Origin of the sequence: Yimella lutea (assembly GCF_006715095.1) — a bacterium.
Taxonomy (GTDB): Bacteria; Actinomycetota; Actinomycetes; order Actinomycetales; family Dermatophilaceae; genus Yimella; species Yimella lutea.
In genome coordinates this window covers 226213-283034 of record NZ_VFMO01000001.1, presented here as the reverse complement: position 1 = coordinate 283034, position 56822 = coordinate 226213, and the positions used below count along the sequence as shown (strand labels likewise).

53 protein-coding genes and 2 pseudogenes (2 of these 55 only partly in view) are annotated in these 56822 nt (G+C 66.6%); 32 read left to right on the top strand and 23 right to left on the bottom strand.

Translation table 11 applies throughout. From position 1 onward, the window contains the following. The 3 genes from FB459_RS01355 to FB459_RS01345 all read right to left on the bottom strand — a co-directional run. On the bottom strand, nucleotides 1-591 hold the 5' portion of the coding sequence (locus tag FB459_RS01355) for an NYN domain-containing protein (protein ID WP_141927194.1). Its footprint begins 396 nt before the window's first position; 591 of the gene's 987 nt are visible here — the first part of the coding sequence; it begins with the start codon at nucleotides 589-591; the stop codon falls past the left edge of the window. 437 nt (nucleotides 592-1028) lie between these two features. Beyond that, nucleotides 1029-3062 carry a M4 family metallopeptidase gene (locus FB459_RS01350; RefSeq protein WP_246092269.1) on the bottom strand — a complete coding sequence of 678 codons (2034 nt, stop codon included), beginning with the start codon at nucleotides 3060-3062 and terminating at the stop codon, nucleotides 1029-1031. 199 nt (nucleotides 3063-3261) lie between these two features. Next, nucleotides 3262-3975 carry an exonuclease domain-containing protein gene (locus tag FB459_RS01345; RefSeq protein ID WP_141927193.1) on the bottom strand — a complete coding sequence of 238 codons (714 nt, stop codon included), beginning with the start codon at nucleotides 3973-3975 and terminating at the stop codon, nucleotides 3262-3264. A gap of 124 nt (nucleotides 3976-4099) precedes the next feature. Between FB459_RS01345 and gabT the strand changes: the two genes are divergently transcribed. Continuing rightward, on the top strand, nucleotides 4100-5446 hold the full coding sequence (gene gabT, locus FB459_RS01340; protein WP_141927192.1) for a 4-aminobutyrate--2-oxoglutarate transaminase: 1347 nt from the start codon (nucleotides 4100-4102) through the stop codon (nucleotides 5444-5446). 4 nt (nucleotides 5447-5450) lie between these two features. Here the strand turns inward: gabT and FB459_RS01335 are convergent, their stop codons facing one another. Continuing rightward, nucleotides 5451-6911 (bottom strand): SIR2 family protein, encoded by a 1461-nt coding sequence (locus FB459_RS01335; RefSeq protein ID WP_141927191.1) that lies wholly within the window; start codon nucleotides 6909-6911, stop codon nucleotides 5451-5453. A 107-nt stretch (nucleotides 6912-7018) separates the two neighbouring features. Beyond that, complete coding sequence (locus tag FB459_RS01330; RefSeq protein ID WP_141927190.1) at nucleotides 7019-7522, bottom strand: MarR family winged helix-turn-helix transcriptional regulator; 504 nt, start codon at nucleotides 7520-7522, stop codon at nucleotides 7019-7021. 119 nt (nucleotides 7523-7641) lie between these two features. Between FB459_RS01330 and FB459_RS01325 the strand changes: the two genes are divergently transcribed. Then, entirely contained in the window at nucleotides 7642-8184 is a 543-nt protein-coding gene (locus FB459_RS01325) for a YceI family protein (RefSeq protein WP_129626493.1), read from the top strand. 75 nt (nucleotides 8185-8259) lie between these two features. On the opposite strand, the gene FB459_RS01320 is transcribed toward FB459_RS01325, so the two are convergent. Next, the gene (locus FB459_RS01320) at nucleotides 8260-9777 is read right to left on the bottom strand and encodes a fatty acyl-CoA synthetase (RefSeq protein WP_342771004.1); all 1518 of its coding nucleotides are present in this window, start codon (nucleotides 9775-9777) and stop codon (nucleotides 8260-8262) included. Continuing rightward, the gene (locus tag FB459_RS01315) at nucleotides 9774-10721 is read right to left on the bottom strand and encodes an alpha/beta hydrolase (RefSeq protein ID WP_141927189.1); all 948 of its coding nucleotides are present in this window, start codon (nucleotides 10719-10721) and stop codon (nucleotides 9774-9776) included. The genes FB459_RS01320 and FB459_RS01315 overlap by 4 nt, the downstream gene beginning before the upstream one ends. Before the next feature lie 97 nt (nucleotides 10722-10818). Here FB459_RS01315 and FB459_RS17060 point away from each other — a divergent pair, with 97 nt between their 5' ends. Together FB459_RS17060 and FB459_RS01310 are read left to right on the top strand one after the other, a co-directional pair. Beyond that, nucleotides 10819-10980, top strand: a complete 162-nt coding sequence (locus FB459_RS17060) for a hypothetical protein (RefSeq protein ID WP_168990273.1) — start codon at nucleotides 10819-10821, stop codon at nucleotides 10978-10980. A 206-nt stretch (nucleotides 10981-11186) separates the two neighbouring features. Next, nucleotides 11187-12041 carry a hypothetical protein gene (locus tag FB459_RS01310; protein ID WP_141927188.1) on the top strand — a complete coding sequence of 285 codons (855 nt, stop codon included), beginning with the start codon at nucleotides 11187-11189 and terminating at the stop codon, nucleotides 12039-12041. A 55-nt stretch (nucleotides 12042-12096) separates the two neighbouring features. Here the strand turns inward: FB459_RS01310 and FB459_RS01305 are convergent, their stop codons facing one another. From FB459_RS01305 to FB459_RS01295, 3 genes are all read right to left on the bottom strand, one after another. Beyond that, nucleotides 12097-12564, bottom strand: coding sequence for a hypothetical protein (locus tag FB459_RS01305; RefSeq protein WP_141927187.1), 468 nt, complete (start codon nucleotides 12562-12564; stop codon nucleotides 12097-12099). A 343-nt stretch (nucleotides 12565-12907) separates the two neighbouring features. Continuing rightward, nucleotides 12908-14002, bottom strand: a complete 1095-nt coding sequence (locus FB459_RS01300; protein ID WP_141927186.1) for an inositol-3-phosphate synthase — start codon at nucleotides 14000-14002, stop codon at nucleotides 12908-12910. An 18-nt stretch (nucleotides 14003-14020) separates the two neighbouring features. After that, nucleotides 14021-14587 (bottom strand): PadR family transcriptional regulator, encoded by a 567-nt coding sequence (locus FB459_RS01295; RefSeq protein ID WP_141927184.1) that lies wholly within the window; start codon nucleotides 14585-14587, stop codon nucleotides 14021-14023. Between the two features lie 198 nt (nucleotides 14588-14785). Between FB459_RS01295 and FB459_RS01290 the strand changes: the two genes are divergently transcribed. The 6 genes from FB459_RS01290 (at nucleotide 14786) to rplI (ending at nucleotide 20394) form a co-directional block, all read left to right on the top strand. After that, a complete protein-coding gene (locus FB459_RS01290) occupies nucleotides 14786-17107 on the top strand; it encodes a transglycosylase domain-containing protein (protein WP_141927183.1) in 2322 nt (773 codons plus the stop codon). Between the two features lie 37 nt (nucleotides 17108-17144). After that, nucleotides 17145-18548 carry a glycosyltransferase family 87 protein gene (locus FB459_RS01285; protein WP_141927181.1) on the top strand — a complete coding sequence of 468 codons (1404 nt, stop codon included), beginning with the start codon at nucleotides 17145-17147 and terminating at the stop codon, nucleotides 18546-18548. Nucleotides 18549-18676: 128 nt separating this feature from the next. Further along, nucleotides 18677-18964 (top strand): 30S ribosomal protein S6, encoded by a 288-nt coding sequence (gene rpsF, locus FB459_RS01280; RefSeq protein ID WP_129626477.1) that lies wholly within the window; start codon nucleotides 18677-18679, stop codon nucleotides 18962-18964. Nucleotides 18965-18994: 30 nt separating this feature from the next. Then, nucleotides 18995-19567, top strand: coding sequence for a single-stranded DNA-binding protein (locus tag FB459_RS01275; RefSeq protein WP_141927179.1), 573 nt, complete (start codon nucleotides 18995-18997; stop codon nucleotides 19565-19567). 114 nt (nucleotides 19568-19681) lie between these two features. Next, nucleotides 19682-19918 (top strand): 30S ribosomal protein S18, encoded by a 237-nt coding sequence (gene rpsR, locus FB459_RS01270; RefSeq protein WP_115921520.1) that lies wholly within the window; start codon nucleotides 19682-19684, stop codon nucleotides 19916-19918. Between the two features lie 26 nt (nucleotides 19919-19944). Further along, nucleotides 19945-20394 carry a 50S ribosomal protein L9 gene (rplI, locus tag FB459_RS01265; protein ID WP_129626473.1) on the top strand — a complete coding sequence of 150 codons (450 nt, stop codon included), beginning with the start codon at nucleotides 19945-19947 and terminating at the stop codon, nucleotides 20392-20394. A gap of 71 nt (nucleotides 20395-20465) precedes the next feature. Here rplI and FB459_RS01260 read toward each other — a convergent pair whose 3' ends face one another. Further along, the gene (locus tag FB459_RS01260) at nucleotides 20466-21815 is read right to left on the bottom strand and encodes an MATE family efflux transporter (RefSeq protein WP_240796046.1); all 1350 of its coding nucleotides are present in this window, start codon (nucleotides 21813-21815) and stop codon (nucleotides 20466-20468) included. Between the two features lie 473 nt (nucleotides 21816-22288). On the opposite strand from FB459_RS01260, the gene FB459_RS17665 reads away from it, so the two are divergent. The 4 genes from FB459_RS17665 to FB459_RS01240 all read left to right on the top strand — a co-directional run bounded on the left by FB459_RS17665 (nucleotide 22289) and on the right by FB459_RS01240 (nucleotide 29394). After that, complete coding sequence (locus FB459_RS17665) at nucleotides 22289-23059, top strand: C40 family peptidase (protein WP_239702815.1); 771 nt, start codon at nucleotides 22289-22291, stop codon at nucleotides 23057-23059. A 651-nt stretch (nucleotides 23060-23710) separates the two neighbouring features. Further along, nucleotides 23711-25099 (top strand): C40 family peptidase, encoded by a 1389-nt coding sequence (locus tag FB459_RS17475; protein ID WP_141927178.1) that lies wholly within the window; start codon nucleotides 23711-23713, stop codon nucleotides 25097-25099. 53 nt (nucleotides 25100-25152) lie between these two features. Beyond that, the gene (locus FB459_RS01245) at nucleotides 25153-26349 is read left to right on the top strand and encodes a peptidoglycan DD-metalloendopeptidase family protein (RefSeq protein ID WP_141927176.1); all 1197 of its coding nucleotides are present in this window, start codon (nucleotides 25153-25155) and stop codon (nucleotides 26347-26349) included. 375 nt (nucleotides 26350-26724) lie between these two features. Next, nucleotides 26725-29394, top strand: coding sequence for a replicative DNA helicase (locus FB459_RS01240; RefSeq protein ID WP_170221639.1), 2670 nt, complete (start codon nucleotides 26725-26727; stop codon nucleotides 29392-29394). A 1345-nt stretch (nucleotides 29395-30739) separates the two neighbouring features. On the opposite strand, the gene FB459_RS01235 is transcribed toward FB459_RS01240, so the two are convergent. Genes FB459_RS01235 through FB459_RS01225 form a run of 3 tightly spaced genes read right to left on the bottom strand, consistent with a single transcriptional unit; the run spans nucleotide 30740 to nucleotide 33246 of the window. Then, on the bottom strand, nucleotides 30740-31381 hold the full coding sequence (locus tag FB459_RS01235; protein WP_141927175.1) for a DUF305 domain-containing protein: 642 nt from the start codon (nucleotides 31379-31381) through the stop codon (nucleotides 30740-30742). A 54-nt stretch (nucleotides 31382-31435) separates the two neighbouring features. Continuing rightward, the gene (locus tag FB459_RS01230; RefSeq protein WP_170221638.1) at nucleotides 31436-32506 is read right to left on the bottom strand and encodes a HAMP domain-containing sensor histidine kinase; all 1071 of its coding nucleotides are present in this window, start codon (nucleotides 32504-32506) and stop codon (nucleotides 31436-31438) included. Nucleotides 32507-32535: 29 nt separating this feature from the next. Next, nucleotides 32536-33246: a response regulator transcription factor gene (locus tag FB459_RS01225; protein WP_141927172.1), complete on the bottom strand. Its 711-nt coding sequence runs from the start codon at nucleotides 33244-33246 to the stop codon at nucleotides 32536-32538. A 157-nt stretch (nucleotides 33247-33403) separates the two neighbouring features. On the opposite strand from FB459_RS01225, the gene FB459_RS01220 reads away from it, so the two are divergent. Together FB459_RS01220 and FB459_RS01215 are read left to right on the top strand one after the other, a co-directional pair. Further along, nucleotides 33404-35614, top strand: coding sequence for a heavy metal translocating P-type ATPase (locus FB459_RS01220; protein ID WP_239702818.1), 2211 nt, complete (start codon nucleotides 33404-33406; stop codon nucleotides 35612-35614). Nucleotides 35615-35654: 40 nt separating this feature from the next. Further along, on the top strand, nucleotides 35655-36488 hold the full coding sequence (locus tag FB459_RS01215) for an SDR family NAD(P)-dependent oxidoreductase (protein ID WP_205744795.1): 834 nt from the start codon (nucleotides 35655-35657) through the stop codon (nucleotides 36486-36488). A gap of 16 nt (nucleotides 36489-36504) precedes the next feature. Here the strand turns inward: FB459_RS01215 and FB459_RS01210 are convergent, their stop codons facing one another. Further along, nucleotides 36505-36987, bottom strand: a complete 483-nt coding sequence (locus FB459_RS01210) for a peptidoglycan-binding domain-containing protein (protein ID WP_211345109.1) — start codon at nucleotides 36985-36987, stop codon at nucleotides 36505-36507. Between the two features lie 17 nt (nucleotides 36988-37004). Between FB459_RS01210 and FB459_RS18000 the strand changes: the two genes are divergently transcribed. The 3 genes and pseudogenes from FB459_RS18000 (at nucleotide 37005) to FB459_RS01205 (ending at nucleotide 39176) form a co-directional block, all read left to right on the top strand. Then, nucleotides 37005-37139, top strand: a complete 135-nt coding sequence (locus tag FB459_RS18000) for a hypothetical protein (RefSeq protein ID WP_281279512.1) — start codon at nucleotides 37005-37007, stop codon at nucleotides 37137-37139. 48 nt (nucleotides 37140-37187) lie between these two features. Continuing rightward, nucleotides 37188-37325 (top strand): hypothetical protein, encoded by a 138-nt coding sequence (locus FB459_RS17045; protein ID WP_170221637.1) that lies wholly within the window; start codon nucleotides 37188-37190, stop codon nucleotides 37323-37325. A gap of 508 nt (nucleotides 37326-37833) precedes the next feature. Further along, nucleotides 37834-39176: pseudogene (locus FB459_RS01205) on the top strand (ISL3 family transposase). A 173-nt stretch (nucleotides 39177-39349) separates the two neighbouring features. On the opposite strand, the gene FB459_RS01200 reads toward FB459_RS01205, so the two are convergent. From FB459_RS01200 to FB459_RS17995, 4 genes are all read right to left on the bottom strand, one after another. Continuing rightward, a complete protein-coding gene (locus tag FB459_RS01200) occupies nucleotides 39350-39871 on the bottom strand; it encodes a hypothetical protein (RefSeq protein WP_141927169.1) in 522 nt (173 codons plus the stop codon). Nucleotides 39872-40304: 433 nt separating this feature from the next. Next, nucleotides 40305-42479 (bottom strand): heavy metal translocating P-type ATPase, encoded by a 2175-nt coding sequence (locus FB459_RS01195; RefSeq protein ID WP_211345108.1) that lies wholly within the window; start codon nucleotides 42477-42479, stop codon nucleotides 40305-40307. 32 nt (nucleotides 42480-42511) lie between these two features. Further along, nucleotides 42512-43108 carry an MFS transporter gene (locus FB459_RS01190; protein ID WP_168990299.1) on the bottom strand — a complete coding sequence of 199 codons (597 nt, stop codon included), beginning with the start codon at nucleotides 43106-43108 and terminating at the stop codon, nucleotides 42512-42514. A 90-nt stretch (nucleotides 43109-43198) separates the two neighbouring features. Beyond that, on the bottom strand, nucleotides 43199-43324 hold the full coding sequence (locus tag FB459_RS17995) for a hypothetical protein (protein ID WP_281279511.1): 126 nt from the start codon (nucleotides 43322-43324) through the stop codon (nucleotides 43199-43201). On the opposite strand from FB459_RS17995, the pseudogene FB459_RS18165 reads away from it, so the two are divergent. Together FB459_RS18165 and FB459_RS01180 are read left to right on the top strand one after the other, a co-directional pair. Then, a pseudogene (locus tag FB459_RS18165) lies at nucleotides 43319-44349 on the top strand (DUF305 domain-containing protein). The gene FB459_RS17995 and the pseudogene FB459_RS18165 sit on opposite strands and share 6 nt — an antisense overlap. Nucleotides 44350-44416: 67 nt before the next feature. Then, nucleotides 44417-44983 carry a DUF411 domain-containing protein gene (locus FB459_RS01180; RefSeq protein WP_129627168.1) on the top strand — a complete coding sequence of 189 codons (567 nt, stop codon included), beginning with the start codon at nucleotides 44417-44419 and terminating at the stop codon, nucleotides 44981-44983. A 365-nt stretch (nucleotides 44984-45348) separates the two neighbouring features. Here the strand turns inward: FB459_RS01180 and FB459_RS01175 are convergent, their stop codons facing one another. After that, entirely contained in the window at nucleotides 45349-45783 is a 435-nt protein-coding gene (locus FB459_RS01175) for a gamma carbonic anhydrase family protein (RefSeq protein ID WP_246092266.1), read from the bottom strand. 169 nt (nucleotides 45784-45952) lie between these two features. Between FB459_RS01175 and FB459_RS01170 the strand changes: the two genes are divergently transcribed. From FB459_RS01170 to FB459_RS01145, 6 genes are all read left to right on the top strand, one after another. Continuing rightward, nucleotides 45953-48607 (top strand): excinuclease ABC subunit UvrA, encoded by a 2655-nt coding sequence (locus tag FB459_RS01170; protein ID WP_141927168.1) that lies wholly within the window; start codon nucleotides 45953-45955, stop codon nucleotides 48605-48607. Nucleotides 48608-48688: 81 nt separating this feature from the next. Beyond that, nucleotides 48689-49129, top strand: coding sequence for a helix-turn-helix domain-containing protein (locus FB459_RS01165; protein ID WP_141927167.1), 441 nt, complete (start codon nucleotides 48689-48691; stop codon nucleotides 49127-49129). Between the two features lie 2 nt (nucleotides 49130-49131). Then, the gene (locus FB459_RS01160) at nucleotides 49132-49491 is read left to right on the top strand and encodes a HepT-like ribonuclease domain-containing protein (RefSeq protein WP_170221636.1); all 360 of its coding nucleotides are present in this window, start codon (nucleotides 49132-49134) and stop codon (nucleotides 49489-49491) included. A gap of 94 nt (nucleotides 49492-49585) precedes the next feature. After that, on the top strand, nucleotides 49586-49753 hold the full coding sequence (locus FB459_RS01155; RefSeq protein ID WP_205744705.1) for a hypothetical protein: 168 nt from the start codon (nucleotides 49586-49588) through the stop codon (nucleotides 49751-49753). 18 nt (nucleotides 49754-49771) lie between these two features. Further along, nucleotides 49772-49939: a hypothetical protein gene (locus FB459_RS17655; protein ID WP_246092264.1), complete on the top strand. Its 168-nt coding sequence runs from the start codon at nucleotides 49772-49774 to the stop codon at nucleotides 49937-49939. Beyond that, nucleotides 49936-50505: a GrpB family protein gene (locus FB459_RS01145; RefSeq protein WP_129625364.1), complete on the top strand. Its 570-nt coding sequence runs from the start codon at nucleotides 49936-49938 to the stop codon at nucleotides 50503-50505. The genes FB459_RS17655 and FB459_RS01145 overlap by 4 nt, the downstream gene beginning before the upstream one ends. Before the next feature lie 195 nt (nucleotides 50506-50700). Here the strand turns inward: FB459_RS01145 and FB459_RS01135 are convergent, their stop codons facing one another. After that, on the bottom strand, nucleotides 50701-51111 hold the full coding sequence (locus FB459_RS01135) for a DoxX family protein (RefSeq protein WP_129625365.1): 411 nt from the start codon (nucleotides 51109-51111) through the stop codon (nucleotides 50701-50703). A gap of 185 nt (nucleotides 51112-51296) precedes the next feature. On the opposite strand from FB459_RS01135, the gene FB459_RS17040 reads away from it, so the two are divergent. Together FB459_RS17040 and FB459_RS18160 are read left to right on the top strand one after the other, a co-directional pair. Continuing rightward, a complete protein-coding gene (locus FB459_RS17040) occupies nucleotides 51297-51794 on the top strand; it encodes a VOC family protein (RefSeq protein WP_170221635.1) in 498 nt (165 codons plus the stop codon). After that, nucleotides 51676-51945 (top strand): HepT-like ribonuclease domain-containing protein, encoded by a 270-nt coding sequence (locus FB459_RS18160; RefSeq protein WP_425472267.1) that lies wholly within the window; start codon nucleotides 51676-51678, stop codon nucleotides 51943-51945. Before FB459_RS17040 ends, FB459_RS18160 begins: the two co-directional genes overlap by 119 nt. Nucleotides 51946-52174: 229 nt before the next feature. Here the strand turns inward: FB459_RS18160 and FB459_RS01125 are convergent, their stop codons facing one another. Next, the gene (locus FB459_RS01125; RefSeq protein WP_141927163.1) at nucleotides 52175-53506 is read right to left on the bottom strand and encodes a DUF2786 domain-containing protein; all 1332 of its coding nucleotides are present in this window, start codon (nucleotides 53504-53506) and stop codon (nucleotides 52175-52177) included. Between the two features lie 350 nt (nucleotides 53507-53856). Between FB459_RS01125 and FB459_RS01120 the strand changes: the two genes are divergently transcribed. From FB459_RS01120 to FB459_RS01115, 3 genes are all read left to right on the top strand, one after another. Further along, complete coding sequence (locus FB459_RS01120; protein ID WP_129625368.1) at nucleotides 53857-54918, top strand: glycosyltransferase; 1062 nt, start codon at nucleotides 53857-53859, stop codon at nucleotides 54916-54918. A 102-nt stretch (nucleotides 54919-55020) separates the two neighbouring features. Beyond that, complete coding sequence (locus FB459_RS17030; RefSeq protein WP_168990200.1) at nucleotides 55021-55176, top strand: hypothetical protein; 156 nt, start codon at nucleotides 55021-55023, stop codon at nucleotides 55174-55176. Between the two features lie 541 nt (nucleotides 55177-55717). Then, nucleotides 55718-56143 (top strand): PPOX class F420-dependent oxidoreductase, encoded by a 426-nt coding sequence (locus FB459_RS01115; protein ID WP_141927162.1) that lies wholly within the window; start codon nucleotides 55718-55720, stop codon nucleotides 56141-56143. Nucleotides 56144-56222: 79 nt separating this feature from the next. Here the strand turns inward: FB459_RS01115 and FB459_RS01110 are convergent, their stop codons facing one another. Continuing rightward, a protein-coding gene (locus FB459_RS01110) for an SDR family NAD(P)-dependent oxidoreductase (protein WP_141927161.1) crosses the window boundary here: on the bottom strand, nucleotides 56223-56822 show its 3' portion. The gene runs 465 nt beyond the window's last position; 600 of the gene's 1065 nt are visible here — the last part of the coding sequence; its start codon lies beyond the right edge, outside the window — the gene reads right to left on this strand; it ends in the stop codon at nucleotides 56223-56225.

Genomic DNA, 56822 nt, shown 5'->3' with positions numbered 1-56822 from the left:
GCTGGCCGAAGGCTGCTCGGGGGCGGGAGCCGGCGTGGTGCGCACGAACACGGTGTCGTCGATGATCGACGGATCGACGAGCTGGACGTCGTCGGCCTCGCGCCACAGGTGCTTGGAGACACCGTTGGGGTTCCCGTCCTTGTCCGGCACGGCCAACACGATCACCTGGGCGCCGAGGTGCTGAGCTTCCTCCACTGCTTCGGTGAGATCGTCGTCGCCGCTGAGCAGATAGATGATGTCGACGATCCGGTTGCGGCTGTGGGTGGCGAGGTCGAGCCCGATGCGCAGGTCGACACCCTTCTGCTCGCCGCCGTACGACAGGCGTCCCAAGCGCAGTTTCACGCGCGGCAGCATGCCGATGCGTTCCTGAAGTTCGTCCGGGTTGCCACCACGCTGACCGCCGGAGTCGTACCAGTTGACGCGCAGCAACGGCAGTCCGCTCAGCCGTTCCGCCTGCGCGATGAGCTGCTCGATCAAACGCTGATGGTCCACGACCACACCGGCACGCAACGAACTCCCCGAGACGCAGGTGGCGGTGGCCGCCAACAGGTATCCGGCATCGACGTACAGGGCGCAATAGGACCGGTTCATGACCCGACCCTAACGAGGCGGGTCGTCCGCCGTGTCGGGTTGGCCCGACCTCGAACCCGCCAGTGGACGGGAGTGTGCTGCCCACCCCTGGGGAGGAGGGTTAGGTTCGTCAACGCAGACCGAGGGGAAAGACCGTCATCGTCCGGGGGGTGCTGGTCACTGCACTGAACCTGGACATCGGAGCGAAGATCCGGTTGGCCGAGCAGGTTGCAGCACGTGCCGGATCGGGAATTGGTCTGACAGGCAAAGAGAATGGCGAAGTGGCCGGGTCCCCCCGCGGACCCGGCCACTTCACGTCCAGCAGACGCGTTCGATCAAGCCTTGATCGAGACGTCGTCGAAGACGAAGCTCGTCTGGGCGGAGGAGTCCTCCGTGGCCGAGAACTTCAACGTGACCGACTGGCCCTTGTAGGCGGACAGGTCGACCGTGACCTGCTTCTACGCACCCTTGGTCAGGTTCGAGTACGAAGCAACCGTGCGGGCCGTGCCGCCGGACGGGGTCACCGTCACCGATGCCTTGTCGTACGCGGTGTACGAGGTGGTCTCGGACGAGTCCACGGACACCCAGTAGGTGAGGGTGGCCGAGGTGGACGTCGACGGGATGGTCACCGTCTGCTGCTCGTACTCCGAGGAGGTCGTACCGTTTCCGCCGAGCCACATCTTCCAGCTGCCGCTGTGCGCGGTGCGGCCGGTGTTGTTCGTGATCGGTCCGCTGGTGCCGGTCCAACCGGTGCTACCGGATTCGAAGCCACCGTTGGTGACACGCTCGCTGCCGGTCGGCGTCGGGTCGGTCGGGCCGGGGTCGGTGGTGCCGGAGCAGGCCGCCGTGCCCTTGGGAACGGTGATCGCGTTGAACGCCTTCTCGACCGCGGTGCAGACCGCGCTGCTCGAGCCGTACAGCTCGATCGCCGACTTGATCGCACCTTCACGAGCTGCCCGGTAGTTCGAGCTCGTGGTGAGCTTGGTGGACAGGGTGCGGTACCAGACCTTCTCGATATTGGTCCGTCCTGCGCCTGTGACCGCCGGTGCGCCACCACAAGTCGGCGAGTTGTAGGAGACCCCGTTGATCGTCTTCGAACCCGACCCTTCGGCAGCCATGTAGAACCAGTGGTTCAGCGGGCCGGAGGAGTAGTGCGGGTCGACGGTGATGGTGCTGGAGGAGTAGCAGTCCAGGCTGACGCCGTCCTTGCTCGGCTTGTCCATGTAACGCAGCGGCGTGCCGTTGCCGTTGAGGTTGATCAGCTCACCCATGTAGTAGTCGGGGTTGTCGGCGGGAAGAGCCGCGTGGAACTCGACGGCGACGCCGAAGATGTCCGAGGTCGCCTCGTTGAGGCCACCCGACTCCACGTAGCGGCCGGCGCCCGGGTTGCCGTAGTCGAGGTTCGCGGTGTTCTCGGTGACGCCGTGGGTCATCTCGTGCGAGGCGACATCGAGTTCGGTCAGCGGGGCAGCGTTGTTGCGGCCGTCGCCGTAAGTCATCTGGGTACCGTCCCAGAAGGCGTTGACGTAGCTGTCGCCGTAGTGGACGCGGCTACGAGCGCCGGTACCGTTGTTCCAGATGCCGTTACGGCCGAGCACGTCCTTGAAGTAGGCGAACGTGGTGTCGGCGCCGAACTGTGCATCGACGGCCGCCGACTGACGGCTGCTGGTGGAACCGGTGCCCCACGCATCGTCGGAGTCGGTGAACTGGGTGCCGGTGCCGGAGGTGCCGTTGTTCATGTCGGTCGTGTAATTGCCGGTGTTCGGGTTGCGCAACTGGTAGGCGCCACCCGAGTACGTGGTCGACAGGCTCACGCTGCCGACGAACACGCCGCGACCGGTGCCGGCGTGGATCTTCTCGCTCGAGGAGACCACGGCGCCGGTCGACGCGTCGACCATCACGACCTGGCGGCTCGGGGTCTGGTTGTGCGCGACGCCCTCGGTGGTGACGGCGCGGACGAGGCTCGCGGTGCCGTCGGCGTGAAGGATGACGGCCTGCTCGGACTTCGTCGCCTTGACCTGCTTCGGCGCGCCGTCCTTGGTGCGCTCGGCGCTGTGGCCGACCGCTTTCTGGCGGGCGCCGGCGTCGGTGACCTTCGCGGTACCGGACGGCAGCGAGACCTTCGCCTCGACGTTCCAGATGGTGTCGACGATCTTGCCGCCCGCGTCACGCTTGACGATGAGGTCGCCGCCGATGACCTTCATCCCGGCGTAGGTGCGGTCGTAGCGGGTGTGCGTGGAGCCGTCCGGGTCGGTGATGACCGACTTGACGACCAGCTTCTCCTTGGCGCCGAGGCCGAGGGACTTCGCGGTGTCGCCGGCCGCCTTGCCGGCCGCCGCCATCTGACCGGCGTAGGTGGCCGGGGTGACCGACATGGCGGCCGCGGGGGCAGCGGCCTTGGGGGCGGCGACGTGCGCCGCGTCGGCAGGTGTGCCGAACGTGAGGGCGGCAACGGAACCGAGGGCCACGGGGCCGAGCGCTGTGCGCTTCATGTACTCCTCCTACGGAGCGGGAAAGGGAACGGCGTGCGGGGTGACACGCCGTTCGCTGAGAGTGCTCCCTGCGTCCGTTAGTAGGACAGTGGCTTTGACAAAGCTTGACCAAGGCAAGACGAAACCTTGATCGGAGACGTCCTCGCGCTGACCGTTTCCTTACCGATGAGCAGGGGTGCGCTTTACCGGCACCGAGGAGTTATGCCTGAGGGTTATGCGGCACACCGTGTGCGTGAGCGCGGATGTTGTTCCAGCGGCGGCGCAGCTTCCACCGAAGACGACGGTAACGACGACGAAGCTTGCGACGCAACGGAATCCGGGCGTACGGATCACGAATCGGAAGCGCGATGCGCTGGGTGTGGGCGTCGGTGAGTGCGTGGCGCAGCACCTCGACGAGCACCCGGACGTCGTCCTCGGCGTCGTGCGGTCTGGCCTGTGGGACGTCCCAGTAAGTGCACAGGGATTCGAGGGAGAACGTGGCCGCAGGAGTCTTCAGCGCGCGGGTCAGCTCGATCGTGCACAGGCGCTCGCGAGTGGGCAACGTCGAGCCGACGCGTTTGGCCTCGGCGGCGAGAAAGGCCCAGTCGAAACGTGCGTTGTGCGCCACGACGACACGATCACGGACGAGGTCGGCGACGGTCGGTGCGATCTGGGCGAACGTGGGCGCTCCGGCCAGGCGCTCGGCAGTGATGCCGTGGAGGTCGACGGGACCCGGGTCGACGCCTGGATCGACCAACGTGCTCCAGCGTCGCTCGATCGACCCGGATGCATCGAGTTGGGTGACCGCGACCTGCAGGACGCGGTGGTGGCGCGGGTCGAGTCCGGTGGTCTCGACGTCGAGCACCGCGTAATTGTGTGGAAAGCGGCGACTCACCTCGACCGGAAGCGGTTCGGGAGGAGTCGTCGAGGTCATGGCACCACTGTAGGAGCACGGTCCGACAGTCCCGGGAGACAAGTCGCGGACGAGGGCATACCGTTGGCCAGGTCGGGCTCAAGAGTTCGACTTCGAAATGTCACCACGTTCGGGAGCCGTCACAATGTCCGAGTCACAGTCAGCGACCGTCGCGTCGATCCGTCAGTTGCGCACGCAGATCCCGGGTCCGAAGTCCCGTGAACTGCACGCTGCTCGCGAGAAGGCCGTCTCCAGCGGATTCGGTGTCACCTCGCCGATCTTCATCGACCATGTCGAGGGTTCGATGCTGGTCGACGTCGACGACAACAAGCTGATCGACTTCGCGTCCGGTATCGCAGTGACCAGTGTCGGTGCGGCGAACCCGAAGGTCGCTGAAGCCGTTGCTGCACAAGCGAAGTCGGCGATCCACACCTGCTTCATGGTGACCGAGTACCAAGGCTTCGTCGACGTCTGCGCGAAGCTGAACGAGTTGACGCCGGGCGACTTCGACAAGCGCAGCGCGCTGTTCACCAGTGGTGCGGAGGCGATCGAGAACGCCGTGAAGATCGCCCGCGCCTACACCGGTCGCCCGGCAGTCGTCGTCCTCGATCACGCGTACCACGGGCGCACGCACATGACGATGTCGATGACCGCGAAGAACGTGCCCTACAAGCAGGGATTCGGTCCGTTCGCGACCGAGGTGTACCGGACGCCGACCGCGTACGGCTTCCGCTGGCCGAACGGGCGCGAGAACGCTGCGTCCGAGGCGCTGGCGATGCTGAAGGAAATGGTGCTGACCCAGATCGGTGCCGGTAACGTCGCCTGCATCGTGGCCGAGCCGATCGCGGGGGAGGGCGGTTTCATCGCTCCCGAGCCCGGCTTCCTCAAGGGTGTGCAGGACTTCGCGCGTGAGCACGGCATCGTGTTCGTCGCCGACGAGATTCAGACCGGATTCGCCCGTACCGGAACGCTTTTCGCCTCCGAGTTCGAGAACATCGAGCCCGACCTCATCACCACCGCCAAGGCGCTCGGTGGTGGCATGCCGATCTCCGCGGTCACCGGGCGGGCCGAGATCATGAACGCGGCGCCGGTCGGTGGCATCGGCGGTACGTACGCCGGCAACCCGGTGGCCTGTGCTGCTGCGCTCGCGGCGATCGAGGTCATCGAGAGCGATGACCTGGTCGGTCGTGCGAAACAGATCGAAGCGGTGGCGATGCCGCGCCTGGAAAGCTTCGTGCAGTCGTCCCCGTACGTCGGTGAGGCGCGCGGTCGTGGAGCGATGCTGGCGATCGAGTTCGTCACCGACGACGGCATCACCCCGAATGCGGATGCAGCCAAGAAGGTTGCTGCTCAAGCCAATTCGCAGGGCGTGCTGACGTTGACCTGCGGCACTTTCGGCAACGTCATCCGCCTGCTCCCGCCGTTGATCATCAGCGACGAAGAACTGGACGAAGGCCTCGACGTGATCGGGGAAGCGATCGACGCACTCTGAGCGATCAGAGTCGCAGGGCGCCTTTGAGTCCCTGCCAGGCGTGGCCGGTCTGTCTCTCGACCTCGCTGGCAATCTCGCGCACTCGTTGCGCAAGGTCGCGCTCGTCGATGGTCAACTGACTGTCGAAGCGTTCGTCCAGGACGCTGGTCGATGCCGACCAGGCATGCATGGCGACGGCGTCCAGGAAGATCTCGAGCACCCGTCCGGGGTCGTCACCCTCCCGGTCGACGCTGATCCAGTCGAGTTCGTCCTGCCAGAGCGCCGAGCGCGCCGGGTCGGGATGAAGACTCAGTACGGTGCCGAAGTTCGCGGTGCCGGCTGTCGGCCGCAGGTAGTCGCGCACCTGGTGCACCAGTCGCAGCACGTTGTCGTCCGTCAGCGATGCTCCGATGACCAGTAGGTGCGAGGTCAACAACATCGACTGGAACAGTGCGCCGGCCGGCCGATGCCGTGCGTCGTACGCCGCGAACTGTGAGCGGGTGAGCACGATGTCGTCCGGATGCTGCACATCGCCGTGCATCTTCAGCAGCCAGGGCCGTCCGTCGGTGCGCCGTTCGTACGGCAACACCGCCAGGCGTATGCGGTGGTCGGCGGAACTCACCGCACGTTCGTAGAGATCGTCGTAGTTGGTGGTGGCCGACTGCTGAACCCGTAGCGCGGCGAGCAGCAGATGCGACAGCCCGGGACGCTTGACCGTCTTGACCTGATCGACGACCGCCGAGGCGAACTTCGGGTCGCGCCGCTGCAGCAACTCGGCCTGATCCAGCAGCGACAGTTCGCCGAACGACTGGGGCGTGATCGTGTCCGGCAACTTCGCGGCTGCCACGATCCGGGCAACGAGGGTGCGCCAATCGGGAAGTCCGGCACCGACGCTCACGCCTGCGCCGAGGAAGAGCGACAGTTCACCCTTGCGGGCGCGGGTGCCGAGGGTCTGCGCCAGGGAGAGCGTGGGCTCGTCCGGACGCCCGGACTGTGCGAACCCCGGGAACCATCGCGTCGGATCCCCGAGTCGGGCGTCCTGAAGTGCCTGGAAACGACGCTCGTCGATGGTCGTGAGCAGGATGTCGAGCACGTGATGCTCGGCGGCTTTCACCAGTACGTCGAGCAATCGGCCTTGGACAGAGCCGGATTCGTCGTCGAGCCCGCCACCGCCGACGCCGAGCACCGGGACGGCGACCCGCGCCAGGCGGGTGTTCAGTGTCGCGGCGACATCGTCCAGACAAGCGGCGAGGTGCGCGACGAGCGCGTCAGCGTCCGAGCGTCCGCGGTCGGTTACGTCGACCCACCAGGTGCGACCGGTCCTGCCGAAGTGCTGTTCGTCGAAGCGTGCGGGCTTGCTGGTGTCGACGCCGAGCTTCGTCCATTCCTCACGCACCGAGAAGGTGGAGTCAGTGGGCAGGACGATCGCGTCGTACGCGACATCGGCCAGGTCGGCGTGCAGTAGGAAGAGGTGGCCCTTGAGCATGGGTCGATCCTGTCAAACCAGGGGGACGGTCGCCGGTCGGACGCAGAAGGTTCTCTACCGTTGAGAAGGTTCGATCACCGTTCCGGGAAGGAGGAAACCTCCTCGGATCAGGAAACCTTCGTGTTCGGGTAGGTGACCTCAGGCCCGTCGATGCCGTCCAGCACCGCGCTGGTCGCGCGGCCCAGGGCCTCCAGCGATGCCTCATCCAGGCGATCGAACAGGTGACGGCGCACCGTCTCGACGTGGCCGGGTGCGACCTTGTCGAGCGCGGCTTGACCCTCGGCCGTGATCCCGATCCAGGCACCGCGGCGGTCCTGCTCACAGTCGATACGGCTGACCAGTCCGCGTGCTTCCATCCGCTTGACCTGATGCGACAGTCGGCTGCGCTCCCAGAACATCCCGTCGGCCAGCACGGTGGCGCGCAACCGGCGGTCAGGTGCCTCGCTCAGTGCGACCAACACCTCGAAGTCGGGTAGTGAGAGTCCGCCGTCGGCCTGCAACTGCCGCGAGATCAGCGCGTTCAACTCGCGATGTGCGAGCAGCCATTGGCGCCAGACCTGCTGCTGTCGGTCGTCGAGCCAACGCGGCTCGGGTGTCTCGTTCCCGCTCATTTCCGGGCTCCCTTCGGCGTAGTTGACATGTCAAGAATAACACCTCTATTGTTGGTGACACGTCAACAACAGCTGCGGCGCCGGCTCGGCCGCACCGCGTTCAACAAGGAGCACTACATATGTCCGGTATCGACACGCTGAACGGCACCTACGTTATCGACCCGTCGCACACCCGCATCGGCTTCGTGGTCCGCCACGCGATGGTCACCAAGGTCCGCGGCTCGTTCAACGAGGTCGACGGCAAGGCCGTCACCGGTGAGAACCTGCAGGATGCGTCCATCGACGTCACGATCGACACCGCATCGGTCGACACCCGCAACGCCGACCGTGACGGGCACCTGAAGAGCGCCGACTTCTTCGACGTCGAGAAGTACCCGACGATCACCTTCAAGAGCACCGACGTCCAGGCCAAGGGCGATGACCTCGTCGTCACCGGCGACCTGACCATCAAGGACCTCACCAAGTCGATTACCATCGAGTTCGAGTACGAGGGTGGGGCCACCGACCCGTTCGGCAACCAGCGTGTCGGCTTCGAGGGCAAGACCGTCGTCAACCGCGCGGAGTACGGTCTGACCTGGAACGCAGCCCTCGAGACCGGCGGCGTCCTGGTCTCCGACAAGGTCACCTTGGAGTTCGAAATTTCCGCGATTCGTCAGGCCTGATCCGCCCGCGGCCTGACCGCAAAGCAAGCCCCCGCCCCACCGCGAACCCCCGTCGCGGTGGGGCGGGCTCGTTCGTCAGCCGCGAAGTTCGCGTTTGAGGATCTTGCCGGACGCGTTGCGCGGCAGATCGTCGATGAACTCGATCTGCTTGGGCACCTTGAAGGACGCCACCTGCGTGCGCGCGTGCTCGGTGAGCGTCTCGACGTCCAGGTCGGACGCTTCGGGCCGGCGCACGACGAACGCCACGATCTTCTCCACCCACTTCTCGTCCGGCACCCCGACGACCGCGACCTCGGCGACGCCGGGGTGGGTGTAAAGAGCGTCCTCGACCTCGCGGGACGCGACGAGCACACCGCCGGTGTTGATGACGTCCTTGATGCGGTCGACGACGAAGATGTAGCCTTCCTCGTCCTGGCGCACCAAGTCGCCGGAGTGGAACCAGCCATCGGCGAACGCTTCTTCGGTGGCCTTGAAATTGTTCCAGTAGCCGTCGCACAACTGCGGTGAGCGGTAGACGATCTCACCGCATTCGCCGGTCGGGACGTCGTCGCCGGACGCGTCGACGACCCGTGCCTCGACGAACAGCACCGGCTTGCCCGCGCTGTCCGGACGCGCCTCGTGCTCCTCCGGTCGCAGCACCGTCGTCAGTGGTGCGACCTCGCTCTGACCGAAGCAGTTGTAGAAACCGACAGTCGGCGCCTTCGCCTGCCACTTCTTGAGCACCGGCACCGGCATGATCGACGCCCCGTAGTAGGCCTTGGTCAGCCCACCGAACGAAAGTCGTTCGAAATCAGGGTGATTCGCCATGCCCACCCACAGTGTCGGTGCTGCGAAGAACGAACGGTGACCGTCGTTCGCCAGCCGGTTCAGGACGTCCGCTGCTTCGGGCACTTCGAGGATCGTGTTCGTCTGACCGATCATCAGCCCCGGCAGTACGAACACGTGCATCTGCGCCGAGTGGTACAGCGGCATCACGTGCAACGGGTTGTCGTCCGGGTGCAGGTCGAGCGCGTGGATGCACGACACGTACTCGCTGACCAGCGCCCGGTGCGACATGATCGCGCCCTTCGGAGCCGATGTCGTGCCGGAGGTGTAGAGCAACTGGACGGTGTCGGTGTCCCGGCCGCGCTCCTCGAAGTCGGGTGTTGAATCACCTTGTGCCACAGCGAGAATAGAGTCGCCGGCGTCGCGGAGCGTAATGACGGCGGACGGCTGGTGCTCGATGTCGTCGAGGCGGGCGGCGAACGCGGGATCGACCAGGACGAGCGTGCTTGCGCTGTTGTTGATCAGGTGGTCGAGCTCGCGGCCGAGCAGGTTGTAGTTGAGCGGCACATGGATGAACCCGGCGCGTGCGCAGGCCAGGAACGCGATCAGGTAGGCGTCGGAGTTCTTGCCGAGGGTTGCGATGCGCGCTTTCGGTTCGAGTCCAAGACCGGCCAGGTGGTGCGCGACCCGGGTGACCGCGTCGTCCAACTCGCGGTAGCTCCAGGTGCGGTCGCCGAAGCGCACGGCCTCCCGGTCGCCGAATCGCGCGGCACTTCGGCGGACGACGTCCGACACCGTGTTGCTGCGCAGCGTGGTCGCGTCCATCATGCGCTGGTCCCCTGCTGGGGAAGATGTGCGTCGAACCAGGCGAGCAGGTCGGCGGTCACCTCGTCGCGGTTGGTCTCATTGAGCAGTTCGTGACGAGCCTCGGGATAGATCGTCGTCGTGACCTCGCGGACGCCCGTCGTGCGCAACTGTGCCGCCACCTCGCGCACGCCCTTGGCCTCCTTGCCGCCGACCGGATCGTTGCTGCCGGACACCAGCAGGATCGGCAGATCGTCCGGGGTCGCCGAAACGACCTTGTCGTCGTTGACCCGCTCCAGTCCGTGCAGCAGGTCGGCGTAGAACCCGGCCGTGAACAGCTCGCCGCACTTGGGATCGGCGATGTACCTGTCGACCTCGGCCTCGTCGCGCGAGAGCCAGTCGAAGTCGGTGCGTGCCGGTTTGAAGGCGGCGTTGTACTGGCCGAAGGTGAGTTTGTTCATCAGGCCGGACGGGTGCCGGCGACCCTTCACCTTCGCCTGTACGCCGGCGATTGCGCGGCCCACCTTGCCGAGCGGGCCGGCCGATCCACCGGTGCCCGAGAGCACCAAGCCGGCGAGTTCGGATCCGTACTTCGTGACGTACATCCGCGAGAGGAACGATCCCATCGAGTGGCCGAACAGGAACACCGGCAGGCCCGGGTGGTCGGCCTTGATCCGCTGGGTGAGCACGGACATGTCGTCGACGACGGCGTCGAAACCTTCCTCGTCCTTGAAGTAACCGACGTCGTTCGGGTCGCGGACCGTCTTGCCGTGGCCGCGGTGGTCACCGGCGTAGACCACATACCCGGCGTCGGTCAGTGCCTGGGCGAACCGCTCGTAACGGGCGCCGTGCTCGGCCATCCCGTGCGCGAGCTGGACGGCGGCGCGCGGAGTGCCCTCCGGCGACCAGCAGTGGACGAAGACCGGCGTCTCGTCGGCGGTGTCGAGCAGGAAGGTGTCGGTGCGCACGGTGTTCCTCGTTCCGAATGTGACCAAGCAGGTGACCAGATGACTGTGGTGAGCCTATGCCGCCGGGTCCGTCGGCGCGGCCGATCCGAAAACGTCAATGTCGCCAGATCAGCCGGAGCCACAGAAGCTCCCGCAACTGCTCGAGCGCCGTGTGTTCAAGCCGGCCGGGGTGAATCAGACCAGCTACCCGACGACCGCCGGCACGAAGGGTCCGTTCCTGGTCGGTACCGCGTTCGCCGGCAACAGACCTACCCGCTGAACAGTTTCGACCCGTCGGTGTTCGGTGCTGCCGGGGCGCTCGTCCTACCAAGGACCTCAACGCCTTCACCGAGGCCCTGCTGAGGTTCGGGGAAACCCGACAGGCCGTCCGGGCGTTGACCCGACAGTAGTTGTCGGCACCTGTCCAACCCCGTCCACGCGACGTACTCTGAAACGACAGGTGAGCCCGCTTCGAAGGGAGCTGTCATGTGGATCGTCCACCCGATCGCCGGTCTGCTGCTCGCGATGTACGCGGGCGTGGTCTGGCAGAAGGGCCCCGACGGCAACCGGCGCGCGATCATCCTCGCCGTACTGATGCTGATGCTGACCGTCCTCGGCGCGGGCTGGGTGGTGCACCCGGCGGCAGGAATCACACTCGCGGCCTGCTTCGCGTTCGCCGGCGGCAACATCCTGAAGAAGCACAGCAACCACGGTCTGCGGGTGCTGGCAACGGCCGCCGCCTTCGGTGTCTTCGGGGCGGGGTGGGTCTTCATCCCGCTCGTGGTCGCGACGGCGATCTCGCTGATGAACGGCTCGAAATCCACCAAGCCGAAGGGCAAGGCCGTCGCCAACAGCTGGCCCCCACCGCTGGCCTGGCCGGTCACGCAGCCGGTGCCGCAGGCGTTCTCCCACATGGGCGCCCAGCCGATGCCGCAGCCGCAGAACCTCACCGTGCTCTCGCAGCACCCGCGGTTGCCGTCCGACAGTGCCAAACGCGCCAAGGCGCTCAACCTGCAATGTTTCGAGGCGCTCGCCTACATCGACGAGCGCGGCCCGGCCGGCGACAAGCTGCGCTTCGAGGTCGAGCAGATCCAGCACGACTTCGCGGTCGAGGCGATCGGGGCCTACCTCGCGTTGTCGCCCGCACGGGCCGACACCAGCCCGCTGCGCGACGGACGCACCGGTCAGGACCTTCTCAACGAGCAACTCGACCTGTTGTCCGACGGCGTCCACGCGGTGATGGAGCGGGCCGAGGAACTCGGAGCCGAGCAGATCCTGGCCAGCCACGCCTTCGTCAGCCAGAAGTTCGCACAGCAGAAGACGTCCGAACTGCAGTTGTGAGCACGCATGAAGAAGGCCCCGGCATCACGCCGGGGCCTTCCTCATGTGCTGGGTGTCAGCCGCAGTTACCCCAGGTCCAGCGGCCGGCGGACGCGTGCGGCCTGGCGTCCCAGCCCGGACGGATGTCGCCCCAGTAGGCGACGCACTTGCCCTTGCCGTACGCCTTCGTGGCTGCGAAGTACTTGTACTTCTTCCAGTCCTGCACGTAGCCGCGACCGTCGTTCGCCACGTCGAGACGCGCGAGCGTCGGGGTGTACGTGCCGTGCCAGGCCACCTTGCGGGTGACGACACAGTTCATCCCGTTGGTTGCGTTGTAGGTGAGGTAGACGTCCCCCCACTTCTTGCCGTTCTTGTAGATGCCTCGGTGTCCGTCTTTCACGACGGAATAGCCCGAACCGCACCCCTGACGGATGACGTCCGACGCGCTGTGTGCCGAAGCGCCTCCGGCGTTCGCCAGCCCGATTCCACCGATCGCGATCGCCCCCGCAACCGCCAAGGAACCGGTGATTTTCATGTTCCTCATGACTTACCCCCTCCTGTGGAGCGCCGGGTTGCGCACCCACGGAAGAGGTGACGGGTCTCACACCCGAGTCGGTTCCGGCTGAAAGGAGAAAGGGCCCCGGTCGCGTGAGCGACCGGGGCCTTTCGACACGTCGAACTACCGTTCTTCTGTGCCCGGGTTTCGATGCGCCCGTCGCGGCTTCGTTCCTCAGCCGCAGGACTTACTCAACCTGCGGGCACCCACGAAGCGCGCTTCCTTCGTCAGCGTTCTTCTGTGCCCGGGTTTCGATGCGCCCGTTGCGGCTTCGTCCCTCAGCCGCAGGGCTTACTCAACCTGCGGGCACCCACGAAGCACGCTTCCTTCGTCAGCGTTCTTCTGTGCCCTTGATGAATGCCTCGAGCTTGGTGCGGCCCTCGGTGTCCTCGCGCTGCTCGGGCGGGCTCTTCATCAGGTACGACGACGCCGACAACAGAGCGCCGCCGATGCCGCGGTCCTTGGCGATCTTCGCCGCACGGATGGCGTCGATGATGATGCCGGCCGAGTTGGGGGAGTCCCAGACCTCGAGCTTGTACTCCAGGTTCAGCGGCACGTCACCGAAGGCGCGACCCTCCAGGCGCACGTACGCCCACTTGCGGTCGTCCAGCCAGGCGACGTAGTCCGAGGGACCGATGTGCACGTTGCGGTCGTCGGCACCGACGCCGGCGAGGGACCCGTGCAGGTTGGAGGTGACGGCCTGGGTCTTGGAGACCTTCTTGGACTCAAGGCGCTCGCGCTCGAGCATGTTCTTGAAGTCCATGTTGCCGCCGACATTGAGTTGGTAGGTGCGGTCGAGCGCGACGCCGCGGTCCTCGAACAGCTTGGCCATCACGCGGTGGGTGATGGTCGCGCCGACCTGGCTCTTGATGTCGTCGCCGATGATCGGCACGCCTGCAGCCTCGAACTTCGCCGCCCACTCCGGATCGGAGGCGATGAAGACCGGGAGCGCGTTGACGAAGGCGACGCCGGCGTCGATCGCGCACTGGGCGTAGAACTTGTCGGCCTCTTCCGAACCCACCGGCAGGTAAGACACGAGGACATCGACCTCGGCGTCCTTGAGCGCCTTGACCACGTCGACCGGCTCGGCGGCGGACTCGTCGATGGTCAGGCGGTAGTACTTGCCCAGGCCGTCGAGGGTGTGGCCGCGCTGCACCTCGACGCCGGAGGTCGGGACGTCACAGATCTTGATCGTGTTGTTCTCCGAGGAGTTGATCGCCTCGGCGAGGTCCTTGCCGACCTTCTTGTCGTCGACGTCGAACGCAGCGACGAACTCCACGTCGTTGACGTGGTATTCGCCGAACTTCACGTGCATCAGACCGGGGACGGTCGCGGTGGCGTCCGCGTCCTTGTAGTACTCGACACCCTGCACCAACGAGCTGGCGCAGTTACCGACGCCGACGATGGCGACGCGAATGGAACCCATGAGTGAATCTCCTTGTTGTCAGGGCTTGTGCGGTGACCCGGAGGGGTCGGGTGATGAATTGCGCTCGGTTTCGATCAGTTCGGTCAGCCAGCGCACCTCGCGCTCGGTCGACTCCAGACCATGTCGGTGCAGCTCGGCGGTGTAGCGGTCGCTGCGTTCGCGCCGGATCCTGGCCTGGTCGCGTGCGGTGTCGAGTCGCTCCTCGAGCCGGGTGCGCCGGCCCTCGAGGATGCGCAGTCGTACCTCGCGGTCGGCTCGACCGAAGAAGGCGAAGTGGACATCGAAACTGTCGTCCTCCCACGTCGCCGGGCCGGCTTGTTCCATGAGTGTCTGGAACTGCTCCTTGCCCTCGGCGGTGAGTTCGTAGCTGATCCGGGCACGCTTGGAGGCCGCCGAATCGGTGTGCTCGGTGATCCATCCGCGGGACACCAGTGACTTAAGGCACGGGTACAGGGATCCGAACGACACCACCCGGAAGGCTCCGAGGATTCCGCCCAGGCGCTTTCGCAGTTCGTACCCGTGCATCGGCTGTTCGTGCAGCAGCCCGAGGACAGCCAACTCAAGGGTGGCGCCACGGCGAGACATGGGACCACCTTTTGAGAAACAAACACGTGCAATGTTCGTGAGAGCTGACATAGAACTACTTTGTCTGCACGACGATAGCTCATCCGATGTATCGAGTCGATACATCGGCGTGTCGCCGGTCACCCGCGAACACTCGCGACCGAGTCACCTGATAACGCACGGACCGGGGTTGCCCGAATCTGGCGTTACGCTCGTTCGGTGGCAGACACCGATGACTCGCAGGAATCCCGCCCCGCACAGCGCAGCAGTCGCCGTGCCGTCGGCGGTCGACGTGGCGAGGCAAGGCGCTCCGGACGCAGGAACCAGCCGCTGTGGCTCAAGGTTGCGCTGCGCACGATGCTCGGCTTCGTCATCCTCGGCCTGCTCGGCTTCGCCGCCCTCGTCTTCGTCTACATGCGCACCGAAATCCCGCAGCCGAACGCCGACGCCGCCAAGCAGGTCTCGATCGTCTACTACAACGACGGGAAGACCGAGCTTGACCGGTTCAGCTCGGTCAACCGCGAGGACGTCGAACTTGCCAAGGTGCCGCTGCACGTCCAGCGGGCGTTCCTGGCCGCCGAGGACCGCAAGTTCTACACCAACAACGGGGTCAGTGCGACCGGCATCGTGCGTGCGTTCTGGACGAACCTGCGCGGCGGTCAGCAGCAGGGTGGTTCGACGATCACTCAGCAGTACGTCAAGAACTACTTCCTGACTCAGGACAGGACCGTCAGCCGCAAGCTGAAAGAGGTCATGATCTCGATCAAGATCGACCGCAAGTACACCAAGGACGAGATCCTCAAGAACTACCTGAACAACATCTTCTTCGGGCGTAACTCCTACGGCATCCAGTCGGCCTCGAAGGTCTACTTCGACAAGGACGTCTCCAAGCTGACCCCGGCCGAAGGTGCATTCCTCGCCTCGGTGATCAACGCCCCGGGCATCTACGACCCGGCCAACGGCGAGCGCGCGAAGACCGCCGTCCGTGGACGCATGGACTACGTCCTCAACGGCATGGTGGACATGGGCTGGATGACTCAGCAGGCCAAGGACCAGATCCGCTTCCCGGCGGTGCAGCCGCGCAAGGCGCCGACGTACGGCAGCGGGCCGACCGGCTACATCACCGCCTCGGTGCGCAACGAGTTGAAGAGCACGCTGAAGCTCAGCGACGAGGACATCGACCGCGGTGGTCTGCGGATCACGACGACGATCGACAAGAACGCGCAGGACGCTGCCGTCCGGGCCGTCGAGGACAACGTCCCCGCGGTCTCGTCGATCCCGCTGCGTGCCGGACTGGTCTCGCAGAAGCCGGACGGCTCCGTGGTCGCGATGTACGGCGGCAAGGACTACCGCAAGAACAACTACAACTCCGCGACCCAAGCCGCTCCGCAGGGAGGATCGAGCTACAAGGCCTTCGGCCTGGTCGGTGCATTGGAGAACGGCTACAGCCTGAACAGCCGCTTCGACGGCAACAGCCCGGTCAAGCTGCCCGGTCTCGACAAGCCGCTGCAGAACAACCTCGGTGTGTCCTACGGTTCGGTCGATCTGTCGTTCATGATGAAGAAGTCGGTCAACACGGCATTCCTTCGCCTCAACATGGAGATGGGTCCGGCCAAGACCCGTGCCGCGGCGATCAAGGCCGGCATTCCGCAGACCAGCCCCGGCCTGGCCGACGACACCACGAACATCCTCGGTACCGCCTCGACACGCGTCATCGACATGGCTCGCGCCTACAGCACGATCAGCAGCGAGGGGAAGCGCGCGACTCCGTACTTCATCAGCAAGGTCGCCAGCGTCACCGGTGACTACTCCTACGCGGCCGAGCCGAAGACCGAACAGACCATCGACAAGGACGTCGCCGCTGACGTCGTCAACGCGATGGCCGGCGTCAACGAGGCAGGAGGCACCGGTTACCCGTCGCTGCAGGGTGCCGGATTCACGCGTCCCTCGGGAGGTAAGACCGGCACGACCGACGAGTTCAAGGCCGCCTGGTACTCCGGCTTCACCCCGAACCAGCTCACCACGTCGGTCGGTATGTACGCCGGTGACGGTACCGATTCCTTGCGAGAAGCCGCCGGAGCCGAGTTCTACGGCGGTGCCGTGCCCGCGACGATCTGGGCCGAATACATGAACGCGGCACTGAAGGGGCAACCGGTTGCCAAGCTGCCGGAGCCCGGCAACGTGAAGGGCAAGCAGCCTGCCACCGAGTACGTGCCGCCGCCCGCGACGACCCGCCGTCCGACGGCGACGTCATCGAGGCCGGCGCCGTCCGCGACGACCACGACGACCACGACGACCACGTCGTCGCCGACCTCGAGCCCGACCTCGACGCCGAGTTCGTCGCCGCCCTCGACCACGACGTCGAGCAGCACGTCCACCACCACGGCACCGACGACGACGTCCGCGCCGCCGAGCACGACGCAGCCGTCGGTCCCGACCAGCACTACGCGTCCACCGGCGACCACGACGGTGCCGCAGCCGACCGCACCGGCCGCCCAACCCACCGCACCGGCCGCACCGGCATCGGTCCCGGCTCCCTGATCGCTTCGTTCGTCGTGACCGTCGTATCCTGCGCAGCGTGACCGGGCCCGCGAACGACGACCTGCGCCTCACCGTCCCCAGTCGCGGGGAGGGGGTCGCCGGTTGGAGCAGTCAGGTGATCGGCGGACCCGTCGGGCGCTACGCCGCAGTCGGTCGACGGGGCATCTCCTACTCGGTGACGGTGCTCAGTGCGCTCGCGTCTGTGATGGTGGCGCTCGGCGCGTTGAGCAAGGCGTATTGCATCAGCAACGGTTGGGGAGCGCCCGACTCCTTGTGGCGGACCTGTTACTCCGACCTGGCCGTCGGGCTCACCACCGAGGGTGGGCCGTGGGCCAAGGGGTCGGCGGGGGACAACCAGCCGGTGCTGACCGCTGTCCTGCACTGGGTGATCCGACAGATCACGCCGGACGGCTCGACCCTCGCGGTCCAGCAGTACTACTTCGCGTTCGGGGCAGTCGTGATCGCGTTGTCGGTGGCGGCCGCAGTGATCGCGCTGGCCGGCGCCCTGCGTGACACCCCCTGGCTCGCCGCTCACCTGGCGCTCAGCCCGGTGCTGATCACCGCCTCGCTCGTCTCCTTCGACGCGTTCGGTGTCGCGCTCGCGACCATCGGCCTGGTCCTCTGGCTCCGGGACAATTCGCTGGCCGCCGGTGTGCTTCTCGGCGCGGCGGTCATGGCGCGCACGTATCCGTTGATCATCGTGGCGGCCATTGTGCTGGTCGCTCTGCGCGACCGGCGCACGGCCGACCTGACCCGTCTGCTCGCCGCAGGTACGGCCGTGGTCGTCGTCTGTTTCGGGGTCGCTCATCTCGCCGGTGGCGATCCCTTCACCGTGTACCGCACCTGGAACGCGGCAGCACCCGGCTACGGCTCACCGTGGTTCGTGCTGACCCTGCTGAAGGTTCCGGTCGCTGCGTCCACCGCGACCTGGCTGGTGGTCGCCGGCTGGGTGCTGGCGCTGCTGGTGGGCGTGTACCTGGTGCGTCGTCCCAGGCACCTGACGCCACTGCCTCCCCTTGCGCTCACGATGCTGGTCATCGTGATGGCCACCGGCAAGACCTTCCCGGTGCAGCAGGCGCTGTGGATCCTTCCCTTGCTCGCGCTCACCGCCGTCCGTTGGCGTGAACACTTGCTGTGGGCCGGGGTCGAGGTCGCGTACTTCGTGTTGACGATGCTCTACATCGCCTCACGTTCCGATGTCGACAAGGGCGTCCCGGCAGCCCTGTACCTGGTGTTCGCTCTCATCCGGTTGATCGCCTGGGGCGCGATCACCTGGATCAGTTGGGAGACGGCCGAGGAACTTCAGGACTTCCATGACCCGGACGGTGCCGCGCGGCACGAGGAATGGACGACACGGCAGTCGTCCACAGCCGCGGACGAAGGGACCGGCTTCTCCACAGGCGACGGCCGCGATTCGCTGATTGTCAGCGACCGCCTCTAGACTGACCGACGTTCTGCTCACCGTGGACGACGCCGTCGGCGCCGCTACCGGGACGCAGGACACGCAGTAAACCTCCTGTCACGTCAGATCGACGTGACCGCTCAAGACCGAAGGAGGTGGGTTTACGCATGCGTCAGTACGAACTCATGATCATCCTCGACCCCGAGCTTGACGAGCGCACGGTCCAGCCCTCGCTGGACAAGATGCTCGCAGTCGTGACCAAGGATGGTGGCACCGTCGACAACATCGACCTGTGGGGCCGCCGTCGCCTGGCTTACGACATCAAGAAGAAGTCCGAGGGTATCTACGCCGTGGTCAACATGACCGCGGAGTCGGCAACCGCCAAGGAGCTTGACCGCCAGCTGGGTCTCAACGAGTCCATCCTGCGCACCAAGCTGCTGCGCGCCGACGCCTGATTCCTCTTCGTCACGAGTTAGGACAACACCATGGCCGCAGGCGACACCGTCATCACCATCATCGGCAACCTCACTCAGGATCCGGAACTGCGGTTCACGCCGTCCGGAGCCGCTGTCGCGAACTTCACCGTGGCGTCCACGCCGCGGCAGTTCGACCGTCAGACCAACGAGTGGAAGGACGGCGAAACGCTGTTCATGCGATGCTCGGTGTGGCGTGACGCCGCCGAGAACGTCGCCGAGTCGCTCAACCGCGGCTCGCGCGTGATCGTGTCGGGTCGCCTGAAGTCGCGTTCGTTCGAGACCAAGGAAGGCGAGAAGCGCACCGTGGTCGAGATGGACGTCGACGAAGTCGGCCCCTCGCTGCGCTACGCAACCGCAAAGGTCAACAAGACCCAGCGCGGTGGCGGCGGCAACTTCGGTGGCGGACAGCAGGGCGGCTCCGGCCAGGGCGGCAACTTCGGCGGCGGTGCGCCGCAGGAGGACCCGTGGGCCACCGGTGGTTCGAACAACTACGGCGGGGGCAATTCCGGGGGCAACTCCGGTGGTGGCCAGCAGGGCGGCGGATGGAACGCCGGCCCCGGCTACGACGAACCGCCGTTCTGATCCACCGCTGATCGAGTCCTGACTCAACCGGTGCGGGCGAGAATCCCGTACCACTCATCAACATCACCATCCCGAGTTCGCTCGGGCTCCCTGAAGTAGAAGGAGAGCACCACGATGGCCAAGCCCGTTGTGCGTAAGCCCAAGAAGAAGGCCAACCCGCTGAAGGCGGCGAAGGTCGAGAAGATCGACTACAAGGACGTCGCAACGCTGCGCAAGTTCATCAGCGACCGCGGCAAGATCCGCGCCCGCCGCGTGACCGGTGTGTCTGTGCAGGAACAGCGCCTGATCGCCAACGCCGTCAAGAACGCGCGCGAGATGGCCCTGTTGCCGTACTCGTCGTCGGCTCGCTGAGCCCCGGCGTAGGAAAGGACACAGACATGAAGATCATCCTGACCCACGAGGTCCACGGCCTCGGTTCCGCCGGTGACGTCGTCGACGTCAAGGACGGCTACGCCCGCAACTACCTGCTTCCCCGCAGCCTGGCCACCCCCTGGACCAAGGGCGGCCAAAAGCAGGTCGAGTCGATCACCAAGGCCCGCGAGGTCCGCGCGGTGAAGTCGCTCGACGACGCCAAGGCGCTCAAGGGCTCGCTGGAGAACGCGAAGGTCAACCTGCAGGCACGCTCCGGTCAGTCCGGCCGCCTGTTCGGTGCAGTCACCACCGCCGAGATCGCCGACGCGGTCAAGGACGCCGGTGCCGGCAACGTCGACCGTCGCACCATCCAGGTCAAGCAGCCGATCCGTTCGCTCGGTGAGCACGAGGTCGAGGTGCGCCTGCACCCCGAGGTCGCTGCCACCCTCAAGCTGAACGTGGTCGCCGCCAAGTAAGGCTCGACCCGGCAGTCACGACTGCGGCCCCGCTCGTCACGAGCGGAGTCGCAGTCATTTCTGTCCCGGTTTCAGCGCGCACCGACCACCAGCCACGCGTCCGAACGCGCGCGTTGCCGTAACGCGAACCAGCGCGCCGCCATGAACCAGGCCAGCGCTCCCCAGAGCAGGGCGATGCCGACCTGCGGTGACTTCGAAGTGCCCAGCTCGCGCGCGAGCAGCAGCACGGGCACGTACGCGGCCAGGGTGGCGATCGACAGCCATGCGAGAGCCCTGTTGTCTCCGGCGCCCATCAGGACGCCGTCGAGCACGAACACTGCTCCGGAGATCGGCTGCGTGACCGCCAGCACCAGGAGCGCGACCGTGAGAGTCGAGCGCACTTGCGGGTCGGAGGTGAACAGCGGGGGAAGGATCCAAGCGGACGCGGCGGTGATCACGCCCAACCCGAGTCCGCCGAGCCAGCCCCAGCGGGTCATCAAGGACGTGGCGCGCCGCGCGTAGGGAGCGTCCCCGGCGCCCAGGCCGGTACCGATGAGTGCCTGCGCGGCGATGGCCAGGGCGTCGAGGGCGAAGGCGAGGAGGCTGAACACGTTCATCGCGACCTGGTGAGCAGCCAGCGGGATCACTCCGAGGGCGGCTGCCACCCAGGTGGTGAGCAGGAACGCCGCACGCAGGGCGATGGTGCGGACCAGCAGCGGGGCGCCGACACGGGCCGCCGCCAGGACGTCCCCGGGGTGGAAGGCGAGACGGGCACCCGCCGCACCTGCCCGGCGCAACACCAGGAACGCGAAGGCCGCCGCGGCGCCGCTCTGCGCGATCACCGTGCCGATCGCCGACCCGGCGATACCGAGGTCGAGCGGATACACCAGAAGATAGTTGAGGATCGCGTTGGCGGTGAAGCCCGCGGTGGCGATGACCAGGGGAGTGCGGGTGTCCTGGAAGCCCCGCAGGACTCCGGTGGCGGCCGACACGACAAGCAGGGACGGGATGCCGAGTGCGGCGATCCGCAGGTAGGTGACTGCCGGATCGAGGACGGCGCCGTCCGCTCCCATGACCCGGCACAACGGCTCGGCGAAGACCGCAACCCCGGCAGCGGTGGGGACGCCGAGCAGAATCGCCAACCACATACCGTCCACCCCGGCCTCGAGGGCTGCCGTCCGTCGCCCGGAACCGATACGACGAGCCACCACCGAGGTCGTCGCGTAGGCCAGGAAGACGAATACGCCGGCGGCAGTGAGCAGGACGGCGGACGCAACTCCGAGAGCAGCCAACGGCACGGTGCCGAGGTGACCCACGATCGCACTGTCGGTGAGTAGGAACAACGGTTCGGCAATGAGCGTGAGGAAAGCCGGTACGGCAAGACGGAGGACGTCGCGTGGATCGACCGGGGCGACGTCCATCGCGGATGAGTCGCGGTTCACAGGCCGCTGCCGGCCCGAGGTCGACGGTACTGAAGTGAAATGGGTGGCGCCTGTGCAGCGGAATCGCGCATGTGGGACACGCTACCGGCCCACCGGGCTGGGTGCCATCTCGAATATTGGGACACAAAGATCCCACGATGTGGACGCGCGAGAGGGGTGTGGAGGGTCCCTGTCGGGCGGTTAAGCCGAAGTCCCGACATGCCTGCAATAGCGCGGATAATCACGGAATGGTCACGGCCGGGTGGTTGGCCGTTGAGCGACTCCTCGTCGAGGGCCCCTGCGGAGCCCTGTGTGCAGCCTTGACGAAAATTTTGCCTCCGGTTCGGAACCGAACCGAGTTTGGTGCAAAGTAGTGCGGGCGCCACGCTGACTTGGGGGAAGCAGAAGCGCTCAGCAGTACCGCGGCCGACCACTTCCGGTCGACCGCGCAGCTTTGTCAACACGTCGTCAAGTGCCGAAGGGTCTTCCCCGCAATGGGTTCCTACAAGCCTCGCCATCTCAAGCAGGAGCAGAGCGTCGTCTCCTCCATCGTGAGCCGCCGCGGTCTGGCTGTTGCAGCCGCCACCGTAACCGTGGTTCCGGTCGCTCTGTCCGAGTCCGCCAGCGCAGCTCCGGCTCCCGCCGCGGTCGCATCGTCGGCCAAGGCCGCTCCGATCAAGGCCGCCGGTGCCTACAACGTCAGCTACGGCGCACGTGGCTACTGGGTCGAACTGCTCCAGTACCGCCTGCAGCGCAAGGGCTACGCCATCGCGAAGGACCGTTCGTACGGTCCGCAGACCCTCTGGGCGGTCAAGTCGGTTCAGCGCCGAGCCGGTATCTATGCCAACGGTTATGTCGGTGACTCCACCTGGCGCGCCCTCGGTGGAGTGCCCGGCGGCGGGTACGTCTCGCGTAGCGCACCGCGCACGAGCACCAGCGGGTCGTCCATCGTTCGCATCGCGCAGCAGTACCACGGTGTTCCCTACGTCTGGGGCGGCACCACGCCGAACGGCTTCGACTGCTCCGGCTTCACGCAGTACGTCCATCGCAAGGCCGGCAAGAGCATTCCGCGTACCGCCAGTGCCCAGCAGGCCGGCGCACGCCGCGTCTACAGCCCGGTGCCCGGCGACCTAGTCTTCTCCGGTTTCCCGGCGTACCACGTGTCGATCTACGCCGGCAACGGCTACGAGGTGTCCGCGCGTATGCCCGGTACCTCCATCGTCACCAAGAAGATCTGGGGCTACAAGAACTACGGTCGCTACTGATCGTCAGCCCCTGCTCGACATCTCAGCTTGCCCCGCACCTGATCGGTGCGGGGCAAGCTGCGTTTTCGGGCGACGAAGGCCAGCCCTCGCGCTGTGTCGGGAAGTCGTGATGCACGCTTGACCAACCGAATCGTGTGCCGGGACGTCGTTCGACATCGGCGCGTTTGTGCGCTCAGGCGTGGTGGCCAAGTCGGCTGTGCGACAACCGAGTTGGCCGTGATCGGGACGCACGCAGGGCCGGCGGAAATTGCTGCGCACATGCTACTTCGTCGACGGTCGACGTCGCCGTGACGTCCGATATCTCAAGATGCGAGATAATTACAAGAAACCCGTGTTTCGGCGTGTCGTTCGATTCGTCCGTTCGGCGCCCCTGGTATGCGTGCGGCGCCAGATGTCAATGATGGCGCGAAAATGTGCACGTTCAACCACCGTCTTCCGGGTTGTCGCTGTTGCCACATACGTCACATGAATCCCATGTGCAAGAACTGACACGCCGCTTTACATCACTCACGACTACCCCAGAACTCCCAGAGCGGGCATAGTCCTTCCGGCAGCCCGTCCCCGGTCCACCGGGACGTCGTCACCCTGACCGATCAGGAGCGAGCGGCTGACCGAAGACACGTACGACGGACTACGTATCGAGAGGGCCCGATGACGATCACCACGCCTCGGCACCAGAAGCAGCGCCCGGGTCTCCTGGGCAAGGTTGCCGCCCGCAAGTCCCTCGTTCTCGGTGGAACGGCCCTCGCCGTCCCCGCGACGGCTGTCGGCACGATGACAGCCCCGGCGCAAGCCGCTGCGCCGGTTCAGGCAGCGCGACCGGCCGCGACGCCGATCGCCGCGACGCCGATCGCCGCGACGCCGGTCAAGACGGCTCCTACGGCGCCGACGAATGTGGTGAGCCTGCGCTACGGCTCGTCCGGTGCGTTGGTGAAGGTCGTCCAGCAGCGGTTGAACATCGTGGTGGACGGCGACTTCGGTCCGGCCACACTGCGTGCGGTGCGTGCTTTCCAGACGCAGAAGAACCTGTATGTCGATGGTGTCGTCGGTCCGGTCACCTGGCAGGCACTGGGTGGCTTCCCCACCTCCGTCACTGCGGAGCCGCCGGCTCCGCCGACCACCCCGCAACCGCCTACGCCGGGGACGCCCACCACCCCGCCGCGGACCGACGGTGTCGTGAGCCTGAGTTACGGCTCGTCCGGTGCGTTGGTGAAGGTCGTCCAGCAGCGGTTGAACATCGTGGTGGACGGTGACTTCGGTCCGGCCACACTGCGTGCGGTGCGTGTTTTCCAGACGCAGAAGAACTTGTACGTCGATGGTGTCGTCGGTCCGGCGACCTGGCAGGCGCTGGGTGGCTTCCCCACCTCCGTCACTCCGGAGCCGCCGACCACCCCGGAGCCGCCCGTTCCCCCGGTGACCCCGCCCCCGGTCACGCCTCCTGCGGCCTGCGATGTTACGACCGTCCGCTTCGGCTCGACCGGTGCCGTGGTCGTCGAACTGCAAAAGCGCCTGGGTGGGAACGTTCTTGCCGACGGTGTCTTCGGCCCGGCAACGTTGGCCTCGGTCCGTGCGCTGCAGACGTCCAAGGGTCTGCCGGTCACCGGAGTCGTCGACGACGCGACCTGGGCGGCCATCGGTGGATTCCCCTGCGACATCGCACACCCCCCGACCACCCCCGAACCGCCGGCCGACGGCACGGTGGGCCAGCGCATCATCGACACCGCCAAGCAGTACCTCGGCATCCCGTACGTGTGGGGCGGAGCGACTCCTTCCGGCGGTTTCGACTGCTCGGGCCTGACGCAGTACGTGTATGCCAAAGTCGGTCTGTCGATCCCGCGCGTGGCCAGCGCGCAGCAGCGCTTCCTGACCAAGGTCAGCACGCCGCAGCCGGGTGACCTCGTCTTCTTCGGTTCGCCTGCTTACCACGTCGGTATCTGGGTGTCCGAAGGAAGGATGATCGCGGCTCCGTACCCGGGCCAGGTCGTTCGTCTGCAGCCGATCTACAACACCCCCACCGGTTTCGGCCGCTTCGTCAGCTGACGAGCCCCCCCGACTGCGAACCGTCGCGCCCGACCCCCGAAAGGCTGAACATCTTGCTCCGCACTTCCCCCGCACCCCGCCACCTGAAGCGACGCCCCAACCCGGCGGCCGGTGCCATCACCTCGCCCCGCCTGATGGCCGGAGTCGGTGTCGCCGTCACCGTCCCGACCGGTGCGGCGACGGTGCTGGCGCCAGCAGCAGAAGCGGCCGCTCCGACCGCTGCACCCGCGGCAGCACCCAAGGCAGCACCGTCGGTGGTTCGCACGCCTGCGGCGCAGAACGTCGTCTGGCTGTCCATCGGTTCGGAGGGTGAGCTGGTCAAGACGCTGCAGCAGCGCTTGGGCGGACTGGTCGTCGACGGATCGTTCGGACCGGCGACGCAGAGCCGTCTGATGTCCTACCAGGCGTCCAAGAATTTGTATGTGGACGGACGCGTCGGTCCGGCCACGTGGGCGGCGCTCGGTGGTTTTCCGGGCAAGGCCGGCGAGGGCAAGGTCTGCCGTGTCTCCACGCTGCGTTTCGGCAGCACGGGCGATCTGGTTCGTACCGCGCAGCAGCGCCTGGGTGGGCTGACCGTCGACGGTTCGTTCGGTCCCGCCACGCTGGCCCGGGTGCGTGCCTACCAGGCGTCCAAGTCACTTCCCGTGACCGGCACCGTGGACTCGGCCACCTGGCGTGCACTCGATGGCTTCCCGTGTGTGGGTACCGGCGGTCCGACGACCGGGACCGGAACGACGACCACTCCCGGCACCACGACTACGGACACGACCGGACCGGCCACCCCGTCCGTCGGCGACCCGAGCGGCCCGTACCGCATGCCGTGGGCCAAGGGGGGCACGTTCAAGATCACCCAGGGTCCCGGTGGATCCTGGTCGCACCACACCTCCTACAACCGTCACGGCATCGATTTCGGCATGCCGGTCGGCACCCCGATCGTGGCCTCGCGTGCGGGCGTGGTGCAGGACACCGGGTACACCTCCATGGGCGGCGGCATGTACGTCCGGATCAAGGACGCCTCCGGCGCGTGCCAGGTGTACTTCCACCTGTCGGCGTACCGCGTGGTGGCCGGTCAGCCGATCGCGCAGGGACAGCCCATCGCGACGTCGGGCAACACCGGAAACTCCTCCGGTCCGCACCTGCACTTCGGCCTGATCGACTGCAACACCTGGCGCTCGCACTCGCTGCCGAACTCGGTCGAGCGTGGCACGAACTACTCCAGTGGCGTGTTCGTCACCAGCACCAACGGCTGATTCCAGCCCCCGGGTCACGGCCCGCACGACCAGCTATCCGGTCGTGCGGGCCGATTCGTGTTCGCACCCTCAGAGGGGGGAACGGAGTGTGTCTCACCCAGTGGTACAGCTGTGAACAATCTGTTTTTGCAGGTCAGTGCCGCCTCTCCACGTTATGCACAGCGTTGTCCACAGCCTGTGAGCAATGCTCCACAGCCGGTCACACACGTTGTCCCCAGGTTGCGCACAGGGAGGTGAGCCGACTGTTTGGCGGGTCGGTGAACCGCGTCGTACGGTTCCCTGTCAGCCCGGTGTCGAACAGCGCATGAGGTCGTTGTCGGTGGTGGCTGGTGCAGTGGTGTCGGGAGTTCAGAGCAGCAGGAAGCAGGGCATGTCGTGGACGATCTGAACCCGGCGTACGCCGACTCGGGTGGCTCCGACCACTCCGGCGGCAACGCGCCCGGCCTCGTTCCGCCGCAGGACCGGCACGCCGAGCAGTCGGTGATCGGCGGCATGCTGATCAGCAAGGACGCCATCGCCGACTCGGCGGAGGTCGTCAACGGCCGCGACTTCTACTTCCCGGCACACGAGATGATCTACGAAGCGGTCATCGACCTGTACGGACGCGGTGAGCCGGCCGACGCGATCACCGTCGCCGACGAACTCGCCAAGCGTGGCGAGTTGCAGCGGGTCGGCGGCCAGCCCTACCTGCACGAGCTGATCCAGTCGGTGCCCACCGCGGCGAACGCCGGGTACTACGCGCAGATCGTCGCCGAGCGGGCGGTGCTGCGCCGACTGGTCGAAGCCGGCACCCGCATCGTGCAGATGGGGCAGTCCGACGGCGGGGGAGACGTCGTCGACGTCATCAATGCGGCGCAGGCGGAGATCTTCGGGGTCACCGCCGGCAAGGACACCGAGGACTACGTGCGCCTGGGCGAGGTGGTCGAGCAGACCGCCGACGAGATCGAGGCCGCGTCCTCGCACGGCGGTCAGATGACCGGTGTGCCCACCGGCTTCCACGACCTCGACACCTTGACCAACGGTCTGCACCCGGGCCAGATGATCGTCATCGCCGCCCGGCCGGCTGTCGGCAAATCGACAATTGGTCTGGACATCGCGCGCGCTGCGTCGATCAAGAACAACATGACCTCGGTCATCTTCAGTCTGGAGATGAGCAAGGTGGAGATCTCGATGCGTCTGCTGTCGGCCGAGGCCGAGATCCAGTTGCAGCACATGCGCAAGGGCACGATGCGCGACGAGGACTGGGCCAAGCTCGCCAAGACGATGGGCCGCATCTCCGACGCTCCTCTGTTCATCGACGACTCACCGAACATGTCGCTGATGGAGATCCGGTCCAAGTGCCGCCGGTTGAAGGAGCGCAATAACCTCAAGCTCGTCGTCATCGACTACTTGCAACTGATGACGTCCGGCAAGAAGGTCGAATCGCGTCAGCAGGAGGTGTCGGAGTTCTCGCGTGCGCTGAAGCTGCTTGCCAAGGAACTCGAGGTGCCGGTCATCGCGATCTCGCAGCTGAACCGAGGCCCGGAGCAGCGCACCGACAAGCGTCCGCAGATGAGCGACCTTCGCGAATCGGGTTGTCTGACGGCCGACTCCCGCATCCTGCGCGCCGACACCGGGGCTGAGATCACCATCGGTGAGTTGGTTGCATCGGGAGAGAAGGACGTCCCGGTCTGGGCCCTGGACGACCGGCAGCGTTTGGTCACTCGGACGATGACGCATGCGTTCCGCAGCGGTGTGAAGCCGGTCTTCCGGTTGACGTTGGTGTCCGGAAAAACGTTGCGACTCACCGAGAACCACCCCCTCATGTCGTACGACGGATGGCGCGCGCTGGGTGACCTCAAGGAAGGCGACCGGGTCGCCGTCCCGCGGCACGTGCCGGCGCCGGAGAGGTTCGAACCGTGGGACGACAAGGCTCGGATCATTCTGCTCGCGCATCTCATCGGCGACGGGTCGTTTGTGAAGGGTCAACCGCTGCGGTACGCGTCCATCGACGAGGCGAACCTGGAAGTGGTTTCTCAAGCGGCGCTGTCCGCTTTCGGGATCGTCTCGGTGCGAGACGAGTACGCGGCTGCTCGCTGCACGACCTTGCGACTTCGCGCGCCGTATCGGCTCGATCATGGAAAGCGAAACCCGATCACCGAATGGCTTGACGGACTCGGACTGTTCGGGCTTCGTAGCCACGAGAAATTCGTGCCGGAGTCGATGTTCCTTGCTTCGAAGCGTCAGATCGCGTTGTTCATCAACCACATCTGGGCGACCGACGGATCGGTGACCGTCAACAAGTCGAAGTCGGGTGGGCGCATCTACTACGCCTCGACTTCGCGCCGGCTCGTGGACGACCTGAGCCAGTTGCTGCTGCGGTTCGGCATCTCGACGCGTACGCGAGTGACCCGCGAGGGCAACTACCGCGACGGGTACACGATCGACGTCTCCGGATCGGACAGTCAGCGCCGATTCCTCCAGGAGATCGGGGTGCACGGTGCGCGGTCGGTTCAGGCGGCCGAACTGCTCGGGATCATTCGTGAGAAGCAGAACAACACCAACGTCGACACCGTGCCGGTGCAGGTCTGGGACACCGTCAAGCAGGTCATGTCTGATCAGGGGATGACGCACCGTGAGTTCGCCGCGGCCATGGACTCGCAGTTCTGCGGGTCGACCATGTGGAAGCGCGCCCCGAGCCGCGAGCGCCTGGGCCGCGTTGCGGCAGTGCTGGATTCGGCAGACCTCGAACTGTTCGCGATCAACGACGTCATGTGGGACACCGTGAAGTCGGTCGAACTCGACGGTCTGGAGGAGACGTTCGACGCGACCGTGCTCGGCGCCCACAACTTCGTGGCGAACGGAATCAGCGTCCACAACTCCATCGAGCAGGACGCCGACATGGTCATCCTGTTGCACCGTGAAGACCAGACGAACAAGGAGTCCGAGCGCGTCGGCGAGGCGGACGTCATCGTGGCCAAGCACCGTAACGGCCCGACCGACACGATCACGGTGGCGTTCCAGGGCCACTACTCGCGATTCAAGGACATGGCGCAGAACTTCTGAGTTGATGACCTGCTGCTGCTGTCGAGATGCAGCGAACATTGGTCGAATCGGGGTTTGATCAAAGTAGGGGCAGTTTTCAGGTCGTTTTGGCATCGAGAATCGCACAACTTGGAAGTTTGTTCGAGGTGAGAACTGTTCTCGCTGACAAGGGGTCGCGATGTTTCTGCAGGTCAGGAACATGGCGATCGGCGCGGCAGTAGTTATGTAAAGTTACTCGGGCGTACAGCCTGTGAGCTCACGGGTAGGTGCACGGGTAGTCGATGTCGTCGACTGCTGGAGCGGGGACGGGGATTGGTCGTCTGGGCATCTGCTGGGACGGTTCAGCCGGTCGGTCGGAAATCGTCGAGCACGCCGCCGACTCCCGACCGACCCAAGGCCGTTCACGAGCTCCGAAAGGTCCTTGATGAGATTGCGCAAGAGCAGCAGGTCGTCATCACAACGCACAGTCCTTTGCTCGTCGGTCGGGGTGATGTCTCGGGGAACATCATCATCCAAGAGAACCGCGCGGTGCAAGCGACATCACTGAGTCAGATTCGTGATGTTCTAGGTGTTCGAGTTGCGGACAATCTGCAATCTGCCAATGTCGTGTTGTTGGTGGAGGGGTACGGTGACAAGCGCATCATCACGACATTCTTGAATCGTCGCAGTAAGGCGATTTCATCCGCACTGAGTAATGGGACACTGAGGATCGAGTGCACTACTGGCGCCCCCAATGTCGCCTATCAGTATCGACTGTACTACGACGGTGTGTGCCGTGTACATGCATTGCTGGATAACGACGGGGCTGGTCGCAAAGCATTGGAGGCCTTGGAGAAGGAACCGGGATTCAGGCACCAAGACGCCACAGTGGTCTCCGTTGTTGGAATGAACGAGTCCGAAATGGAAGATCTTTTCGTAGAGGAGTATTTTGGTGAACTGATTTTTGAACGGTTCAATGTTGTGCTTCGCGCGGGTGTCACCCACCCGGCAAAGAAGTTTACAGCGAGAATGAAAGACTATTTCTCCGATTCCGGCCAGGCATGGACGAGAAACGTCGGCGATCAGTTGAAAACTCTCGTGGCGGACGGTGTCGAACATGATCCGGATTCCGTCTTGCGGGCCGACAGAACCGGGCCGCTTGACGCACTTGTCAGGGCACCACCAACATCGACACCTTCAACCCGCTGCGCATCGCCGGTCACGAGTGGGCCGACATGTTCGCCGATGTCAGCTCCGCCGACAACTGGGCCGACCGCTGGTCGTACCTGCTGCGCGGGCCGGGCTGGGCCTACGACAAGCGCAAGGCGCGACTGGCTGCCTAGGTCACGAAGGTGGTTGCCTGCTGGTCGGATCCATCCGCAAGAGCTCAGGCCGCGGGGGTCTTCAGCAAGTCCTGCATCGTGCGTATCTCGGCGTTCTGAGCCTTGATGATCGAGTCGGCAAGGCTGCTGACCTCCGGGTTGTCGGTGGTCTTCTTGACGTCCGACGACATCGTGACCGCGCCTTGGTGGTGCTTGACCATCATCGTCAGCCACATCCGGTCGAACGCCGGGCCTGTCGCCTTGCCGAGCATGTCCATGTCCTGTTGCGACATCATTCCGGTCATGTCGCCCGTGCCGCTCATGCCGTTCATGCTGCTCATGTCGTGGCCCGAGTGATCGCCGCCGGTCGGCACGGTCGCGCCCCACGACTTCAGCCACCCGGTCATCGTGTTGATCTCGGGATCCTGTGCCTTCTTGATGGCGGCCGCGAGGCGGGTGACGTCGGCCGAGACGCCCTGCCGGTTGAGCGCCATGTCGGCCATCTGCACCGCCTGGCGGTGGTGCGGGATCATCTGCTGCGCGAACCTGATGTCACCTTGCCTGCCGGCTGCAGTCGCCGGTGACGCGGCCGAGGACATCATCGATCCGTGCCCCGCGGAGTGGCTGCTGTCGTCGCTTCCGCATGCTGTGAGCGTGAGTGCGAGCACGGCGGCGCCGGCGAGGGTGATCGTCGAAAGGTGTTTCATACCAACAAGACTCGTCCACCGATCTGACGTGCGGGTCGAGGTTCTATGGAGCTTTCATGGAGTTGGCAGGGTGATCCGAAAGCGTGCGCCCGTGCCGAACCCGTTGCTGTGCGCCGTGATCGACCCGCCGTGCGCGAGCACCACCGAACGACAGATCGCGAGGCCGATGCCCGCGCCTCCGTGGTCTCGGTCGCGCGCGGTGTCGGTGCGGTAGAACCGTTCGAAAACGTGCGCCAGGTGCTCCTCGCCGATGCCGTCGCCGTCGTCGGCCACCTCGATCGACACTGCCTGGGGCTCGGGTCGGACGGTGACCCGGATTCGTCCGCCGTCCGCCGTGTGTCGCTCCGCGTTGTCGAGCAGGTTCGTCAGCACCTGCTGCAGGCGCAGGCGATCGCCGCGTAGCGTCGTCCCGGACGGCGCGGACACGTCCAGCGTGAGGCCGCGCGCTCTGAGGTGTTCTTGGCGAGGGCCAGTGACCGAAGCGAGCAGCTCGGCGACGTCGATCGGGTTGCGTTCGAGGGTGATCGCGGATTCGTCCGCCCGCGAGATTGCGTTGATATCTCTCGTGAGCCGGTCGAGACGGGTCACCTGTTCGCGCAGCACGGCCGTGAGTTCGTGACCGCTCGTCACGTCGTCGTCGGCCGCGTCGAGGTAGACCTGAATCGTGGCGAGCGGTGTGCGTAACTCGTGGCCGAGATCGGAGAGCATCTGCTGGCGCACCTGCTCGGTGCTGGCGAGCTGGGCCGACATTCGATTGAACGCTGTGCCGACCGCAGCAAGCTCGCTCAGGCGGGTCGGCTGCGCGACCGTTGCCCCGTAGTGGCCGTCCGCGAGACGCGTGGCGGCTGAGGCGAGGTCCTGCAGTGGGCCGGTCAGTCGTCGGCCGAGGACGACGGTGACCAGGCCGGCGGCAGCGATGGCTGCGAGGAGTGCGGCCCCCAAGGTGAGGAGCCCCGCGGACCGGAATGCCTCCTCGACGTGGTCGAAGGTGGACCCCGAGGTGTCGGATCCGGCGAGATGCAGATGTTCATGGAACAGGGGCGGGCCGATCACCGCGGCGGCCACCGTGGCGACGACCGCAGTGACACACAGGACAACGGCCTGAGCGATCAGCAGCCAGGTCACCAGGCTTCGAGATCGGCTGCCGACAGTCCTCATGATCCGCTGCCCGCTCGGTAACCGACGCCGCGCACCGTTTCGATGAAGCGTGGATTGGACGCGTCGTCGCCCAGCTTTCGACGCAGGTGCGCGATGTGGGTGTCGACGAGGTGCTCATCGCCCACCCAGTCCACGCCCCAGATGGCTTCGATGAGCGCTCGGCGGTCGAACGCACGTCGTGGTTGGCCCAAGAACGTTGCGAGCAAGTCAAATTCGGTGCGAGTGAGTTGGATCTGCGAGTCGGCGAGGCGTACCTCGCGCGCGTGAGTGTCGACGGTGAGGTCGCCCAGTCGCAGCGTTGCCGCGACTTGTGTGGATGCACCGCGCGGACGACGCAGGAGCACACCCACTCGTGCGACCAGTTCGCGGACGCTGAAAGGCTTGGTCATGTAGTCGTCGGCGCCCACCGAGAGGCCGATCAGGGTGTCGGTCTCGTCGTCCCGAGCGGTGACCATCAAGACCATGCAGTCCGAGAAGGTGCGCACCCGACGACATACCTCGACGCCGTCCAGGCCGGGCAGCCCGAGATCGAGAACGATGACATCGGGCACCCAGTCGCGCGCGGCCGAGACGGCGTCGGTGCCGGTGTGTTCCACGCGCACCCGATGCCCTGCGCGATCGAGGTAATTGGCGATCATGCCGGCCAGGGCCTTTTCGTCGTCAACCACGAGAACCCGCGTCCGGTGGTCATTCGGGGGCGCCTTCATCGGGCCAGTCTCGACCACGGTCGGGTCCGTGGGGGAAGGACCGTGCCGAAGCGATCGACACGTCACACGATCTTCGTGAAATCTCCATGGTTCTCGGGAACGGTGTCGAGCGGTCGTTGGTTGCACGAGCCATGACCAAATACCCCCAGGGGGTATTATGCGAGAGGATGACATGAGTACGGAACCGCAGAACGCCGGCCATGAACACCACGGCGCCGTCAGTGCCGAGCAGTCGAGCCAAGAACACGCCGGTCACGCTGGGCATGCCGACCACGCTGGGCATGGCGGCCATGGCGGTCACGGCGGTCACGGCGGTCACGGCGGTCACGGCGGTCACGGCGGTCACGGCGGTCACGGCGGTCACGGCGACCATGTCGCGATGTTCCGGAGGCTCTTCTGGGGCTCGCTCGTCGTTGCGATTCCCACCGTTCTCCTGTCGCGGATGTTCGCCGACCTCGTCGGCTACGACCTGCCGCACAACGTCCTGATCGACGCCGCCCCGCCGGTGCTCGGCACCGTCCTCTATGTGTGGTTCGGGCGGCCGTTCCTGACCGGTGCCGTCGGCGAGGTCAAGGCGCGTCAGCCCGGCATGATGCTGCTCGTCGCGCTGGCGATCACGGTCGCGTTCGTTGCGTCGTGGGGCGCGACTCTCGGGCTGCTGCCGCACCATCTCGACTTCTGGTGGGAGCTCGCGCTGCTGGTCGTGATCATGCTGCTGGGTCACTGGATCGAGATGCGGTCGCTGGCCCGCACGACGTCGGCTCTCGACTCGCTCGCGGCGTTGCTGCCCGACGAGGCCGAGCGTGTCGACGGCGACGAGATCTCCACCGTTTCGCCGTCCGACCTGCGGGCCGGCGACATCGTCGTCGTCCGCCCGGGCGGCAGCGTGCCGGCCGACGGACGCGTCGTGCAGGGTTCGGCGGCGATGGACGAAGCGATGATCACCGGTGAGTCGCGCACCGTGCGCCGCGAGGTCGGCGACGCGGTGGTGGCCGGCACGATCGCGACCGACTCCGGTCTGCGGGTCGAGGTGACGGCGACGGGCGACCGGACGACGCTCGCCGGCATCCAGAAGTTGGTGGCCGACGCACAGGCGTCGGGTTCGCGGGCGCAGCGGCTGGCCGACACGGCTGCCGGTTGGCTGTTCTGGTTCGCGCTCGGCTCGGCCCTGATCACCTTCGTGGTGTGGGCCCTCGTTGGCCTGCCCGACGACGGCGTCGTGCGCACGATCACCGTGCTCGTCATCGCCTGCCCGCACGCTCTCGGCCTGGCCATTCCGTTGGTGATCTCGATCGCCACCGAGCGCGCCGCGCGCGCCGGCGTGCTGGTGAAGGACCGCCTCGCGATGGAGTCGATGCGTTCGGTCGACACCGTCCTCTTCGACAAGACCGGCACGCTCACCAAGGGCCAGCCGACGGTCACCGCTGTGCAGCCCGCCGACTTGCAACCGCTCTCCGCCGACGACCTGTTGGCGCTGGCTGCGGCGGCCGAGGCCGACTCCGAACACCCACTCGCCCACGCGATCGTGCGGGCCGCCGAGCAGCACGAGCTCACCGTGCCGAAGGCCGACGGTTTCACCTCCCACCCCGCAGTCGGAGTGTCGGCGGACGTCGACGGACGCACCGTCCGCGTCGGTGGGCCGGCCCTGCTCGATCAGATCGGCGGCGACGAACTCGCCGTCGCGGACGACTGGCGCGAGGAGGGCGCGATCATCCTGCACGTCGTCGTCGACGGTGCGGTGGCCGGTGCGTTGCGCCTGGCCGACGAGATCCGCGAAGAGTCGCGCACCGCGGTGCAAGCGCTGCACGAGCGCAGTGTGCAGGTCGTCATGATCACCGGCGACGCCGAGGCGGTCGCGCACTCCGTGGGCGCCGAGCTCGGCATCGACCGAGTCTTCGCCGGCGTCCGCCCCGAGGACAAGGCGTCGAAGGTGGCCGAGTTGCAGGGCGAGGGACGGAAGGTCGCCATGGTCGGCGACGGCGTCAACGACGCGCCCGCACTGGCCACGGCCGACGTCGGCATCGCGATCGGTGCCGGCACCGACGTGGCGATCGGTTCGGCGGGCATCATCCTGGCGTCCGACGATCCGCGCTCGGTGCTGTCGGTGATCGAGTTGTCGCGTGCGACGTACCGCAAGAGCGTGCAGAACCTCGCGTGGGGCGCCGGTTACAACCTGGTCGCCGTGCCGCTCGCGGCCGGTGTGCTCGCGCCCATCGGTTTCGTGATGCCGATGTCGGTCGGGGCATTGCTGATGTCGGCCTCGACGGTCGTGGTCGCGCTCAACGCTCAGCTGCTGCGCAGGCTCGACCTGCGCCCCGGCTCGACGGCGCCCCAGAAGCACCAGCCGGAGGCGGCCGCGCGGCACTAGGTTGATCGGAGTCCGCACCCGCCCGGCTCGAGGAGTTCGCGTGACCACCACCGCAGTCGTCACCGGAGCGTCGTCCGGGATGGGTCTGTTCGCCGCTGTCGAGTTGGCCAAGCGCGGCCTCGACGTCGTCGGCACGGTGCGTGACACCGCCCGCGCGAGCGCTCTGCTCGAGGCCGCCGACGAAGCCGGGGTGTCGGTGAGCATCGCCGAACTCGAGGTCACCGACCCCGCCGCGGGCGACCGCCTCGCGGCCATCGCCGCCGAACACGACGGCATCGACGTGCTGATCAACAACGCCGGACGCGGCTGCGTCGGCACCGCCGAAGACCTCACGATGGACGAGATCGAAGCCCAACTCGCGGTCAACTACCTCGGCCCGGTGCGCCTCACCAAGGCGGTGCTGCCCGCCATGCGCGAGCGCGGACAGGGGCGCATCCTCACCGTCACCAGCGTCGGCGGCGTGGTGGGTCAGCCGTTCGCCGACGCCTACTGCGGGGCGAAGTTCGCGGTCGAGGGCTTCATGCAGTCGCTCGCCGTCGTCGCCCGCGAGGTCGGCGTCTGGGTGAGCGTCGTCGAACCGGCCGCGGTCGCCAGCTCGTTCGTCGACAACGCCGCCCGCACCGCGAGCGAGGGGCCGTACGCCGCGCTGCTCGACGCCTACCTGGCCCGCACCAAGGTGTCGTTCGCCGCCGCACAGCAGGCCGCCGACGCCGGACGCGCCATCGCCGACGCCGCGACCTCCGACACCTACCGCTTCCGCTGGCAGACCTCCGAGGCCGCCGAACGGTTCGCCAGCATCTCGCTCGCCGACCTCGACGGCAGCCGCGTGCAGGGCGTGACCGCCGGGTGGATCGCACCGAGCGGCTCGGCCTGACACTCGGCACAAGCGATCAGCCCGCCAGCATTCCGCTGACCAGCGCCTGCCAGGTGAGGGTGCCGCACACGCCGTCCGCCGTGATGTTCGGGACGTCGGCGTGCACCGCCTGCTGGAAGGCCCGCACCGCGCTCTGCGTGAGTGGGCCGTACTGCCCGTCGACCGCGAGTTCGGTGGCCGGGTTGCCCGACAGGTTGCGGAAGTTGATCTCCACCTGCACTCCCTTGACGGCCGAGCCGCGGCTGCCCGACCGGCACGTGATGATCACGTGCGACCAGGTGATCGGGCCGACGATGCCGTCGACGGCGAGGCCGGCACCCTGCTGGAAGTGCCGCACCGCTGCGTCGGTCAGCGCACCGAACGAGCCGTCGGCGGTCAAGGTCGCACCGTGCGCGTTGAGCAGACGCTGCAGCGTCGGCACAGGATGACCGTTCGCGCCGCGGCGCAGCACGGGCCACGGCTGCAGGTTGCTCGGGACCACCGTCGTCGGCTGCCGCACCCACGCCTCGTGGGGTGATGTTGACCATCGACGGGTGGTCGATGATGCCGATCGAGTTCCAGGTGAACAACGCGTACGCGGGTGCGTTCGGGTCGACACCTGCGGGCACGGCCACGTGCAACTGCGACGCGAGCCAACCGGTCGTGCCGTAGCCGAACAGCGACACGCAGTGGTCCTCGTTCGAGTCGGGCTGGAAGCCCGTGCCGAACCACCCGTTGCTGCCGCCGGTGGTCAGCCAGGCGGTGTCGAGCTGGTCGGCCGCGACACCGATCTTCACCGGGCCCTGGGTGATCGCGCCGCGCAGCGCTGACGCGTTCGTCCAGTCGACCGCGAGGTGAGCGCCGTCGTCGTAGACGGTGCTGCCGCGACGGAAACCGTCGTGCTGCATCCAGGTGAGTACGTCGGGCAGGTACGCACCCTCGAGCACACCGTGCGAGGTCGCCCAGCCGATCACCTCGGCGTCGGTGATGAAGATCTCCGGGTTGTGGCATGCCTTGGCGAACGCCTCCTCGGCGGTCACGCAGTCGCCGTGAACATCGTTGCCCCACATGGAAATCTGGGCCGGCACAGTGAGGAACTGCAGCGGCGCGGCCACCGGCGGCGCGAACGCCCGGGCGGCGGCGAGCACGTGCCGCGGGGTCGGGAGAGCACCGCGTCGGCGGGCGGGTGCGGCGGTCTGGTCGGACATCGTGAATCCCCTTTCGGTGCCTCGTGATCGAGGCACAACTGGCTCTTCGCCGTTGAGCGTGGGTGAGTAGGCGGCGCGCCGAGTGGGGTGCGGTGGGTGTGGGTCGAGGTCCTTGAGGATCAGAGGACTTCTACCTCCCTGACCGCAAGGACCTCGACATGGATGAGCCTACGTTCTGCTGCGGCGCTGCCGGCGGCTACTGCGACCGGTGTGACCTGCTCGTTGATCTGCCCGGGTTGCACGTGATCGGCGTTGAGCACGACACCGCCGGCCGGGTGGTCGTGACGGTCGAGTCAGCACCAGGACCGGTCGGGTGCCCGGCATGCGGGGTGGTCGCGATCGGGCACGGCCGGGACGTGGTGACCTTGGTCGACGCACCCTGTTTCGGGCGACCGGTCCGGGTGCGGTGGCGTAAGCGACGCTGGCGATGCCTGGAACCTTCCTGTCCCCGCACGGTGTTCGTCGAACAGGACGACCGGGTTGCGGCGCCACGGGCCAAGCTGACCACGCGTGCGGTTGGTGGGCGATCGCTCAGATCCGACGTGAGCACGCCAGTGTCAACGGGATCCGCCGGCAGCTCGGCACCGGGTGGCGCACGGGGTGGCGCACCGTGTGGGAATCGATCCGGCCCCTGCTGCAAGCAGCTGCCGACGACCCGGCCCGATTCGACGGCGTCACGATCCTGGGTGTTGACGAGCATGTCTGGCACCACGTCAGCACCAAGCCAGTCGAGCACGGCGGCCGTGGCCCGAAAGAACTGACCGGGATGGTCGACCTGACCCCGGATGCCAACGGGCACAACCGAACTCGCCTGCTCGACCTCGTCCCGGGGCGGTCCGGGAAGGTGTACACCGACTGGCTCACCGACCGCGGTGAAGACTTTCGTGACCGGGTGCAGGTCGCGACGTTGGACCCGTTCCATGGATACAAGAACGCGATCGATGACCGTCTCGACGACGCCCGCGCGGTGCTGGACGCGTTCCACGTCGTCAAGCTCGCCACCCACATGGTCGATGAGGTCCGCCGCCGGGTTCAGCAGCAACTCCACGGGCACCGAGGCCGTCGTGACGACCCGTTGTACCGGATCCGGAACATCCTGCGAGCCGGGCAGGAGAACCTGACCGACCGGCAACGCGCACGTCTCGCCGCGGCGTTCACCGCGCACGAGGCGCACGTCGAGGTTGAACTCGCGTGGCAGTGCGCGCAGCAGGTCCGATCCGTGTACCACCAGCCCACGCACGCGGCCGGCCGCAAGATCGCCGAACAAGTACTGGACACCTTCACCACCTGCCCGATCGGTGAGGTCGCCCGCCTGGGCCGCACCCTCAAGCAGTGGCGTACCGAGTTCCTCGGCTACTTCGACACCCATGGCGCGAGCAACGGCGGCACCGAAGCCATGAACGGGCTCATCGAACTCCACCGCCGTATCGCCCGCGGCTTCCGCAACCGCGACAACTACCGCCTGCGCATGCTCCTCATCGGCGGCGGGCTGAACCTATGACCCACGCTCAACGGCGAAGAGCCAGATTGGCTGGGCCGAGTGAGACGATGCAATTTGGTCAATCTTCAAGGCGTGTCATCGTCAGTCCTCGCTGCATCTCGACAGCTGTTGTCGAGAAGCGCCCTAAATTAGAGCAAGTCGACTTCTATCTAAGATGCGAGGGCCCGAGGGCACTAGGGTGGCAGACTTCTGGTGCTCGGACGCCGCGCGGGCAGGGGGCTACTGCCGACCGCGTCTCCTTCGGCCGGGTCTGTCGGCGGCGTCAGCAGGGGGGAGCGCCGACCGCCTTCAGCGTGGAGGTCGTCGAGTTGCTGCGGTACAGCGTGGTCGAGCCGGCCTTGCGGTAGATGACCGACACGTCGGTGATGGTGGAGCGGGCCTGGCATCCGCACGAACAGCACCAAGGACTGCCCATCGTCGGAGCGCGTCCGCGCGGGACGCAACGGTGCCGGCGCCCGGCGAACCTCACCGGAGTCGAAAGCGTCCACCATGTCCGGCGGCGGCCACTGATTCAGGACGCCGACGGCGTGTGCCGGCTCGGCCAGCCACGTTGACTCGACGGCGGCTCCGCCGGTCGTGGTGACGTGCGCGTCGACGATCGTGACGGGATCGTCGGTGACGTTCGCGAGTGCCTCGCCGTAGACGATCTTCTCGGTTGTCGTGGACGGGGACGCAGGTCGTTCGACCGACGGCACTCATCACGACGTCGTTGCCGTCACGGATCGTGTTGTGCGTGCGCCACCAGAGCAGAGCGGCTGCGACCAAGGTCGCCGCGACAGCTGCGGTGACAGCTAAGACCTGACGGCGCCGCACGCGCTCATCTACGACGCGCAACGTAGACGTTCCCGGAGCCGTTGTTGGGCTTGTCTCGGGTGCCACAGAGACGGCCCGACTTGCCCCGGAAGTTGAAGTGGACCGTCACGCTGCGTGTGTACCCGCTCTCGGCCGAGACGTTCAGGCCCAAGGGGGGGCAGGTCGACCCCGCCGGTGTTGCGCCAGGCCCGGTAGTTGTCCATGCTCTCTTGGCTGCCCTTGAGGTACGGAGTGCACTTCCACGCCGCGGGCGCCTTGGCCGCGGTGCCGGCGCTGTTGCCGGTCGGCTTGGCGGTGCATTGCTAGTGAGCCGATTCACTCGTCGGTGTCGCGGCCCAGGAGTTTTGCGGTGCTGCGTGCCGGGGTCAGGTCGAGGCGCCGCAGGAGCTGGGCGTTCAGGGCGACTACGACGGTGGAGGCCGACATGAGGATCGCGCCGACGCTCATCGGAAGGACGAAGCCGACCGGGGCGAGAACGCCCGCGGCCAGCGGCACGGAGATGAGGTTGTACCCAGCGGCCCACCACAGGTTCTGCTTCATCTTGCGGTAGGAGGCTCGCGAGAGGTCGATGACCGAGAGCACCGAGCGCGGGTCGGAGCTGGCGAGGATCACGCCCGCGGAGCCGATGGCCACGTCGGTGCCGGCGCCGATGGCGATGCCGACGTCGGCTTTGGCCAGGGCGGGGGCGTCGTTGACGCCGTCGCCGACCATGGCGACCTTTCGCCCTTCGTCCTGCAGCTCGGTGACCTTGGCGGCCTTGTCCTGCGGGCGGACGCCGGCGAACACCCGGTCGATACCCAACTCGGTCGCGACGGTCTCGGCCACGGCCTGGGCGTCTCCGGTAATCATCACGACTTGGGCGCCTGCGGCGTGCAGGGCGTCGACGGCGTCGCGGGACTCAGCGCGGACCTCGTCGGCCAGGCGAAGTGCGCCGATGACCCCGCCGTCGGCGAGGACGTGGAGGATGATCGCTCCCTCCTCGCGCCAGGTATGGGCGACGGGCAGCTCCGCCAGGTCGTGGTGCTCGAGCAGGTAGGGGCCACCGACCTCGATCACCGTGCCGTCGACGCTCGCCCGCACCCCCACTGCCGGGGATGAGGAGAAGTCACCGGCGCGCGGGACCTCAAGCTCGCGGGCGCGAGCGGCACCGACGATGGCCCGGGCCAGCGGGTGCTCACTGTCGGCCTCGGCGGCTGCCGCCAGCGCGAGGATCTGGTCCTGGTCGTGACCGCCGTGCGCCTCGATGCCGGTGACGGTGGGCTCGCCCTTGGTGAGGGTGCCGGTCTTGTCGAAGAGGACAGTATCGACGGTGCGCATCGACTCCAGCGACAGGCGGTCCTTGACGAGCACGCCACCGCGGGCGGCCCGCTCGGTGGCGATGGAGACCACCAGCGGGATGGCCAGCCCGAGGGCGTGGGGGCAGGCGATGACGAGGACGGTGATCGTGCGCACCACCGCGATGTCGGGCAGTCCCTGCACCGACCAGACGAGGGCCGTGATCGCAGCGGCGCCGAGGGCGAACCAGAAGAGCCAGGCTGCGGCGGTGTCGGCGATGCGCTGGGCGCGGGAGGAGGAGGCCTGGGCGTCGGTCACGAGCTTCTGGATGCCGGCCAGGGCGGTGTCGTCACCGGTGGCGGTGACCTCGACGCGCAGGCTGGAGTCGGTGGCCACGGTGCCGGCGACGACGTACTCCCCCTTCTCGCGGCGCACGGTCTTGGACTCGCCGGTGACCATGGACTCGTCCATGCTGGCCGAGCCCTCGACGATCCGTCCGTCGGCGGGCACGGACGCCCCGGGGCGGACGATGGTGACGTCGCCGACCACCAAGTCGGCCGGTGCGACGGTGACGACCTCGTCGCCGTCCACCTTCTCGGCCTCATCCGGCAGGAGCGCGGCCAGGGAGTCCAGTGCGGAGGTGGTCTGGGCCAGCGAACGCATCTCGATCCAGTGGCCCAGCAGCATGATGACCACCAGGAGGGCCAGCTCCCACCAGAAGTTCAGCTCGTGGTCGAGCACGCCCAGGCTCGCGCCCCAGGAGGCGATGAAGGCCACGGTGATGGCCAGGCCGATCAGGAGCATCATCCCCGGCTGGCGAGTGCGAATCTCCGCCACGGCACCGGTGAGGAAAGGCCGGCTGCCCCACAGGTACATGACCGTGCCGAGAGCGGGCGAGACCCACGACGCCCAGCCTCCGTCGGGCAGGTCGTAGCCGATGAGGTCGGCGAACATGTTGTTGAAGCCGACGACCGGGACCGCCAGCACAAGCATGATCCAGAACAGGCGGCGGAACTTCCCGACGTGGTCGCCGTGCCCCTCGTGTCCTTCGTGGCCGCGGTGCTCGCCGTGGCTGTGCTCAGCGTCGTGGCCTGCCTTCCGCGGCTGGTGATCACGCGGATGACGCCCGTGCACGTGGTCGGTCACGTGGGCTTCGGGGTGGCTCTCGTGCGTATCCCCTTCAGGCGCGAACTGGTGGTCTTGGTTGGCGCTCATGCCTGCAAACCTATACCCCCTAGGGGTATAGGTCAATGCGTGGCCACGCTCCCCGAAAGGCAGGCGTCGGGGGCGGAGCCACACGGAACTGGGTGCGCCGACCGCCCGGAGCGGGGGATGGTCAGCCCCGCGACGACGGCGGCGGCCAGGGCGGCGGTGGCGGCCACGAGGAAGGCGTTCTGGAAGCCGGAGCCATCACCGCCTACGAGGCTGGCCGCAGCCATGCTGGAGACGGTGGCGACACCGATGGAGGCCCCGAACTCGTAGAAGGTGCTCAGCAGGCCCGAGGCGACGCCGGCCTCGGCGGGCTCGATCCGGCCGAGGGCAGTGGCCGAGGCGACCACGAACAGTGCGCCGATGCCCAGGGCGCCGACCGAGACCCCTGCCACCGTGGCCGGGGTGGTGGGCCACAGTGCCGGGACGAGCAGGCCCGCGGCGGCGATGCCCATTCCGCCCACGCCGAGCCGCTTGGCCCCCATGGTTGCGATGAGCCGGCCGCCGAGGTTGGCGCCCAGCATCGTGGCGACCACGTCGAGCGGATCGAAGGGGTCAGCGATGTCAGCGTCGACATCCCCAACGGGCGACTGACCGTCCACTCCACGCCCACGGTCACCGACGAGGCCGTGCACGCAGCGATCGAGCAGGCTTGCTACACGATCGCAGCCAGCGCCTGACCGTGCCCACAGCCTTCTCGCCGCCGACATCCCACGACAGGCGACTCATAGAATGTGGGCCATGACCCCCGACCACAGCGCGCGCACGCAGTTGGTGGCACGCTTCAGCCCCATGGGGTACTGGTTCTGGGGCTGGCCACCGTGGTGGTCGCCGAAATCCTTGCCATGCACGGATTCTCCGTGGCCATCACATGCCGGGCGAGGCCCCACGCAGCAGGTGGACTCGAGCACGAGCCACCAAACGCATCAAGACCCAGCGAGCTCGGGCGCACATTCATGTCCGTCCCCCGGCTGCGACGAGCACGGCTCGATGGCCGCGATGTGCTTGTTCATGCTGCTGTGGCTGGTGACCCTCGTGCCACGGCGCGGTGGCTTCTCGTGGCGATGGCAACCCCCGTGGGTGACCTGGCTCGCTGCCCAGTCACCACCCCCAGCGGGGCACCTGTCACGCGTTTCGTTGATTCGGCTGTGCATCAGCCGAACGTCAACAGGCCTCTCGCGTCCGACCACGCCACACCGGCGTCGCCGGACGCAGTCCTGCCCGATCAACGACACCAGGCGAAGGAACCGCGATTTCGCATGCGCAAGAACACCATCACCAAGACATTGGCGCCCGCCGCGGCAGCCACCCTCATCGTCAGCGGCTGCTCCCAGGGCAGTAGCAGCCACGACTCCCACGGCGGCAGCGAGAGTGGCAGCAGCCAGGTGTCGGCACAGTTCAACGACGCCGACGTCACCTACGCCGAAGGCACGATCATGCATCACCAGCAGGCCGTGGAGATGTCCGACATCATCCTCGACAAGTCTGGGGTCAACCCCGACGTGGTGAAGATGGCCAAGCAGATCAAGAAGGCCCAAGGGCCAGAGATCAAGGAGATGCAGACCTGGCTCAAGGACTGGGGTCAGGACGACTCTGGCCAAAAGGGCCACGGTGGTGACTCCGGCTCCGGAGACGAGATGAGCCATGACGGCATGGCAGCCCCGAGGACATCAAGAAGCTCAAGGCAGCCGACGGCGAACAAGCCTCCACGCTGTTCCTCGACCAGATGATCGAGCACCACCAAGGCGCCGTGAAGATGGCCAAGGACCACCGCCGGGACGGGGAGAACCCCGACGCGGTGGAGCTGTCCAAGAACGTCATCAGCGACCAGAACGCCGAGATCAAGGAGAAGCGCACCATGCGCGACTCGCTCTGACTGCTCCCAACGGGCCCGGCCGGCTGTACGCCGGCCGGGCCCCCCACACAAAGAAGGTCCTGATCCAATGTTCACCAGTTCACCCACCCCCCAACAGATCAGCCGGCGCACCCTCCTCCTGGCCAGCATCGGGTCGGCGTCCTTGCTGACCGCCTGCGCGGACGAGGGCCCGGCGCCCACCGCGAAAGAGACGTCGTTGCCCGCGAAGGTCGCCGACTACGGAGTCGACCCGGCACAACTGGTGATGACTGTGTACAAGGATGCCTCCTGCGGGTGCTGCAGCGGATGGGTCGACCATGCCGAAGAAAACGGGTTCACAATCACCACCGAGCACCCCGAAGCCCTCCACGAGGTCTGGGAACGCCATGACATCGCCTTGGACATGCAGTCCTGCCACCTGTCGCTCACCTCCGACGGAGACGTCTTCGTCGGACACGTCCCGGCACGATTCGTCCTGAAGTACCTAGCCGACCCACCGACGGGCGCACGCGGCCTGAGCGTGCCAGCCATGCCTGTCGGGACGCCCGGCATGGAGCAGGACGACGAGTTCGACCCCTACAAGGTCATGCTGCTCACCGACGGCGAACCAAGGGTCTTCGCCGACGTGAGGAAGGCATCGCAACAGCGGACGTAACATGACCGACCAAAGGTTGCCCAGGTGGAAGGAGCCAGCGCCCCGCGACACTCGCAGATCGCGGGGCGCGGGGCGCGGGTCGCTGGTGTATGCCCACCATGCAACCGTGGTGGAGCCGAACAGCCCACGTGACGCGGCAGGCCCCGTAGAGGCCTACTTTGCACAGCCGCGGAATGCAGGACGATTCGTGCAAAGTGGGACGCGTGTCGTGTGCAGTCTTCGCTGCATCTCGACAGTGGCTACCGGCGGCAGAGGTTGAGGTCCGGGAAAGACAACCAACTCATGCATCTGCCACCAACTCATGCACTGGGCACTGACCGAAGCCGCGTGTTCGCGGCGCTTGGTATCAACGCGGGCGATGGGCCTCACACTTGGAGCGCATGATGTCGCGCATCGGCGTTTCCCGGGTCGGCGCCGTACATCGTCCCGGGGAAATCAAGCGTCTGTTGGATCGCCCACAACTCCTCGTGCCGGGCCGGTGAGAACAGCTGGGCCGGGCCGCCGACCGTGATCCACCCGATCGGCACGACAGTGTCTGCGGGCAGCGCGCTGTTGACGTGCAGGACGCTGTTGATGCGCAGTTCGCTTCCGGTGGCGACGAGAGCACCGGCGAAGACGCTCACCCCGGTGGCGATGAACACCTCGTCCTCGACCGTGGCTGCGTTGAGGTGGGCGTGTGGCCCGACGAGGACGGCGTCGCCGATGGTCAGCGGTGTGTTCGCGCGTCCGCGAAGGACCGCGTTCTCCATCACCAGCACGTTCGAGCCGATGTGGATCGGACCCAGGTCACCGTTGAGCACCGCACCGTGCAGGACAGCGAACCCGGCCCGATACGGACATCTCCCGTGACGACCGCGCAGGAGGCGACGCAGGAGCTTGGATCGATGGTGATCATCCGAGGACGGTACGGCTCGGTTCGCGTGCCAGGTGGCGTCCGTGGCGTCCGAACCTGGCGCATACAGTCGGCACATGACGACGACCGACGACGCCAGGCACACCGCAGTCGAGGTCAGGGGAGCCCGGCAGAACAACCTCAAGGACGTCGACCTCGACGTGCCGCGTGATTCGATCGTCGCGTTCACCGGAGTGTCCGGGTCGGGGAAATCCTCTCTCGCTTTCGGGACGCTTTACGCCGAGTCCCAGCGCCGGTACCTGGAATCGGTCGCACCGTACGCGCGCCGCTTGATCGACCAGGCAGGCGTCCCCGATGTCGACTCGATCGAGGGACTGCCGCCGGCGGTCGCACTGCAGCAGCAACGCGGCGGCGGCAACGCCCGATCCACCGTCGCGAGCGTGACGACGCTGTCGAACCTCGTCCGCATGATGTACTCGCGCACCGGTTGGTATCCGCCGGGCCAACCGATGCTCTACGCCGAGGACTTCTCGTCCAACACCGTCCAGGGTGCGTGCCCGACCTGCCACGGGATCGGCCGGGTCTACGAGGTCACCGAAGAACAGATGGTGCCCGACCCGTCGCTGACGATCCGCGAGCGCGCCATCGCGTCCTGGCCGCCGGCGTGGCAGGGGCAGAACCTGCGCGACATCCTCGTCTCGATGGGCTACGACGTCGACATCCCGTGGCGCCGCCTGCCGAAGAAGCAGCGCGACTGGATCCTGTTCACCGAGGAGCGCCCGACCGTCCCGGTGTACGCCGGTCTGACTCCGGCGCAGACGAAGCGGGCGATCAAGAAGGACCTCGAACCGAGCTACCAAGGCACCTTCGTCGGCGCTCGCCGGTACGTGCTGGACACCTTCGCGTCCACCAAAAGCGCGATCGTGAAACGCCGCGTCTCGCAATTCGTCACCAGTGCTGTGTGCCCCACCTGTCACGGCAAGCAACTCAAGGTCGAGTCGCTGTCGGTCACGTTCGAGGGCTTCGACATCGCCGAGTTCGCCGCGCTGCCGCTGGCTCAGGTGGCCGACATCGCGCGGCGTGTGATCGCCGATGATCGGGTGCCGGTCGAGGGCACGTCAGGCGAAGCGTTGGACGACGCGTCCCGGGCGCGTGCCAGAAAGGCGCGGGTGGATGCCGGCGGTGCGTCCCATGACGCGGCACCCGACGTCCGTCGCACCTCGAACATCTCGGCGGAGAAGCAGGCCGCGGCCGGTCGCCTGTGCGCCGAACTGCTCGAACGACTGCAACCGATGATCGATCTCGGCCTCGGGTACCTCTCTATGGGGCGGACGACACCAACCCTCTCCGGCGGTGAACTGCAGCGGCTACGGCTGGCAACTCAGTTGTCGTCCAAGCTTTTCGGTGTCGTGTACGTGCTGGACGAACCGTCCGCCGGCCTCCACCCGCGTGACCTCGAAGCGCTGCTCGGCATCCTGCGCGGACTCAAGCAGCGCGGCAACAGCGTGTTCGTGGTGGAGCACTCGATACCGGTGGTCAAGGAGGCCGACTGGCTGGTCGACATCGGACCCGGCGCCGGCGAGCAGGGCGGACGCGTCCTGTTCAGCGGCGAACCCTCGGGCCTCGCGGACGTCGAGGAATCGGTCACCCGCCGCTACCTGTTCGCGCCTCCCACACCGGTGTCCAGGCGGCCCCGCGAGCCGCATGGCTGGCTGCGATTCGCGGACGTCAGCCGCAACAACCTGCACGAGGTCAAGGTGCAGTTCCCGCTGGGATGTCTGACTGCGGTCACCGGCATCTCCGGGTCGGGCAAGTCGAGCCTGGTCAGTCAGGCCGTGCCCACGCTGGTCGAGGCCGCTCTCGGTCGGTCCACGACAGTGGAGCTCGAGGACGGGGACGACGACGTCGACCTGTTGCTCACCGGCGATCAGGGTTCGGTGCACGGGCACGTCGAAGGTGGCCGCGAAGGACTCGGAGGTCTGCGTCGAGTGGTCGCGATCGACCAGAAGCCGATCGGTCGCACCCCTCGGTCGAATGTCGCCACCTACACCGGACTGTTCGACCACGTCCGCAAGTTGTACGCGGCGACCCCGGAGGCCCGTCGGCGCCACTACAAGGCCGGCCGGTTCTCGTTCAACGTCGCCGCCGGGCGATGCCCGACGTGTGAGGGAGAGGGCTCGGTCATGGTCGAGTTGCTGTTCCTGCCGAGCATCTACAGCCCGTGCCCCACGTGTCACGGCACACGGTTCAAGGAGAGCACGCTCGAGATCACCTGGCACGACCGGAACATCGCCGACGTCCTGGCGATGAGCGTGGACGAAGCCCATGAATTCTTCGCCGATGAGACCGAGATCGAGCGCTCGCTGCACGTACTGCGCGACGTCGGGTTGGGATATCTGCGCCTCGGCCAGCCCGCGCCCGAACTCTCCGGCGGCGAGGCGCAGCGGGTGAAGCTGGCCTCCGAACTGCAGCGTGCCCACCGGGGCGACGCCCTCTACGTCCTCGACGAACCCACTGCGGGTCTGCACAGTGCCGACAGCGACCGCCTGATGGCGCATCTGCAGGGCCTGGTCGACGCCGGCAACACCGTCGTCATGGTCGAGTTGGACATGCGCATGGTCGCCCAGGCCGACCACGTGATCGATCTGGGTCCCGGCGCCGGTGACGACGGCGGACGCATCGTCGCCACCGGCACCCCCGGCGAAGTCGCCGCCGACGCCGACAGCCTCACGGCCGCGTACCTGAGGGACGTCCTGGCGGGCAGATCCTGAGAAGAGGAGCGCTGCAAGAATCGGTCAGCAACGAGGTCAATTCCAACGTCCACGATCCATATCAGGAGATATCATCACCTGATGTCGACGGTTGCTGAATTACGTGCCGCTGCGGGAATCAGTCAGGCTGAGTTGGCCCGCCGCAGCGGTGTTGCGCAACCGAACATCGCCGCCTACGAAACCGGTCGCCGACGCCCGTCCCCCCAGATGCTGGATCGCTTGCGGGATGCCGTCCGGCCGCGCCCGAGTGAACTGTTGAAGCATCACCGTGCCGAGGTGTTGGCGATCCTGTCCGGTCACGGCCTCACCTCTCCGCGGGTGTTCGGGTCGGTGGCTCGCGGCGATGACACTCCGGGCAGCGATATCGACCTCGTCGTCGAGATCGGCCGTCACGGCGACGTGCTCGACCTGATCGATGCCGCCGACGAGTTGGAGCAGTTGCTCGGTTGCGCAGTGGATCTGGTGACGGCTCGGGCACTTTGGTCGGGGCACGAGATCGATCGCACCTCGGTGCCGCTCTGAGTTTGCTGGACGAGAGGTACGGCCCCGGCACATCCGACAAGCTGTCCGACATCTCACGACTGTGCCGGAGAGCTGAGCAGCTCGCGGCACGTGGACGAGAGTGGTACGACAGTGATCCCGACCTCGAGGTGCCCAAGCTTGCTGCAGATTCTCTCGTGCTCAAGCTGGGCGAAGCGGTGCGGCGGCTCCCCGAGGCGTTCCTCGATGAGCATCGCCGAGACACGTCGTGGCGGCGGGCCATCGGCATGCGCAACCGCCTCGCTCACGAGTACGACGCAGTCGACTACGAACTCGTCTGGGCCGTCGTGTCCCGTCACGCCGAACAACTACGGGCCGAGGTCGACGAACTGCTCGGCACGTAGGGCATGGCGCACCCCGAAATTCACGCACGGACGACTCCCGTCGGTCGGTGCTTCGTCGGTACGGTCGGAATCATCCCGACCACCAGGAGGAGCCATGCCCACGGAGTGGAGCGACAAGGACGAGCGGCAGTACGAGCACGTGAAGGAGTCCGAAGAAGACCAGGGTCGCAGCGAGGACCGCGCCGAGGAGATCGCCGCGGCCACTGTGAACAAGCAGCGCAGCAAGGAAGGCCGGAGTAAGGAGTCGAAGGACCACGAGTGAGGTCGCCGAGTCGGATGAGTGTCCTGGATCGATGCTTTCAGCCGCTTGGTCGACGTCCGCGCGGCGAGCATCAACGGGCTGGACAAGCTGGTGCGCAACGGCGAGTTCAAGCAGCTCCTCGAGTACGAACGGGCGTTCGTGCTGGTCATGAGGCTGAGCGCACCGGACGTTAACCTCGCCGCATGACTGAGTCTCCCAATCCCGGCCGCCGCGGTCCCGACGTCACCTGCGTCGAACTCGTCGGCGGAGTGGAGAAGCGCGACCTCGTCATCGAAGAATACGACCCGTCCTGGACCAGCGCTTTCACCGAGCACGAGCATCGCATCAGGGCGGCTCTGGGGGAGACCGCGAAGCAGGTCGAACACATCGGCTCCACCTCGGTGCCCGGACTCGCGGCCAAGCCGATCATCGACATCCTCGTGGTCGTCGACGACGTCACCGCCGAGGAGGACTACCTGCCGCAACTCCTGGACACCGGTTACATGTTGCGGGTTCGTGAGCCCGGGCACCGGCTCGTACGCACCCCCGAACTCGACGTGCACGTGCACATCCTCGAGACCGGCGACGTGGCCGCTGACGATTACCTGTTGTTGCGCGACCGATTGCGCACCGACCAGGGCGATCGAGAACTGTACGAACGCACCAAGCGGGACCTCGTCGCTCAGGACTGGCCGGACATGAACGCGTACTCGGACGCCAAGGGTCAGGTGATCGCCGAGATCAAGCAGCGCGCCCGTGACAACCGGGGTTAATTCGCCCCCACAACCTGGGTAAACCGGTTCGGATCGATCGGCCGCGTGCAGCTCGTCGGTGTCGTGAACCTTCTTCAGGTTGCGGCTGGACCAGGCGGATGTCGCGGGTGTGGTTGCGGTACAGCTCGCGGGTGAGTTCTTCGGCGATCTTCCCGTTCGCACCGAGGACGGTCTGCATCGTGATTTCTGCCTGAATCAGCTCGACTTCTGTGAGGACTCAGTCTCCTCGTCGCCCTGGTTCGTCGCCCAGAGGGCCCACGCCACCAGCAGCGGCTGGAACGCGAGCCGGACGGCGCGCTTGGTGTCGGTGTCCAGACCGAAACCGTCCTTCTGCTCCAGGAACTGGCTGATGTTGCCGGGGAACACGGCGACGAAGAACGCGGCGATGATCCTGCCGACCGTCTTCTGGTTCCAACCGGAGATCAGCGCCAGCCCCTGCACGATCTCCACTACGCCGGAAGCGAGGACGACGGCGTCCTTGTCGGCGGGGAACCAGTCGGGCACCTGAGCCTGGAACTCCTGGCGGGCGAAAGTGAGGTGACCGGTGCCGGCGAAGGTCAGGAACGAGCCGAGTGCGACGCGGGCGAGAGTACGGCCTGTGGACATGGTGTCTCCATTTGCTGAGGCGGTGGCGGGCCCTTCGAACCTAACGCGGCCTGGGCGATTCGACGGTTGCGGGAAGCAGGTTTGTCCATGGTTGGGGAATCGGTGCGGCGTCGGGCTGTTTGCGCTGTCGGCACGCCTGGTTCGGGTGAGCCACCCGCTCGCTGAGCACTTCCGCGGTGCTGCCTGTGCGAGGGTTGCCGGATGACCGAACCTGGACCCCGATTCCGCGTCCGCCCGCTCGGCGGCACCGCCGGCTGCGTGGGCATGATCCTGTTCTCAATCGTCGCCTCGATCATCCTCACGGTGATCCTCAACCTGCTCGCTCGCTGACGGGAGACCGGTCGATCTTCGAGATCGCCCTCGACACACCGGACCACGAGAAGATCGCCCCCTTCTGGGCAGCCGCCCTCGGTTACGAGGTCGACGGGGACGAGGTCCACGGCCAGGCCGGCATCGGACCCACGCTGTGGTTCCAGCATCGGGAGTCTGCCGACGAGCAGCGCTTCCACCTCGACGTCCGGGTGCCGCATGACATCGCTGCACAGCGCATCCAGCAGGTCGTGGATGCCGGTGGCACCGTCGTCCGTGACGGATCGCCGGCGTACGTCGTCCTGCAGGATGTGGACGGCAACAAGGCGTGCATCTGCACGAACCTCGGGCGTGGGGGCTGGTCCGCACCCTGATCAGCCCTGGCGTCAGATCGTCGGGATGCGAAACTTCGCCGCCAACCAGTACGACGATCTCGATCCGCGTCGCGTGTGGCGCACGGTGACCGTCGATGTTCCTTCGCTGCGTCGCTACCTTGCGGATGAGGTTCTGCCTGGCGTCGCTTAGCGGCGCCCGTCGTCGTCGGGGTATCCGGACGAACTCGCGGCGCAGTACGACCAGGGTGACGGCGTCATGGAGTGGGAATACCTCGTCGTGCACGGCCGCAACCACTGAGTCGACGCCGGCGCGATCACTCAGCCCTTGATGACCTCGAGGGCGCCGAGATCATGCAACGCGTCGAAGTCATCGTCCTGAGTGACCACCGCAAGCCCATTGGCGAATCATGCGCACACCCTCACCCGCGTAATTCGGCGCGGGAGCGCATGTCGGCCTGATCCGCGGCCTGCCGGCCGTGGTGCCAGCCCTCCCGGTCGAACCTCGCCCGCGACCTGGCCTGTACGACCTGAGGGAAGAGCCGTTCGTAGGTGTCGGTGACGTGCTGGTCGCGTTCGACCAGAGCCGGCAGGCGCTCTCCGCGGGCTGCTCCGCCGAACTCCGATGTTGCAGAACGCTCCTCGACATCGGTGGCTTCCTGCAATCGTTCCCCGATGCGAAAGGCGAACGCGCTGAGGAATGAGGCACGGAACGACCGCGACCGGCGGTGGGCGCCCTGGACCGATCGCTGCCCGGCCGCCGTCATCGTGTTGGTCGCCTGCAGCAGCAGCGAGGTGTAGAGCAACTCGACACCCGACAGGTCGGACGGGAAGCCGACCACCGTGGCGAAACCGAGTTCCTTGCTCCACACGACCTTGCACGAGTTCGCCTCGGCGACCGCGTTGAGCAGTTGCACCTTGGGCTGCTCGTACGGGTTCTCGACGCCGATGCGGGTCGCGCTGGCACCGTCCTTCGGCTGGTCGGTACGCGACGCCGCGAGCATCGCTTCACTGATGCGGTGCCGTGCGATGAGTGAGGCGGCACCGGCGGTGAACGTCTCGGCCTCGGCCTCGTACGGCGTCGACTCCGCCTTCGCCAACAGCATCCGGACGCGGGTGAGGATCCGATCGTCCACCTCGGTCTCTTGTGGATCGATCGACTTCACCCACTCGCCGGGCCGCGGGCCGATGATCTGCACCGGCGGCAGGATCAGGAGCACGTGCAGGCAACGAGCCGCAGCGTCCATGATCGCCAGCCAACTCATGCCGTCCTGGCGACAGGACATGATCGGATCCTGCGGCGACTCGGCGCCCTCACGCAGTTCGGCGATCTGAGCTCGCCAGCCCGGATGGATCGTGTCTCGCGCGTAGCTGCGCAACTGATGCTCGATCACCCGAAGCGTGAAGTCGGCAACCGGTTTGGTCGAGCGCCGAAGCACCATCCGATGGATGTCGGCGGGCTGCCAGCCGCTGTCCCACGCCACCTGCAGGCGATCCTCCAGCGCTTGTCGCACCTGGCTGTGCACCATCGCGCGCGTGGCCGGTTGGTCGCACTGGGCCGCCAGCATCACCACGTTGTCGTCGAACCGAGTCAGATCATCCACCTGCAACGCCACGGCCGCATCCTGCAGCAGCAGACGGACGGCGTCCGCCGGGTCGTCGTTGGAGTGCCGGCGGCTGTCGTCGCGCCCGAAAGCGGCTCCCGTGTGAGGCTGCCGCCTTCGGGGCTTCTGCTTGTGGCGCTTCGTGCTCACGTGGTTGTCCTCTCGTCGGCACGATTCTTACCGCGGTCACCGACAACGGATGGAGGTTTTCCACACGACCTGAGATCCGGTCGTCCGGCGAGGTCAGCCTAAGTCTTGGAGATCCTGCCGAACCTGGCTGTTCCGGTCGCGTTCTGATTTCCCCCTTCGCGTGGGTGATTCGTTGTGCCAGAGCCGTTTCCGGAACGAGGAAGGCGCCTGCGATCTCACCGACGGTCAGGCCGCCGACCAACCGGGGCGTCGATGAAGTGCTCGCTGGCCGTAGCGTTGTCCCTCGGCTCACCGATCTTCATCCGCCCGACCGGTGCAGCGGCGCAGGGCGGGACGAACGATCGGATGCCATGCACATCGCGGTTCTTGCCACGACTCGCAACCCATTGCGTGAACCGTTCGCCGGTGGCCAGGAAGCACAGACGGCGTCGCTCACCGCGGGCCTGCGCGCTCGCGGACACACGGTTCGGCTGTACGCACAGCCCGGCACCGATCCTCGTCTTGCGGACGAGTTGGCCACGTACGCACAGGTTCCTACCATCCGCACACCCGAGGACGAACCGTTGGCCGGGCTCTGGCGGGACGATGCCGCGATGTCCTGGGCGATGGCCGACCTCGTGCGACGACCGGTCGATCTGGTGCACAACCAGAGCCTGCATCACTTCCCGCTGGCGATGAGCCGGGCCATGCCCAGCACGATGGTCACGACGTTGCACTGCCCGCCGTACCCGCTGGCAGAGATCGGTGTCTCGCTCGCCGCGGACGACGCCGTGTACGTCGGTGTCAGTGAGGCGGTTGCGAGCATGTGGCGTCTGCTCCCGATCGAACCGCTGGTGATTCACAACGGTGTGCGGTCGTGTCTGTTCGAATTCGGTTCAGGTGGAGAGGAACTCGTCTGGGTCGGGCGAATCACCCCAGAGAAGGGCACCGACCTCGCGATCCGAGCGGCCCGTACTGCCGGGCTGCCGCTCACGATCGTGGGCCCGATCGCGGACGCGGCCTTTTACCGAGACCACGTCGAGCCGTTGCTCGGCGACGGCGTTCGTCATGCCGGTCACCTGGATCAGCGAGCGACCGCCCGGATCGTCGGCTCGAGCCTTGCGATTCTCGTGACTCCACGCTGGGACGAGCCGTTCGGCTTGGTCGCCGCCGAGGCGATGATGTCTGGCACCCCGGTGATCGCCATCGGACGAGGCGGTCTGCGCGAAGTCGTCTCAGAGCGGTCGGGGGTGCTGGTGGGTGAGGCAGGAACCGCCACGGCCGATCTCGTCGCGGGACTCGCGGACGCCGTGTCCCGCGTCCGCGATCTCGACCGTGCCGACGTCCGAGCGGACGCGGTCGCCCGATTCGATGAGCAGCGCATGGTCGAGGAGTACTGCGCGTTGTTCGAGTCACTGGTCGCCCGTCGCTGACGCGGTCCACATCTGGTGGTGCGGCTCGCATCTGGCCATCCAGGTCACAACTACTGCTCCAGGGTGTTGCGCGGGCGCGTCGAGCGCAGCAGAGTTGTGCCCATGAGCGAACAAGACCCGAAGGTTCAGCCCGATACCGTCTCCGACCCCGCCAATGACGACGAGGTGGGAAGCGACTGGAGCGGCGAAGGCGGCGCCATGCCAGCAGGCCCTGCCACCGACGAGGACGCGGACGATTCGTCGTCCGACAAGGACTGACGCCCTCGTTCGGGCAACCACATGAAACTGCTGCCGACCTCAGGTGGTGTCACCAACGACAGCATCCGCGAGGCGTTGGTCGATCTGCTCTCGGCAAGCCGATCGATCAGGCGTCCGCGCTGGCGATCCCGACCGCTCAGCACGGTCATCCGATGTGTACGCCGGGATCGGCGTACCGATTCGTGTCGGGCAACAGCCCGTCCGCGATAACCGGACTCGGTTGGAAATCAGGCGGATTGCTTGAACTGTTGGCGTTGCCGCACATCGAGCCGGCGCGCTGGATGCCGTGGGTGCGGGACGCCGACGTCGTGCTTCGCGCGTTCGCGTACGCCGAGCCCTGCGCCATGGTGTGCCACTGTTCGACGGTGAGGTGGAGTTCTCGAACGCAGCGGTCTGAACCTCGACCCGGGCGTCCGCCTTGCCCGGTTCGACAGTTTCGATGCGCAATCCGCATGGCTCGACCTCCCGCGACAGGGCCCGGCGAAGGGGCGTGCACGGCTCGTCCGCCGTCCAACTCTGTGCCGGGGCCTATGGTGAGGCAATGAGCGACGAAGCGTTGCGGAAGCTGTTGGAGATCCCCGGCAAACGGGGAGTGCTTTCGACGATCAAGCGTGACGGGCGTCCACAGATGTCGGTCGTGATTCATCACTTCGACCCGGCGACCTCGACACTGTCGATCTCGGTCACCGATGATCGGGCGAAGACGCGCAACCTTCGACGCGATCCGCGTGCCAGCTACCTCGTCACGGGACGCACGCCGTGGGACTACGTCGTCGCCGAGGGAACGGCCGAATTCGGCCCGGTGGCAACCGAACCCGACGACTCCGGAGCAGACGAACTCGTCGACCTGTACCGGACGTTGGCCGGCGAACACGACGACTGGGACGACTACCGCGCGGCCATGGTGCGCGAGAAGCGATTGGTCCTTCGGATCCACGTGGAACGGGTCTACGGCATCGCGCAATGACCCACGCCTCGCTGGTCGAGTAGGTGCGGAGGCGATCTTTCCCAGACCCACCTTCAGCAGGCCGGGACGGGAGAAGCGGTCAGCGCGTCGTCAGGCGAATCAGACCTCGAGTCAACCCTCGGACCATCCCGTCCGAAGACGCCGTCCATGCAGCGTCGTGGGGCATACGCTGCATCGGATCTCGCTGGTCACAATCGGAATCGGAGTCGACGATCGCCCTCTGCAGTGACTCCCGTAGGGGCATGAGTTGCCATCCGGGTGGCAGTAGCTCGGTCACGAAGTCGTCATCGGCGCAGACCATGTCGTGGGAGAGGCTGTCGATGAGCGCTTCGACCGTCGAGCCCGGCGCGCCGACGAGCGCGCCTGCGAGGTCGGCGACGAGCGGCTCGGGCAGGAACGGCACGAACACGCGCGGACGTCGACGCAGGCCGGCGGCTCGGCCGAACTCCCAGAGCAACATGCCGTATCCGATCGCGGTGGGTCCGCCGATGTCGTACCAGCGGGAGGGCACGCGCGGATCCAGGGCGCCGACCAGGGCTTCGAGCGCGTCGACAACAGAGATCGGCTGGAGGCGAGAGTTCATCCACGTCGGAAGTGGTTGTGCTGGAAGGCGATTGCTCAACTGGCGCATGATCTCCAGTGAGGTGGATCCACCGCCGATCACCATTGCTGCGCGCAG

Bases quoted from the DNA above. Each gene is read 5' to 3' on its own strand.
- FB459_RS01320 (WP_342771004.1), bottom strand. From the start codon at position 9,777: ATGATGGACGCGACCACGCTGCGCAGCAACACGGTGTCGGACGTCGTC.
- rpsR (WP_115921520.1), top strand. From the start codon at position 19,682: ATGGCCAAGCCCGTTGTGCGTAAGCCCAAGAAGAAGGCCAACCCGCTG.
- FB459_RS01120 (WP_129625368.1), top strand. From the start codon at position 53,857: ATGCACATCGCGGTTCTTGCCACGACTCGCAACCCATTGCGTGAACCG.
- FB459_RS01305 (WP_141927187.1), bottom strand. From the start codon at position 12,564: ATGAGGAACATGAAAATCACCGGTTCCTTGGCGGTTGCGGGGGCGATC.
- FB459_RS01170 (WP_141927168.1), top strand. From the start codon at position 45,953: ATGACGACGACCGACGACGCCAGGCACACCGCAGTCGAGGTCAGGGGA.
- FB459_RS01325 (WP_129626493.1), top strand. From the start codon at position 7,642: ATGTCCGGTATCGACACGCTGAACGGCACCTACGTTATCGACCCGTCG.
- FB459_RS01275 (WP_141927179.1), top strand. From the start codon at position 18,995: ATGGCCGCAGGCGACACCGTCATCACCATCATCGGCAACCTCACTCAG.
- FB459_RS17475 (WP_141927178.1), top strand. From the start codon at position 23,711: ATGACGATCACCACGCCTCGGCACCAGAAGCAGCGCCCGGGTCTCCTG.
- rplI (WP_129626473.1), top strand. From the start codon at position 19,945: ATGAAGATCATCCTGACCCACGAGGTCCACGGCCTCGGTTCCGCCGGT.
- FB459_RS01145 (WP_129625364.1), top strand. From the start codon at position 49,936: ATGACTGAGTCTCCCAATCCCGGCCGCCGCGGTCCCGACGTCACCTGC.
- FB459_RS01300 (WP_141927186.1), bottom strand. From the start codon at position 14,002: ATGGGTTCCATTCGCGTCGCCATCGTCGGCGTCGGTAACTGCGCCAGC.
- FB459_RS18160 (WP_425472267.1), top strand. From the start codon at position 51,676: ATGCCGGTGGCACCGTCGTCCGTGACGGATCGCCGGCGTACGTCGTCC.
- FB459_RS01330 (WP_141927190.1), bottom strand. From the start codon at position 7,522: ATGAGCGGGAACGAGACACCCGAGCCGCGTTGGCTCGACGACCGACAG.
- FB459_RS01335 (WP_141927191.1), bottom strand. From the start codon at position 6,911: ATGCTCAAGGGCCACCTCTTCCTACTGCACGCCGACCTGGCCGATGTC.
- FB459_RS01115 (WP_141927162.1), top strand. From the start codon at position 55,718: ATGAGCGACGAAGCGTTGCGGAAGCTGTTGGAGATCCCCGGCAAACGG.
- FB459_RS01345 (WP_141927193.1), bottom strand. From the start codon at position 3,975: ATGACCTCGACGACTCCTCCCGAACCGCTTCCGGTCGAGGTGAGTCGC.
- FB459_RS17665 (WP_239702815.1), top strand. From the start codon at position 22,289: ATGGGTTCCTACAAGCCTCGCCATCTCAAGCAGGAGCAGAGCGTCGTC.
- FB459_RS01225 (WP_141927172.1), bottom strand. From the start codon at position 33,246: ATGAAGGCGCCCCCGAATGACCACCGGACGCGGGTTCTCGTGGTTGAC.
- FB459_RS01310 (WP_141927188.1), top strand. From the start codon at position 11,187: ATGTGGATCGTCCACCCGATCGCCGGTCTGCTGCTCGCGATGTACGCG.
- gabT (WP_141927192.1), top strand. From the start codon at position 4,100: ATGTCCGAGTCACAGTCAGCGACCGTCGCGTCGATCCGTCAGTTGCGC.
- FB459_RS01295 (WP_141927184.1), bottom strand. From the start codon at position 14,587: ATGTCTCGCCGTGGCGCCACCCTTGAGTTGGCTGTCCTCGGGCTGCTG.
- FB459_RS01350 (WP_246092269.1), bottom strand. From the start codon at position 3,062: ATGAAGCGCACAGCGCTCGGCCCCGTGGCCCTCGGTTCCGTTGCCGCC.
- FB459_RS17030 (WP_168990200.1), top strand. From the start codon at position 55,021: ATGAGCGAACAAGACCCGAAGGTTCAGCCCGATACCGTCTCCGACCCC.
- FB459_RS17060 (WP_168990273.1), top strand. From the start codon at position 10,819: ATGTCGCCAGATCAGCCGGAGCCACAGAAGCTCCCGCAACTGCTCGAG.
- FB459_RS18000 (WP_281279512.1), top strand. From the start codon at position 37,005: ATGTTGACCATCGACGGGTGGTCGATGATGCCGATCGAGTTCCAGGTG.
- FB459_RS01165 (WP_141927167.1), top strand. From the start codon at position 48,689: ATGTCGACGGTTGCTGAATTACGTGCCGCTGCGGGAATCAGTCAGGCT.
- FB459_RS01195 (WP_211345108.1), bottom strand. From the start codon at position 42,479: ATGAGCGCCAACCAAGACCACCAGTTCGCGCCTGAAGGGGATACGCAC.
- rpsF (WP_129626477.1), top strand. From the start codon at position 18,677: ATGCGTCAGTACGAACTCATGATCATCCTCGACCCCGAGCTTGACGAG.
- FB459_RS01180 (WP_129627168.1), top strand. From the start codon at position 44,417: ATGTTCACCAGTTCACCCACCCCCCAACAGATCAGCCGGCGCACCCTC.
- FB459_RS01235 (WP_141927175.1), bottom strand. From the start codon at position 31,381: ATGAAACACCTTTCGACGATCACCCTCGCCGGCGCCGCCGTGCTCGCA.
- FB459_RS01135 (WP_129625365.1), bottom strand. From the start codon at position 51,111: ATGTCCACAGGCCGTACTCTCGCCCGCGTCGCACTCGGCTCGTTCCTG.
- FB459_RS01220 (WP_239702818.1), top strand. From the start codon at position 33,404: ATGCGAGAGGATGACATGAGTACGGAACCGCAGAACGCCGGCCATGAA.
- FB459_RS01155 (WP_205744705.1), top strand. From the start codon at position 49,586: ATGCCCACGGAGTGGAGCGACAAGGACGAGCGGCAGTACGAGCACGTG.